Below are 57,671 nucleotides of genomic sequence, written 5' to 3'. Positions count from 1 at the left end.
TAGAAAATGATTGAAGCAAAAAGTCATAAAATCAATAATATCCGTAAACAGATAAAAGGAATAGAATGAAAAAAATATTAATTGTTGAAGATGATGTATCCATAAGGAATGAGTTGCAGAAGTTACTTGTAAACAGTGGCTATGAAACAATAGTAATGGATAACTTTGAAAATCAAATAGAATTTATTTTAGAAAGCAAAGCAGATTTAATATTGCTTGATATAAATATACCAATTCTAAATGGAGAAATGGTTTTAAAAGAGCTACGAAAAAAATCAGATGTGCCGGTAATTATGGTTACCAGCAGAACAAGTGAAGTAGATGAAGTTTTGTCCATGTCCTACGGGGCTGATGATTTTATTACAAAACCTTATAACCCCACAGTTCTTCTGTTAAGAATCCAAAATATTTTTAAAAGAATGGAAGTAAAAACTGACAATGTTAAATACAATAATCTTAATGTGGAATTAAGCAGGGGCATAATAAAATCAGAGACTAAGCAGGTTGTTTTAACAAAGAATGAAATGATTATTTTTGCATTGCTGTTAAACAACAAAGGCAGAATTGTTTCAAGAGATCAGTTAATGACAGATTTGTGGAACAATGAGGAATATATTAATGACAATGCGCTTACTGTCAATATTAGCAGATTGAGAAATAAACTGGCATCTCTTGGATGCGCAGATGCAATAGAAACTCGAAAGGGACAGGGTTACATATTATTATGAAATTAATTAAATACATAAAAGATAAATGGCTGACAATAACAATTAGTGCTGTCAGCTATTTTGTTATTTTAATGGTTATGAGAGTTTTTGCCTTACCTGTTGAAATAGTTGCAATAATTACATTTTTGTATTTTTTTACAGGCGGGCTGCAATTACTAATTAATTATTTAAGAAAAAGAAAATTCTATAACAGACTTCTTCTTAATGTGGAAAGATTGGACAAAAAATATTTAGTTTTGGAAACCTTAACTAAACCGGATTTTTATGAGGGGGAACTTATTTGGGAAAGTCTTTATAAAATTAATAAATCCATGACTGAAAACGTAAGTGATTACAGGGAAAACGTGGAAGATTTTAAAGAATATGTTGAAATGTGGATTCACGAAGTGAAAATTCCTATAGCAAGTCTTGTTTTAATGTGTTACAATCACAAAAATGAGTTGGACGAAAAATACATAAAGCAAATCAAACGTCTGGATAATTATGTTGAACAGGTTTTGTATTATGTAAGAAGTAGCTGCAGTGAAAAAGATTACATAATAAAAGACGTGAATTTGGAAGAGGTTGTTGGAAAAGTTCTTATGAATAACAAGGACGATATTTTGGGAAAAAATATTGAACCACAAATAAACATTAAAAACATAACAGTAAAATCTGATAAAAAATGGCTGGAATTTATTATTAATCAGATAGTAAATAACAGTATTAAATACTGCAAAAATATTGCAATGTCTGATAATGATACAAAGGCTGTGCTGAAAATAAGTGCCACAGAAGAAAAAGAAAAAGTCATATTATCCATCTATGATAACGGAATCGGAATCCCAAATCAGGATTTGAAAAAGATTTTTGAAAAATCATTTACAGGTGAGAATGGAAGACTGGGACAAAAGTCTACAGGCATGGGGCTGTACATAGTAAAAAATCTATGTAGCAAATTAGGTCATCAGGTTTCTGCCTGGTCTATCCAAAATGAATATACAGAAATAAAAATCGTGTTTGGTAAGAATGATTATTATGGGGTTTAGATTTAAATAATGTTAAAAATATAATGCTAAAAAATAATATTTAAGAAATTAATATTAAAAATCTAACAATAAGAGCAAATATGAGAATTATTAAAATATAAACATAAAAAACTAATATTACAAAATTGTAATGTTTAGTAATATTAGAAATGCGACAAATCTCAAGGCAAAGTATACACTGTTTATGTAATGTGAAGATTATAAAGCTTTATGAATTACACAAAACATGTGGAAAGGAGATAACAATGGATAATATTTTAACTATTGATAAAATCGAAAAATATTACGGAAGTAAATCAAGTCTTACAAAAGCAATTGACGGGATTTCTTTTGAAGTGGAAAAAGGAGAATTTGTTGCAATTATGGGGGCATCAGGCTCAGGAAAAACAACTTTGCTTAATTGTATCTCAACAATTGATAAAGTAACAGCAGGTCATATTTATGTTGCAGGTCAGGACATAACAGCCTTAAAGTCAAAGGAGTTAAATAAGTTTAGAAGAGAGGAACTTGGTTTTATTTTTCAGGACTTTAATTTGCTTGATACTTTAACAGCTTATGAGAACATTGCATTAGCATTGTCCATTCAAAATGAAAAGTATAAGGAAATCAATTTAAAAGTAAAAAAAGTAGCTTATGACTTAGGAATTGAAGATATTTTAAATAAATATCCTTATGAAATGTCAGGAGGACAGAAACAGAGAGTAGCCAGTGCAAGGGCAATTATTAATAATCCAGAACTTATTTTGGCAGATGAACCAACAGGGGCTCTAGATTCTAAATCTTCAAGAATGTTATTAGAAAGATTTGAGTATTTGAATAATTTATTGCAGGCAACAATATTAATGGTTACCCATGATGCTTTTTCAGCAAGCTACAGTTCAAGAGTTATTTTCATTAAGGATGGCAAAATTTTTAACGAAATTGTAAAAGGCGATAGAAGTAGAAAAGAATTTTTTAATGAAATAATCAATGTAGTTACAATGTTAGGGGGAGATTTAAATGATGCTCTTTAAACTCTCGGCGAAAAACATAGCAAAGAGTATAAAAGATTATGCCATCTATTTTTTTACTCTTATATTAGGTGTGGCTATATTTTACGTGTTTAATGCCATTGATTCACAAACAGTAATGCTGGATGTTTCTAAAAACACATCTGATATTATAAAATTAATGACAGGCATGCTTTCAGGTGTAAGTGTTTTTGTGTCAATTATATTAGGCTGTTTAATAATATACGCTTCTATTTTTTTAATAAAAAGAAGAAATAAGGAATTTGGAGTTTATCTGACTTTAGGTATGGAAAAAAGAAAAATATCCCTTGTACTTTTCTTTGAAACACTGATAATTGGCATAATATCCCTTATAGTTGGGTTAATAATTGGCACAGCATTTTCTCAATTAATGAGCATAGTTGTGGCAAATATGTTTGAGGCAGACATGCGCAAGTTTGAATTTGTATTTTCAAGAAGTGCTTGTATAAAAACACTAATATATTTTGGCATAATGTATGTTTTTGTAATGGTATTTAATACATGGACAATTGGTAAATGCAAACTTATAGATTTGCTAAATGGAAGAAAAAGAAATGAAAAAATAAAAAACAAAAATTCTATTGTATGTATAATGATTTTCATTATTTCATGGGTAGTTTTAGGTAGAGCATATTATTTAGTAACCGTTGGCGTTAATGAATTAGAAAGTTCAATGGACATTTTAATTCCAATAATGCTTGGAATTGTTGGCACATTGCTGTTTTTCTGGTCAGTATCGGGACTAATACTTAAAATCGTAATGGCGAAAAAAAGCACATATTACAAAGGTTTAAATAGTTTTGTTTTACGACAGATAAGTAGCAAAATAAATACAACAGTTGTCCAGATGACTATTATATGCATTATGCTTTTTGTAACAATTTGCGTTTTATCAAGTGCATTTTCAATTAAAAATTCTTTATCAGAAAATATTCAGAAAATGTGCCCGGCGGATGTTCAAATTACTGTTGGAAAAGAAGTAAAAAATGATGTTATAAATAATAAGCAGGTGAAGGTAAAGAGCATATTGGAAAGCGCTGGCTGTAAGATAGAAGATGAGTTTAGCGAATATGTGGAATATGATACTTATAAGACACAGAAGCTTACTTTAAGAGATGTTGTTGGAAACAGCTATAATGAAATAGCAAAAACATATAAGGGAATAACTTTAAATAGTCAGGAAGATATAATGAAAATAAGTGACTATAACAAGGTGGCAAAACTTTATGGACAAAAGACTTTTAAACTAAAAGAAAATCAATATCTTGTTGTAGCAAACTTTCAGGGAATGGTTCAATTAAGAAACATTGCGTTGAAAAATGGTGAGAAAATTAAATTAGGTGGAAAGGAATATTCTCCCCTATATAGAGAGTGCAAATATGGATTTGTTAATTTATCAGGTAATGAAGAAAATTCGGGTATCATTGTATTGCCTGACAGTGCGCTTAAAAATGCAGAAGTATATGACAGTACTTTAGTAGGAAAGTACAATACAGCGCCAAAGGATGAAATAATAAAAAACAATGACCGGATAACCAAAATAATGGGTAAGAAAACTTACAATATGATTTCGATAAATACAAAAATGGATGTAGCAGAAGCATGTATCGGGCTTGGAGCCGTAGTTACATTTATTGGCATGTATTTAGGAATTATTTTCCTGATTTCATCAGCAGCGATACTTGCATTAAAGGAATTATCTGAGTCAACAGACAATAAAGAGCGTTATTTAATGCTAAGAAAATTAGGTACAGATGACAAAATGATTAACAGGGCATTATTTAAACAGATTGGAATATATTTTATGTTTCCACTAATTATTGCCATTATTCATTCTGTTGTAGGCTTGAAATTTGCTACAACAATTTTAGCAACCTTTGGAAAAGTTGGTTTGCTTGGTTCAATTATATTAACTGCAGTTGTTTTAGTTTTAATTTACGGCGGGTATTTCTTAATAACATATTTCTGTAGCAGAAATATTATTAAGGAAAGATAAAGCAGGCAATACAAAGTTCAGTTAAAAAATAGGATAATAATGAAAAGAAGATGGAAAATAATAGTAAAATAAATATCAGACAATAAAAATTATAAATGATAAACCAATGGTAAAAAATAAGTAGTAAATAAAATGGCTGATAAATGCATATTATATTAAAAGATTTAGTGTAATATACATTTAATCAGCTATTATTATGTCTAGTAAATCATCAAAAGGAATTTTGGTGTTTACAATTTGTATGATTCTGCTGTCGTAATTGATTTTAGCAATCATACCTGTAAGTTTGATATATTCCTCTTTGCAGTAGTAGACAACTGTTATAATAGAACCTGCTTTTAAACTTTTAAGTTTAAGATTAAGTTCTTCGGCATAGTCTTGTGTAAGTTCTTTTTTGGGAACGATGATTTTCTCTTTGGAAGCTAAGGCTTCCTCAAGACCTTTTAAAGCTGAAAAAGGCATAAACTGTTTGGCACGTTCCTCTATTGGCATTTTTTGTTTTGGTTTAGATGGCATGACTTTCTCCTTAATTTTCACCACTTTTATGACCACCAATTTGTCGGTTTCTCTCAATAGCAGTGGCATTTTTTTGTAAATCCATTCCCTTAAGAACGGCATTCTTTCCAAATTTTGACTTGATTTCAATCATTGCTTTTTGAATTTTCTTATTCCGTTCCAAAGCTTCAATGTCCATAAAGAAAGTATACTGAGTGTAACCTTCAGGCATAACATTATTAAATGTAATGTTAATTCTTCTTATGCCAATGTTAGGTCTTATGATTTCCCTGTATAGATTGGTAACGGCTGGAATAATAAGTAAGTCTGAATTAGTGTTGATATCAAGTCTTGCTGTACCATGAGCAGGTTTCATGTTAAGGGCATTAGAGTAACCTACATGCAAAGTTACCGAGCCTGTAACAAGTTCCTGATCAACCAAATCAAGACAAAGAGCATCAACCATTTCCTTAACTACAAGAAGACCATCATCAAAATTGTAATCACACATAAGAACCTGACCACTTGTTAAACAGTTACTTTGTGGCTTGTAATGCTTGATTTGGTACATGGTAGTTGGCTCAATGCCAAAAGCATGGTCTATTAAAAGCTCCGCGTCAACACCAAAAGCATTGTAAAGTACGTCCTCGTTAGCTTCTGCAATATCTTTCATGGTATAAATACCCATTGTGGCAAGACGCCTTACAGTCCCCGGACCTACACGCCAAAAGTCAGTTAGTGGAGTGTGATCCCAAAGAGTTTCTTTGTATAAATCTTCATCCAAAAAGCCGATGAAATCAGGTGAATGTTTTGCTGTGATATCCAAAGCAATTTTGGCTAAGTACATATTAGTGCCAACTCCACAGGTTGCCCGTAAGCCAAAAGTGTTGTAAATATCTTCCATTATTGTACGCCCAAGTGTAATTGCATCCATTTGATAAAGGGCAAGATAATTGGTAACGTCCATAAACGCCTCATCAATTGAGTAAACGTGGATATCATCTTTTGAAATATATTTAAGATAAATACTGTAAATATCTGCGGAGTAATCAATGTATCTTTTCATACGGGGAACAACAGTAATATATTCAACATTCTTAGGAATTTCAAACAATCGGCAACGGTTTTTTATGCCGAGAGCTTTCATTGCAGGTGTAATTGCCAGACAAATGGTTTTATCTGTTCGCTCTTTATCTGCAACAACTAAATTAGTTGTCATGGGATCAAGCCCTAATTCAATGCACTCAACTGATGCATAGAATGATTTCAAATCAATACATAAATAATATTTCTCTGACAAAACAATATCTCCTAAAATTAATAATTCTCTAAAATTAATATCTTCTAAAAGTAATAATCGTCTAAAGCTAATATCTTCTAAAGTTGATAGCTTCTAAAGCTTTTGAAGTTCGTGGTACAACTTACTAATTGGAAGCCCTACAACATTATTATAATCTCCACTGATTTCCTTAACATATACTGCAAAATTACTCTGTATACCATATCCTCCGGCTTTGTCATAACAGTCACCTGTGTTGATATAGTCGTTAATTTCCTGAGATGACATTGGATACAAATGCACCTGAGTACAATCGCTGAAAGTTATATGTCTCCTTGCCTGTGTGTCAAAATCGTACACAATAGCAGTAACACCTGTATATACCTGATGGGTATTTCCCTGAATGGAATCAATCATATTATATGCTTCATTATGATTCTTAGGCTTGCCGAGAATATTGCCGTTACTGCAAACAATTGTATCGGCTCCAGTAACCATAAGGGATAAACCACCAAAAGCCATAAGAGACAAATCTACAGATTTCAAAATCATGTTAAGAACATTGTCAGCTTTTTGAAATGACAGTTCTTCCACAACTGCCTCCGGTTCAGTTTTTGTTATAACTTCTTCCATGTTAGACGCAATTATTTCAAATTCATAACCTGCCTGCTTCATAAGCTCGCTGCGTCTTGGCGACTGAGAAGCAAGTATAATCTTGGTTTTTTCTAAATTAATCATAAAAAGAGTATAACACAAATCGAATGAATGTTCACCATTAAAAATAAAAAATAAAAATTTTATGAAAACTGTTGAATATATTAGAAAACGTTATTATATTAGTAGATAGTGATTAATAGTATGGATAAAATAACGGATTTTTATAATAAATCTAAAAAAGATGATGGCAATAGAGTTAATTAACATAGGTCGTTTTCACCCATTTAAAAAGAGAGGTGAAAATTGATTTTTTTGTGATGAAATTATATAAAAAATGGGAAGTAGAAATAAAGAGAATGAATTTTATAAAAGAAAAAATAAATAAATTAAGTTTTGATAAGAAAACTGTAATAAAAGCAGTTGGTATTTTGGTGGTGTTTGCAGTTGCGATTGGAACAATTGTATTAATTGGGCATAATGGAAAAACAACGTCAAGTAAGGAAGTTCAAACAACAACAACACAGGCAGAAGTAGCTAAAACAAAAAAAGTGACTAAGACTAAGAAAACTAAAACAAAAAAGAAACAACCACTATATGGCAAAAAATATAAAAAATTAAAAATTGTTAGAGTTTACGATGATAAATCTTTCGAAGAGATAGATGATATTGATGACGATATAGCAGAAGTTTACAAGGATAAATCCATGGCAAGCGATGAGGCAGGAGTTGCTCTTGAAGGATGCGTTGTAAAGGTCGTAGAATCAGGTAAAGAGTGGACTAAAATCAAGTCAGGTAAAGTAGAAGGCTACATTGAGAGCAAGTATGTTGTAAAGGGAAAAGAAGCTAAAAAAGTGCTACTTAGAACAGAGCATGTAATTGCAAAAATAAAGTCAGAAAACGTAGCTATAAGAAAAGACGGCAACAAGAAGGCAGCATCAATAGGTGTGGCTTACAAAAAGACAGAATATCCTATTGTTGAAATTAGCAAAAATGAAAAATGGGTAAAAATAAAAAGGTCTGAAGCAGTAACAGGGTGGATTCCGGCAGGACAAATGACTTTGAAGGTACAAAAAGAAAAAGTATATACTTCTGAGGAGTATGATGAGATGGTAGATACCCAGTGGACTGGTGGTATTGTTGGTTATAGTCTGGCCGAAAAAGATTTGCCTAAAAAAGGTGAAGCAAGGGACTTGATAAAGTATGCTTCAAAATTCCTTGGAAACAGATACGTTTGGGGTGGTACAAGCTTAACAAGAGGCGCTGACTGTTCAGGATTTGTACAGTCTGTTTTTAGAAAGTTCGGTCGTTATCTTAACAGAACAGCAGCAGAACAGGCAAAAAACGGAAGCGCAGTCTCATTAAACAAATTAAAGTCCGGAGATTTGGTTTTTTATCACACAGACAAAAGAGATAAAAACAGAATCAGTCATGTGGCAATTTATATTGGAAATGGAAAAGTAATACATTCCGCCAATAGAAAAGTCGGTATGGTAATTAGTGCGGTAGGAAGTCCATGTGCAGCAAGAAGAATTTTAACAGCGGAGAATCTAAAGTTAAAATCAAAAAAAGAAGTGGAGACAAAAAAAGCTAAAAAGAAAAAAGAAACTAAACATAAAAGTAAGGATAAGACAAAGGAAGAGCAAACCACAAAAGCTCAACCTGAAACAAAAAATCCTGAAACGGAAACAAAGAATACAGAGTCTGAAACAACAAAAGAAATTGAGACAACAATAGAAGAAAACAGTAGTGAAATTTAACTCACTACTGTCTTTTTAAACGCTCTTTTAATCTGTCTAAAAATTCCTTTGAGGCACCGCTAAATATTTGATATCTTTTCCATATAATTGAAAGATTAAGTGTGGTTTCCGGTTCCAGTGGGACAAAACAAAGATTATTAAAATGTATAATCCATATCATAGAGCGCCTGAACAGAAATTTGTAGAAGCGATAAACAAATATATAGAAAATCAACCTAAAAAATCTGCGTTGAAAGAGTATATATTAATCTTTATTTTTTACTTGATATATGGTATTCTAATTCTAGGTTTTGACTAAAATCGGTTATAAATAAAGAAAGGAATGTAAATGCAAAATTTATTTTGTGTTTACGTCTTTTATTTGTGTAAATACTAATAAAGGACTAGGTGAGAAGAATGAATAGAGTTTTACTTAAATTAAGTGGTGAAGCTTTGGCAGGAGATAAGAAGACAGGTTTTGATGAAGAAACCTGTGTGGCTGTTGCAAAGCAGGTAAAGGTTATAGTAGATAAAGGGGTTCAGGTTGCAATTGTTATCGGTGGTGGTAACTTTTGGAGAGGACGTACAAGCAATAAGATTGACAGACCAAAGGCAGACGGGATTGGTATGTTGGCAACAATTATGAATTGCATGTATGTTTCTGAAATATTTAGAACAGAAGGTATGGATACTAATGTATATACACCGTTCTTATGTGGAACTTGGACAAAACTTTTCTCAAAAGATGAAGCTGTTGCAGATTTAAATGCAGGTAAGGTTGTATTTTTTGCAGGCGGTACAGGACATCCATATTTTTCAACAGATATGACTATGGTCCTTCGTGCAATTGAAATTGAAGCAGATTGTATTTTAGGAGCTAAGGCAATTGACGGAGTTTATGACAGTGATCCTGCAGTTAATCCTAATGCAAAGAAATATGATGAATTACCTATTTCAAAGATTGTTGACGACAGACTTGGTGTAATTGATTTAGCTGCAAGTGTTCTTGCAATGGAAAACAAAATGCCAATGTTATTGTTTGGTCTCAACGAAGAAGACAGTATTAATAAAGCAGTTTCAGGCGAAAAGATTGGTACAAAAATTACAGTAGAATAAGAATATTGCAGATTAAGATATTTAAGAAAAAACTTTTAAGGAGATTATTTATTATGGAAGAATTATTAATGACTTACGAAGAAAAAATGGAGAAGTCTTTAAAAAATTTGGATGACGAATTTGGAGCAATTAGAGCAGGTAGAGCTAATCCAAGAGTGTTAGACAGAATTACAGTTGATTACTACGGAGCACCTACACCACTTCAGCAGGTAGGTAACATATCCGTACCGGAAGCAAGAGTAATTGCCATTAAGCCATTTGATCCTTCAATTTTAGGTGATATTGAACACGCACTTATGGCATCAGACATTGGTATTACACCAACTAATGATGGAACAGTTATCAGACTTGTATATCCTGAATTAACAGAAGAGAGAAGAAAAGAACTTGCAAAGGATATTAAGAAAAAAGGCGAAAATGCAAAAGTTGCAATCAGAAACATAAGAAGAGATGCAATTGATGCAATTAAGAAAAAAGGAAAAGAAGATTCAATTTCAGAAGATGAAATTAAGGGATATGAAGATGATGTTCAAAAGAGCACAGATGCATATGTAAAGAAGATTGATGATGCAATTGATGCTAAGTCAAAAGAAATCATGACAGTTTAATTTTGAATTAATGACAAAGAGGAAACGGTGCGTTTCCTCTATTTTCAGTTATTGAAAGAACTTATAAATGAGTAAGGAGACCGGGATGGCAGAGAAAATTGATTTAACAGGAATGAACATTCCAAATCATGTTGCCATTATTCTTGATGGAAATGGCAGATGGGCAAAAAAGAGATTTTTACCTAGAAAAGCAGGACATGCCGCAGGTGCAAGAACAGTAGAAAAAATACTCGAAGATGCACATGATATTGGTATTAAATATATAACAATGTATGCTTTTTCAACAGAGAATTGGAACAGACCACAGGATGAAGTGGATGCACTTATGAAACTTCTTAGAAAGTATTTATCGGACTGTATAGAAAGAGCAAATAAGAATAATATGCGTTGTATGGTTATTGGCGATAAAACAAGATTAGATGACGATATTGTTGCCAAAATCAATGAATTAGAAGAGTGTTCAAAATATAATGATGGCATAACATTTATTATTGCACTTAATTATGGTAGCAGAGACGAAATAAGAAGAGCTACAACAAAGATGGCAATGGACTGTAAGGAAGGAAAGTTAAATCCTGAGGATATAACAGAAGATACAATTAGCAGTTATTTAGACACAAGAGGAATTCCTGATCCTGATTTGTTGATTAGAACAAGTGGAGAAATCAGATTATCTAATTATTTATTGTGGCAGTTAGCATATACAGAATTTTATTTTACAGATGTATTATGGCCTGATTTCAACAAAGAAGAACTAAAGAAAGCAATAGTAAAATACAATCAGCGTGACAGACGTTTTGGAGGAGTTAAGTAAAATGGTTTTAAGTAAATTTGCAAATAAATCTTTTTTTACAAGATTAATTAGTGGCATTGTTTTAGTTGCACTTATTCTTGTGACAATTATACCGGGAGGAAACATTTTATTTTTCTTTAATATGTTTTTGTCAGTTGCAGCTTTGTATGAATTGTATAAAGTGTTAGGCTTGGAAAATAAACTACCGGGTATTACAGGATATATTGCGTTAATAGTTTATTATGCGTTGATTTACATAGGAAAAGAAGATTATGTAATTACATTACTTGTTGTATTTTTAATTTGCTTATTGGCAGAATATGTATTTATGTTTCCTAAATATAAAACAGAGGAAATTTCAAATGCAATAATGTGTATGTTATATGGCGGAATACTATTGTCATATATTTATTTAGTGAGAAATGGAGAAAACGGAACTTATTTAGTTTGGTTGATTTTCTTATGCTCATGGGCAAGTGACACATGTGCGTATGTTGCAGGCGTAGCTTTTGGAAAACATAAGATGGCACCGGTTTTAAGCCCTAAAAAGTCAGTTGAGGGTGCTGTTGGCGGTGTAGTTGGAGCAGCGGCGTTAGGTGCAATTTATGCAGCAGTATTTTCAGATAAAATTAACTTAAGTATTAATCCTGTAATTGCGTGTGCAATTATATGTGCCATAGGTGCATTAATTTCTATGATTGGCGATTTGGCAGCGTCAGCAATTAAGCGTAATCATGATATCAAGGATTACGGAAAATTAATTCCGGGACATGGCGGAATTATGGATAGATTTGACAGTGTTATTTATGTGGCACCAATTATTTGGATATTAATACAATTGTTTTAAATTTTTAGAGGAAAGATAAATGAAGAATATTTCAATTTTAGGCTCTACAGGTTCAATAGGAACACAGACTTTAGATATAGTTAGAGCAAATGATGATTTAAACGTTGTGGCAATTGCTGCAGGCTCAAATATTAAAGCGTTAGAAGAGCAGGTTAGGGAATTCAATCCTGAATTGGTTTGCGTCTATAACGAGGAAGCAGCGAAGAATTTAAAAACAGCCATAAATGATACTAATACAAAAGTAGTAACAGGCATGGATGGCTTGATAGAGGCGGCTACAATAAAAAGTGCCGAAATAGTAGTAACGGCATTTGTTGGCATGATTGGAATAAGACCAACATTAGAGGCAATTAAGGCAAAGAAGGATATTGCACTAGCTAACAAGGAAACTCTTGTTACAGCAGGTCATTTGGTAATGAAGGCTGCAAAAGATAATGGTGTTAAAATATTGCCGGTTGACAGTGAACACAGTGCAATTTTTCAGTCATTAAACGGAGAAAATCCAAAGGAAATTGATAAGATTTTATTAACAGCATCAGGTGGACCATTTAGAGGCTACACAAGAGAACAGATGAAAAATGTTAAAGTTGAGGATGCCTTAAAACATCCAAATTGGTCTATGGGACAAAAAATAACCATCGACTCTGCTACAATGGTTAATAAAGGACTTGAAGTAATTGAGGCAAAATGGTTATTTAACGTGGACATTGACAATGTAAAACCAATAGTTCAACCACAGAGTATTATACACTCCATGGTGCAGTTTAAGGATGGGGCAGTTATAGCGCAACTAGGAACTCCTGATATGAGGCTTCCAATTCAGTATGCATTATACTATCCTGAAAGAAGATATTTATCAGGTGACAGACTGGACTTTGCAAAAATTGGTCAGATAACTTTTGAGGAACCTGACTTAAATAATTTTGTTGGTCTAAAAATGGCTTTTGAAGCAGGTAGAATCGGTGGCTCAATGCCAACAGTATTTAATGCAGCAAATGAAAAGGCAGTTGCAAAGTTTTTAAACAGGGAAATTAGTTTTCTGGAAATAACAGACATAATACAATACTGTATGGAAAATCACAAAGCACTTGAGAATCCGACAGTAGAACAAATATTAGAAATAGAGGGATGGGCTTATGAACTCATTGAGAAAAGGTGGTAATTAATGGAGACAGCAATCAGTATAATTATAGCATTAATAATTTTTGGCTTATTAGTTTTAATACATGAATTTGGTCATTTTATTGTGGCAAAGAAAAACGGTGTATTTGTAAATGAATTTTCAGTAGGTATGGGACCTAGAATTTTAAGTAAAGTTGCAAAAAGCGGCACAAGATATTCCTTAAAGATTTTACCTTTAGGTGGTTCCTGTGCAATGCTTGGAGAAGATGAAGATAACGAAGAGGAAGGCTCTTTTAATTCAAAATCAATCTGGGCGAGAATGGCAATAGTATTTGCAGGTCCGTTTTTTAATTTCATATTAGCTCTTTTACTTGCGTTTATTGTAATAGGAGCAAAGGGTGCGGATGTATCATATGTTACAAATGTTGACAAGGCGTCACCGGCGTATGAAGCAGGACTTAGACAGGGAGACAGAATCGTTAAGTATAATGGCGCTCATGCAACACTTGGAAGAGAAATATACTTAGAAGATTATGTTAATCCATTAAACGGTGACGACATAACAGTATCTTTTGTTAGAAATGGTGAGACAAAGACAATTAAGTATTCACCTGAAATTGAAAAAAGATATATAGTAGGTATGCAGTATGCACCAAGCGATGCAGAAGCTGAAATAACTCAGGTAACAAGAGGTTCAGCGTTCTTTAAGGCGGGCGTTCAGGCAGGAGACGTAGTTACTGAAATTGACGGCACTGCAATCAAAACAGGCAATGACATAAACGATTATTTAACAGAGCATCCTTTTGGTGAAAATGAAGTTAAGATTACTTTGGACAGAAAAGGAAAAACTGTAAATGTAACTGTTAAACCTATAATGACAAAGATTGCAAGCAGGGGCTTTGATTACAACATTGGAAGAGAAAAACAGTCTATAGGCGGCGTAATCAAGTACAGCTTTACAGATGTAAGATACGAAATAGCAACAGTTTTAAAGAGCTTAAAAATGTTAGTTACAGGAAAGGTATCAGCAAACGAAATTTCCGGACCTGTTGGTATTGTTAATGTAATTGGCAATACTTATTCAACAGCTAAGTCTCAGGGAACAACTGTAACTATTTTATCCTTGATTAATTTGGCAATAATGTTAAGTGCCAACTTAGGTGTAATGAATTTATTACCATTACCTGCATTAGACGGTGGAAGATTATTCTTATATATTATTGAGGTTATCACTAGGAAGAAGATTCCAAAGGATAAGGAAGGTATGATACATTTCATTGGATTTATTTTATTAATGGCATTAATGGTATTTTTATTATTTAATGATATTAGAAAATTAATTTAAATTATGATTTATCGGATAGGTGAAGATTATGTATAGAGATAATACGAAAGTAATTAGAATTGGAAATAAAGTTATTGGTGGAGGAAATCCAATAATGATTCAGTCAATGACTAACACAAAGACTGAAGATGTGGAAGCTACAGTAGCTCAAATAAAAGAATTAGAGGCTAGTGGATGTGATATTATCAGATGTGCGGTTCCAACAATGGAAGCTGCTAAGGCAATTGCGGAAATTAAAAAGCAGATTTCAATACCACTTGTAGCAGATATACATTTTGATTATAGGCTTGCCATTGCTGCCATGGAAAACGGAGCTGACAAGATTCGTATTAATCCGGGAAACATTGGCTCTGTAGACAAGGTTAAGGCTGTAGTGGAAGTGGCTAAGGCGAAAAATATTCCTATTAGAGTTGGTGTAAACAGTGGCTCGTTAGAAAAAGATATTTTAGAAAAATATGGTAAGGTTACAGCGGAAGGTTTAGTTGAAAGCGCTTTAGACAAAGTAAAAACAATCGAAGATTTAGGTTATGATAATCTTGTTATCAGTATTAAATCTTCTGATGTAATGATGTGTGTTAAAGCCCATGAATTAATAGCTACAAAGACTAATTATCCACTACATGTTGGAATTACAGAATCAGGAACAGTTACATCAGGAAATATTAAGTCAGCCATAGGACTGGGCCTTATTTTAAATCAGGGAATTGGCGATACAATCAGAGTATCCCTTACTGATAATCCGGTTGAGGAAATTGCCAGTGCCAAACTTATTTTAAAAACATTAGGTTTAAGAAAAGGTGGCATATCAGTTGTTTCATGTCCTACTTGTGGTAGAACTCAAATTGATTTAATTGGTTTGGCAAAACAAGTGGAAAAAATGGTGTCAAAGTATGACTTAGACATTAAAGTTGCTGTAATGGGATGTGTGGTTAATGGACCCGGTGAGGCAAGAGAAGCTGATCTTGGAATAGCAGGAGGAAAAGGAGAAGGTCTTTTGATTAAAAAGGGCGAAATAGTAAAGAGAGTTCCTGAAAACGAATTATTAAACACACTGGAAAAGGAATTAAAAAACTGGAGGAATTAAATTGGCAAAAAAGAACTTTTTAGAAGTTTTTGATAATCTTCAGTTAAATGATGAATTACGAGGTATTTTAGAATTAGTAGATATAACGAGAATTGTTACTAATACAGAACATACCAAAATAAGAATCTATATTGAAAGCAGCAGACTTATTGAAAAGTCTGCTATTTTCAAAATTAGGGAAGAATTAGCAAGAACTTTAAGAACAGGCAAAAAGATAGGTATAGAAATTATAGAGAAATATTATTTGTCTGCTCAGTATACAACGGAAAACTTATTTGAAATATATAAGGATAGTATTGTGCTTGAATTAAATGAACATAGTCCCATAATTGCTACTATGTTAAAGAAGGCACCAACATCCTTTGATGAGAAAGGCAGACTGGTTATTAATCTGGAATCAAGTATTATTTCGGAAGCCAGAATGAAAACTTTAAAGGATACAATTGAGAGAATTTTTAGAGACAGATTTAGTATGCCTTTAGAAGTTAAAATCAAAAAGCATGCCATTGACGGAAATAGATACGCTAAACGAAACGCTAAACGTTTGAAAAATGAAGTGGATGTTCTTTTAAGCAAAAATGAAGAGAAGCAACCGGAGGAAGCAAAGAAGGTAGAAGAGAGACCTAAAAGACTTAAAAAGGCTACATATTCAGATAATCCTGAAGTGGCATACGGAAGAGACTTTAAATTTGATTCAGACACAGCCTTATGTGATGTGTTTGAGGGAACAGGCGAGTGTGTGGTTAAAGGTCAGGTTATGACCATGGATGACAGAGAATTAAGATCAGGAAAATACCTTGTCAGCTTAGAGATAACAGATTTCACAGATAGTATTGCAGTAAAGATTTTCTTAGGAGATGAAAATGCCAAGAAGGAATTTACTTCAAAGGTAAAAAAGAATACTTTTGTAAGAATCAAAGGTGTTGCGATGTATGACACCTATGACAGACAGGTGGAAATCAGCCGTGTGGATGGTATGAAGGTTATACAGCCGTTTTCAACTGAAAAGAGAAAAGATACTGCAGTGGAAAAAAGAGTGGAACTTCATTGTCATACCAAAATGAGTGATATGGATGGTGTAAGTAACTGTAGCGATTTAGTAAGACGTGCTTATGAATGGGGACATAGAGCGATTGCCATAACAGACCATGGCGTAGTACAGGCATTTCCCGATGCCTGGCATGAGTATTGTGACATTAAGAAGGAATGTTCAAAGGTAGGAAAAGATTGTGACTTTAAGGTAATATATGGTGTTGAAGCTTATCTGGTAGATGACTTGAAAGATATGATTGTTAATCCCAGAGGTCAGAGCTTAGATGACACATACGTTGTATTCGACTTGGAAACAACAGGATTTAGTGCAAAAAGTGACAGGATTATTGAAATTGGAGCTGTAAAGGTACAAAATGGAAAAATAATTGACCGTTTTAGTACATTTGTTAATCCTGAAATACCTATACCTCTTAGAATTGAAAAATTAACAAGTATTAATGACAATATGGTTATTGATGCTCCTAAGATAGAAGAAATTTTACCTTCATTTATGGAATTTTGCGAAGGCTCAGTAATGGTTGCCCACAATGCAGACTTTGACATGAGTTTTATTGCAGCTAATTGCGAGAGAATTGGCTTGCCATGTGATTTTACAATCGTTGATACAGTTGCAATGTCAAGATATTTGATTATAGGACTTGGAAAATACAAATTAGACAGAGTTGCCAAGGCATTGGGAATTGTTCTTGAAAATCACCATAGAGCTGTAGATGATGCAGAGTGTACAGCTCTTATTTTCCTAAAACTTTGTAAGATGTTAAAGGATAAAGGAATTAATAATCTTGATGAAGTAAACAAAGAAGGAAAAAAGTCAGACAATCTTATAAATAAGCTTCCTGCACATCACGCAATTATTTTGGTTAAAAACCAGACAGGAAGAGTTAATTTATATAAGTTAGTATCTATTTCCCATATAGATACTTTTGCCAACAAAAGACCACGTATATTAAAAAGTGATTATTTAAAATACAGCGAAGGTCTGATGATTGGAAGTGCCTGTGAGGCAGGTGAATTATATCAGGCTATATTACATGGAAGAACTCAGCAGGAAATTGCAAGGTTAGCAGAATTTTATGATTATTTTGAAATTCAACCTTTAGGCAACAATGAGTTTATGTTAAAAACAGGTAATCCTGATATAGATAATAAGAAAAAATTCTTAGTTGATTCAAGGGAAGAACTAAGAGAGATTAACAGGAAGATAATTGAACTGGGAAGAAAATTTAATAAAATAACAGTTGCTACATGTGATGTTCATTTTATGGATCCGGAAGATGAAATTTATCGTAGAATCATACAGTATGGCAACGGATTTAAAGATGCAGATAATCAGGCACCTTTATATTTGAGAACAACAGATGAGATGCTTGGCGAGTTTGATTATTTGGGTAGTGATTTAGCAGAAGAAGTTGTAATTACAAATCCAAACAAGATTGCAGATATGATAGAAAATATTTCACCAATTCATCCTGATAAATGTCCACCGGTTCTTGATAATTCGGAAGAAAACCTGAGAAATATCTGTTTCCAAAAAGCTCATGAAATTTACGGCGAAGATTTACCGAAAATTGTTGAAGATAGATTGGAAATTGAACTGGATTCTATTATTGGTAACGGTTATGCGGTTATGTACATTATGGCTCAGCGATTAGTTTGGAAATCAAATGAAGATGGATATTTGGTAGGTTCAAGAGGATCTGTTGGTTCATCTTTTGCAGCTACAATGTCAGGTATTACAGAATGTAATCCTTTAGCCCCGCACTATTATTGTGAGAAGTGCAAAAGTTCATTTTTTGAGGATGAGTACAGAGCACCTGAAGGGACACCTATAGATGAAATTAAAAAGATTCAGGCAACAATTAAAGAGGAAAGAGCAGAGGGTGGTCTTGGATTTGACTTGCCTGATGCAGTATGTCCACACTGTGGAGAAAAACTTCATAAGGATGGCTTGGAAATTCCTTTTGAAACATTCCTTGGATTTGGTGGTACAAAGGAACCGGATATCGACCTTAACTTCTCCGGTGAATACCAGGGAAATGCACATGCGTATACAGAAGTTATGTTTGGTAAGGGCCACACATTTAGAGCGGGAACATACGCAGGTGTAGCCGAGAAAACTGCATTTGGTTATGTGAAAAATTATTACGATGACCATAACGAGATTAAGCGTACTGCGGAAATTGACAGAATAGCAAGAGGCTGTACAGGAATCCGTAGAAGTACAGGTCAGCATCCTGGTGGAATTGTTATTGTTCCAAGGGATAAGGAAATATATGAATTTACGCCAATACAGAAACCAGCTAACGATATGACGGTAGATACAATAACTACTCATTTTGAATACCATGCAATTGATGCAAACCTGTTAAAGTTAGATATTCTCGGACATGATGATCCAACAATGATTCGTCGACTTGAAAAACTAACAAACACTAATGTTCAAACGGATGTGCCTTTTGATGACAAAAATGTAATGTCATTATTCCTTGGCCCTGAGGCTTTAGGAATTACAAGCGATGACATTGACGGCTGTCCAACAGGTTCCCTTGGTTTACCTGAACTGGGAACAGATTTCGTTATTCAAATGTTAGTAGATACTAAACCTACAAAAATTGCCGATTTAGTTAGACTTGCAGGCTTGTCTCATGGTACTGACGTGTGGCTGGGTAATGCACAGACACTTATTCAGGAAGGCAAGTGTACAATTTCTACTGCTATATGTACTAGAGATGATATTATGGTTTACCTAATGGATAAAGGTATAGAGCCACAGGTAAGTTTTGATATTATGGAACATGTTAGAAAGGGTAGAGGTCTTCTTACTTTTACAGACAAGGAAACAGGAGAAGACAGGAAGGAAGAAGATGTAATGCGTGAACATAATGTACCTGAATGGTATATTTGGTCATGTAAAAAGATTAAGTATATGTTCCCTAAGGCACATGCGGCTGCTTACATTATGATGGCTTTACGTGTTGCCTGGTACAAGGTGTATCACCCATTGGCATATTATGCAGCATATTTTGGAATTCGAGCAAAAGCTTTTGACTATGAAACAATGTGTCAGGGAAAAGAAAAACTTGAATACTTTATGGCAGATTTAAAACGTAAGAAGAATAATCATGAAGCATCTAAGAAAGATGAAGATTCTTTAGGTGACATGAAGATTGTTCAGGAAATGTATGCAAGAGGATTTGAGTTCTTACCGTTGGATATTTATACTGCAAAGGCTCATGAGTTCCAGATAATAGATGGTAAGTTAATGCCTAGCTTGGATTCTATTGAAGGACTTGGAGAAAAAGCGGCAGATGCTTTAGTAGAAGCAGTTGGAAATCAGAATGGACCATTTGTTTCTAAAAATGATTTAAGACAGAAAAGTAAGTTAAGTAAAACAGTAATAGATACAATGTCAGATTTGGGATTGTTAGAAGGAATGCCTGAAGACAGTCAGTTGTCTATTTTTGATTTTTAATTTTATGAGTTTCAAATTTCAAATTTAATTTTGAATTATAAATTTAAATTTAATTTTAAGTTTGAAATTTGAAATTTTGAATTTTTATAAAATAAAAGACAAAGAAAAAGCACTGCATACCGAATGTTCGGTAGCAGTGCTAACTAAAAGGAAAATACATCTTTTAAAAAAGATGTAAAATGAAAAAAATAAAAATAATAATAAAACAAAAAGAAAAATAACTCATATGGGAATCGAACCCAATTATTAACTAAGACCACTCGAGCTAACAATGAATATTATATCACAAAATTGTTATAAGTAAAGAAAAAATTACAAAAATATTGCTAAATTTTACAATTATTGCAAGTGCTATAACATTTGTATCAAAATTGAAAAAATCGTGTTGCTTTATACATTGCAAAATGCAACGGAAAATATCACACGAAATATCACACGAAATATCACACGAATAGTTTTAAATACAAGAAAAGCCCTTAAAATAAGGGCATAAAAAACAGCTCGTACGGGAATTGAACCCGTGATTCCGCCTTGAGAGGGCGGCGTCTTAACCACTTGACCAACGAGCCTGAAAAATGTTACTGTATTATTATAAACAGCAAAAGGGATTTTTGCAAGTGATTTTTGAAAGGATTTAATTTATGGACTGGATATACGGAAAAACAATTCTTATAACAGGGGCATCCTCAGGATTAGGAAGAGCCATGACGCTACAGCTAATCAGAGAGCATGGATGTATGGTTTTAGGAATTGGACAATCTGAAGAAAAAATGAAAAGTTTAATAGAAGAACTGTCTTATTTAAGAGATCAGTTTAAATATTGGATTTTTGACGTGAGCCAGGAAGAAAATTGGAATACATTTAGAGAAGAACTTACTTATAATAATATAAACGTTGATTTGCTAATTAATAATGCAGGTATGTTATTACCTTTTGAGAAGTCAGTTAATTATACGGAAGAGCAGGTTAAGAGATGCATGGACGTTAATTTTAACAGTTGCAGATATTCCATTAACGCAATGCTACCTATATTAAGAAAGTCCACTATGGCAGGGATTGTTAATGTATCAAGTTCAGGAGCGCTTGCACCTTTAGTTGGAACAGGTGTCTATAGTGCAAGCAAAGCCGCAGTTAAAGCTTATACAGAAACTTTAATAGGGGAACTTGGAAGAGAAATGTACATAGGATATGTGTGTCCGGGATTTATAATGACAGACATATTTAGAAGTCAATATTACAAGACAGAAAGCAAGTTGATGAAAATTATTGCAAATAATGTTGATAAAGTTGCTGCAAAGATTATAAAAAAGATAATAAAACAGAAAAATAGAATAATAGTAGGAAAAGATGCAAAGTTTATGAACTTTACTTCAAAATTCTTTCCGGTATTAGGGTTAAAATTTTATGAGCAGTTTATCAAACATACAAAAATAGATATTTTTGAAAATGTAAGATAGTAGTCAGATAAGATTGCACAATATTAAAGTTAAGAATAAATATTATAATTTTAACAGATATAAAAGTTGGAATCAATGAAGGCAGCTGAAAGTTGCAGATGAATTTTACAATGAAAGTTACGATTTTTACAGGGGTTGACAGGAAAATAATAACGTCGTATACTATGTAGTGAATATTGACTAGCGTAGAAGGAGCGAACCGCAAAGGTTCGCTCTTTGTTATGTAGTTAAATTTTTCAAAGAACATTAGAAAATGTTCTTTATAATAAAAGATACTAACAAACACAGCAAAGTCAAATAAGGAGGTTAAGGTGTCTAGAAAAGAAGAATACGAAGCAAAGACAGAAGCACTACTGTTACCCATTGTTGAAGAAAAAGGGTATGAAATGGTAGATGTGGAATATGTTAAAGAAGGAAGCAACTGGTATTTAAGAGCTTTTATTGATAAGCCGGGTGGAATCACAATTAATGATTTAGAAGGCGTAAGCCGTAAGTTAAGTGATTTACTTGACGAAGAAGACTTTATTAGCGATGCTTACATATTAGAAGTAAGTTCACCAGGACTTGGTCGCCCACTGAAAAAAGACAGAGATTTTGACAGAAGTATTGGCGAGGAAATTGAAGTACATTTATATAGAAGCCTTAACGGAAACAAACAGTATGTAGGTTTATTGAAATCTTATGACAAGGATACAATTACTATAGAAGATGAAGATGGAAGTGAGATTGCTCTTGATAGAGTGAATGTTTCACTTGTTAGATTAACTATTGATTTTTAGGAGGATATTGGAAAGATGAACAATGAATTAATTGCAGCATTAGACGTGTTGGAAAAGGAAAAAGGTATTAGCAAGGAGTCTTTATTTGAAGCTATTGAAAGTAACTTGGTAGTTGCTTACAAGAACAACTTTAATAAAGCAGATAACGTAGCAGTAACAATGGATAGAGAAACAGGTGATTTCCATATTTATTCTCAGAAAGAAGTAGTTGAAGAAGTTATGGATCCTGTATGTGAAATCTCATTGGAAGATGCAAGAAATATTAAGGCATCATACGACATTGGAGATTCAGTTAATGTAGAAATTCAGTCAAAGGATTTTGGTCGTATTGCTACACAGAGTGCTAAGAATGGTATTTTACAGAAGATTAGAGAAGAAGAAAGAAAGAGTCTCTATGAAGAATATTATGAAAAGCAGGATGATATTATTACAGGTACAGTTCAGAGAATTAACGGAAAGAACATTAGCGTAAACATTGGAAAAATCGATACTGTATTAATGGAAAAAGAACAGTCTAAGGGAGAATACTTTAGACCAAATGATAAAATTAAATTATATATTACTGAAGTAAAAGATAATGGTAGAGGACCTAGAATTAATGTTTCAAGAACTCATCCGGGACTTGTTAAGAGATTATTCGAACAGGAAGTAACAGAAATTCAGGACGGAACAGTTGAAATTAAGAGCATTGCAAGAGAAGCAGGTTCAAGAACAAAGATGGCTGTTTGGTCAAATAATGAAGCAGTTGATCCTGTTGGAGCTTGTGTAGGTATTAACGGCGCAAGAGTAAATGCAGTAGTTGAAGAATTACAGGATGAAAAAATCGATATCATTAACTGGAGTGAAAACCCAGCTATCTTAATTGAAAATGCATTAAGCCCATCAAAAGTTATTGCAGTTTTAGCAGATCCTGATAATAAGGAAGCTTTAGTTGTAGTTCCTGATTTACAGTTATCATTAGCAATTGGTAAAGAAGGACAGAATGCAAGACTTGCAGCTAAGCTTACAGGTTTTAAGATTGATATTAAGAGTGAGTCACAGGCAAAAGAAGAAGGCATTCAGTATGTTTTCGATGAAGATGATTATTATGATGATGACGAGTATTATGATGGAGAGTATTACGATGACGAATACTACGACGGAGAATATTACGATGATGAATATGATGAAGAAAGCGAAGAAGCTGATTCAGTAGAAGAAGCATCAGAGGAATCAACAGAAGAATAGTAACTGATGGCTTCAATTAGAACATAGGAGATTATGGCATGGGGCAGAATAGAAAAATACCAATGCGAACATGTATTGGTTGCAGACAGTCAAAGGAAAAAAAAGAGCTAATAAGAATTGTTAGAGACAAGGAAAACAACGTTTTTGTTGACTTAACAGGAAAACAAAACGGTAGAGGTGCATATATATGTGAAGATGTGCATTGTTTGGAAAAAGCCATGAAAACAAAAGCTTTGGAAAAAACATTAAAGGTATCCGTTGACAGTGAAATTTTTGAAAAATTAAAAGAACAGTTAGGAGATACAAATGAATAAAGTTTTTTCAATGATAGGCTTGGCAACCAGGGCTGGAAAAACTGTTGCAGGTGAATTTTCTGTAGAAAAAGCGGTAAAACAAAAGAAGGCATGGTTGGTTATTGTCTCAGAGGAAGCTTCAGATAATACAAAGAAACTGTTTTTTAACAAGTGCAAATATTATAAGATTCCATGTTTTGTTTACGGAAGTAAGCAGGAATTAGGCGAGGCAACTGGAAATGACAGTCGTGCGTCAATAGCCATAACGGACAGAGGATTTAGTGAAACCATCAACAGATTGTTAGAAAGTTAGACGGAGGTAGTATATGTCAAAGATGAGAGTACATGAATTGGCCAAAGAATTAGATATAAAAAGTTCAGAGATTATAGAAGTGCTTGGAGAAAAAGGAATTGATGTAAAAGCTCAAAGTTCAATTGACGAAGCTTCAATTGAAATTGTGAAAAAGAAGTTCCATTCAGCAAAATCTGAAAATAAAAAAGAAGAAAAGGCAAAACCTAGAGTTTTAATTACAAGCAAAGGTGTTGTTAAGACAGGTGAAAGAAGAAGACGTAGACATAGTAGTGATGGAGAGCATAAACATCGTTCGAAACATTCTTCTGAAGTAAAAGAAGAAGTAAAGGAAAATGTTAAGCCTAACGAAACAGTTGAAAAGGCAGTTGAAGAAAAGACAACTCCAAAAGATACAACTGTTCAGGCTAAAGAAACTACTCCTAAGGCAGAAGAAAAGAAACCTGTAGAAGTAAAAGAAGTGGCAAAAGAAGTGGTAAAGGAACCTGTAAAGGAACCTGTAAAAGAGGTGGAAAACAAAGAAAATAAAATTCAAGAGGTAAATACTACGGAAAAAATGGCACAGAGAGAAACAAAACCGGCTGATAATAAACAACAGCCTAAGGAAAACAATAATAACAGACAGGTAAACAACAACAGACAGCAGAGAGATAATCGTTCAAACGACAATAGAAATAACGATAGAAACGATAATAGAAACAACGACAGAAATAACAACAGAAACGATAACAGAAACAACAATAGAAATAACAACAGAAATAACGGAAGATATAACAACGATAGAAACAATGACAGAAATAACGACAGAAACAATGGAAATCGTAAAGACAACCGTAATTTCAACAAAGACCGTAACGGAAATGGCAGAAATGACAACAGAAACAACAACGGAAACAGAAACAATGACAGAGGCAATTTCAGAAACGGAAATAATGGCAACAGACCAAACAATGATAGAGGCGGCTTTAGAAGAAATGACAGAAATGATGCCCCATCAGAACCAATTCAGGATAAGAACAGAAAGAATAGAGAAAACAAAATCCGCCAGGATAGACAGGAACGTAATAAGAAAAATTACGAAGATGGCAGAAGAGGTAAGAATGGCAAGAAGGGTGATTTCTCTAAACCTACATTAGAAAAGCCAAAGAAGAAGGAAGAAAAGAAAGAAGAAATTAAGATTATTCAGGTTCCTGAAGCTATTACAATTGGCGAGTTAGCAGAAAAGATGAAGATGACAGCATCAACACTTATTAAGAAGTTATTCTTAGAAGGAAAGATGGTTACTGTTAACACAGAAATTGATTTTGACAGTGCAGAAGAAATCGCTTTAGGATATGACATCATGTGCGAAAAAGAAGAAAAAGTAGACATGATTGAAGAACTTCTTAAAGAAGATGAAGAAGATGAATCACTTATGGTTAAACGTCCACCTGTAGTTTGTGTTATGGGACACGTAGACCATGGTAAAACATCACTTCTTGATGCAATTAGAGAAACAAATGTAATTTCAGGTGAAGCAGGTGGTATTACACAGCATATCGGTGCTTCAGTTGTAAAAATTAATGACCAGACAATTACATTCCTTGATACACCGGGACATGAAGCATTTACATCAATGCGTATGCGTGGCGCACAGTCTACAGATATTGCAATCTTAGTTGTAGCTGCTGATGATGGTGTTATGCCACAGACTGTAGAAGCTATTAACCATGCTAAGGCTGCAGGAATTGAAATAATTGTTGCAATTAACAAGATTGATAAGCCGGGTGCAAATATTGAGAGAGTTAAGCAGGGACTTGCTGAACATGAATTATTAGCATCTGACTGGGGCGGAGACGTGGAAATGGTTCCTGTTTCAGCTCACACAAGAGAAGGTATTGACGATCTTCTTGAAATGGTACTTTTACAGGCTGACGTATTAGAATTAAAGGCTAATCCAAACCGTCAGGCAAGAGGTATTGTTATTGAAGCAAAACTTGACAAAGGTAAAGGTCCTGTAGCTACAGTTTTAGTACAGAAAGGTACTTTAAAAGTAGGTGCACATATTGCAGCAGGAGCTAACCATGGTAAAGTTAGAGCCATGACAGATGATAAGGGAAATAGAATTAAGACTGCCGGTCCTTCAACACCTGTTGAAATTTTAGGTCTTAGCGGAGTTCCAAACGCAGGTGAAGTTTTCGTTTCAACAGAAACAGCTTCAGAAGCAAAAGACTTTGCTAACACATTCGTTGAAGACAGCAAGGCAAAACTTATGGAATCTAATAAATTTAGAATTTCTCTTGATGATCTTAACTCACAGATTGAAGCCGGTGAATTAAAAGAACTTAACATTATCGTTAAGGCTGACGTTCAGGGTTCAGTTGAAGCAGTTAAGCAGAGCTTACTTAAACTTTCAAATGATGAAGTTGAAGTTAAGATTATCCATGGTGGTGTTGGTGCAATTAACGAATCAGACGTTATTTTAGCATCTACATCAAATGCAATTATTTTAGGATTTAACGTAAAACCTGACACACAGGCTGAAATTACAGCAAACAATGAAAATGTTGATTTAAGACTTTACTCTGTAATTTACAATGCTATTGAAGACATTGAAAGAGCCATGAAGGGTATGCTTGAGCCAATTTATGAAGAAAAAGTTATTGGTCATGCAGAAATCCGTCAGATATTTAAGGCATCTGGTGTTGGTAACATCGGTGGTTCTTACGTATTAGACGGCTTTATGCAGAGAGGCTGTTCAGCTAGAATTACAAGAGACGGAAAGCAGATTTTCGAAGGTCCTGTTGCATCACTTAAGAGATACAAAGATGATGTTAAGGAAGTAAAAGCAGGTTACGAATGCGGTCTTGTATTTGAAGGCTTTAACGAAATTGCTGAATTAGATCAGGTAGAAGCTTACATTATGGTAGAAGTTCCAAGATAGGTTTTGATATCAGGCATAAAATAGGTCTAAACAAAATTGGTATGGCTTATTTTATGAAAAATGGATATTTTATATAGTGTATGACAATCTTTTGTATAAAGAAAGTTGGAATGATTATGAGAAAAAATAGTATTAAGAATACAAGAATAAATGGTGAAGTTCAAAGAGAACTTAGTAATATCATACGTGAGTTGAAAGACCCACGTGTTGGTATTATGACTACCGTTACAGGAGTTGAAGTTGCCCCTGACTTAAAAACATGCAAGGCATATATTAGCGTGTTAGGAGATGAGCAGGCAAAAGCCGACACAATGGCTGGTTTAAAAAGTGCAGCAGGTTTTATTAGAAGAGAACTTGCGAGAACTGTAAATTTAAGAAATACTCCTGAAATTAGATTTATTATGGATGAATCTATTGAGTACGGTATGAAAATGTCAAAAATTATTGATGACATGAAAGCTAAGGAACAGTCAGAAGAATAGGATTTAATGAAAGTGTTTCGAAAGTCCATATTTGAATGACTTGTAATGGAGAATTAAATGAAAAAAATTAATGAAATTATTGGTGATGCTAAAACAATTGGTATTGCCGGTCATATAAGACCTGACGGCGATTGCGTTGGGTCTTGTATGGCGTTATATAACTATTTAAAGAAAAACAGACCTGATTTAACAGTTCAGGTTTATCTTGAAAGTGTTGATGATAAATTTAAAATAATCAAAAATACAGAGGATATTTCAACAGAAGGCTATGATGGAACAGTCTATGATTTGTTTATATCATTAGATACAGCAAGTCTTGACAGATTAGGACAAAATCAGGGCTTTTTTGATAATGCAAAAAGAACAGCCTGTATCGACCATCATAAAAGTAATCCGGCTTATGGTGACTACAACTATATTTTGCCTGATGCAAGTTCTGCCAGCGAAGTGTTATATGATTTGTTAGATAATGAATTGTTTGACAAAGACATTGCAGAGCCAATGTATATGGGAATCGCCCATGATTCAGGTGTTTTCAGATTTCAGTCTACATCACCTAAGACTATGAGAATAGCCGCAAACATGATTGAACATGGTGTTGAAGTAAATGAAATTTTAGAAGAAACTTTCTTCAGAAAAACATATAAACAGATGATGGTTACTGCAAAAATCCAAAGTGAAGCAGTTTTAACTATGGATGGCAAATGCATTTATGGTTTCTGTACAAATGAAACCATGGAAGAATACGGCGTAACAAAAAGTGATTTAGATGCTGTAATTGGAGCAATACGAAATGTAGACGGCGTAGAAGTTGCTTTGTTTGTATATCAGCTTGATGAAAATAAGTTTAAAGCAAGTCTTCGTTCAAAAAGATATGTAGATGTAAGTGAAATTGCTGTATCCTTTGGCGGCGGCGGTCACGTTAGAGCTGCCGGATTTGATATTGAAGGAAGCTTGGAAGATGTTATTGAAAAAGTGTTGAAGAAAATCAATAACGTTATTTAATAAAAAGTAAAGAGTGAAGTTATGATTAGTGGAGTTATAAATGTATACAAAGAGCCTGGGTTTACATCCCACGATGTAGTTGCCAAGCTCAGAGGTATATTAAAGCAAAAAAAGATAGGACATATGGGAACTCTCGATCCTAATGCAGTTGGAGTTTTACCGGTGTGTTTAGGCAAGGCAACCAAGTTGTGCGATATTTTATCAGAAAAAGATAAAACTTACGAAGCAACATTGTTACTTGGAACAGAAACAAACACACAGGATACAACAGGAGAAGTTTTAAGTCAGGCAAGTGAAGAGGACTTAAAAAAATTAACTGAGGATCAGGTATTTAAAACCGTAAAAGGCTATATTGGAGAATATGACCAGATTCCACCGATGTTTTCAGCTATAAAAATTGGTGGGGAAAAATTATATAATCTGGCAAGAAGAGGCGAAGTAATTGAACGCCCACCAAGACATTGTAAAATTATTGACATTACAGTAACAAGTATGGAATTGCCAAGAGTTAATATGCATGTTACCTGTTCAAAAGGAACATACATAAGAACACTGTGTTATGACATAGGTAAGGACTTAGGTGTTGGCGGTTGCATGGAGCATTTGGTAAGAAGCAGAGTAGATAGATTTAAAGTAGAGGACTCAATTACTCTTTCTCAAATTGAAGAATTTAGAGATAATGGAACCTTGAAAGATTACATTGTACCTGCAGACGAAATGCTTGATATGTATTCAAAGTGCATGGTATCAGAGAGTGCGGAAAAATTAGTATACAATGGAAACATATTTACATCAGGAAATACTCTTCTTAAAATGAACCATAAAGAAGGTCAGACTGTAAGAGTATATACACATGATGGAAAATTTATAGGCTTATACATGTTTATTGCAGATAAGCAGATTTATAAACCAATAAAGATGTTTTTGTAAATTCGAAAATAGGAGAAGATATGCAGTGTATATCTATTGATGATAATATAAAATTAAAAAATACAATAGTTACAATTGGAAAATTTGACGGTATACATAAAGGCCATGAAAAGCTATTAGATGAGATAACAAAAAATGCTAATGGCAGACAGAAAGTTGTGTTGACTTTTGAGACATCACCAAAAGCTTTTTTGGATAATAATGCCAACAAAACAATTGTAACAGACAGCGAAAAGCAAATGCTTTGTCACAGCCATGGAATTGATGTATACATGAAAATGCCAATGAAAAAGGAATTTTTAGCATTGACTCCTGACCAATTTGTAAAAGAAATTTTAAAGGACAAAATAGGTGCTACAACAATAGTATGTGGGCCTGATTTTACATTTGGCACAAAAGCATTAGGAAATGTACAATTTCTGAAAGATAATCAGAAAAAATATGGCTACAATCTGATAGTTGTAGAAAAAGAGCAATATCATAACAAAGACATAAGCAGTACAGCCATTCGAGAAAAAATAGTGGAAGGCAAAATGCAGGAAGTTAATGATATGCTAAACCATCCATACACAATTATTGGAAAAGTTGAAGAAGGGAAAAAACTAGGAAGGCAAATAGGACTTCCAACAGCAAACATAATTCCAGAAAAAACAAAACTTTTACCACCAAAAGGAGTGTACAAAACAGTTGTAAATGTAGAAGGAAAACGCTTTGCATCAATAACAAACATCGGAGTAAATCCAACAGTGGAAAGTGGAAACCAAATAAAAGTAGAAACACACATTCTAGACTACAAAGAATACATTTACAATGAAATCGTCCAGGTAGAGTTTTACGAGTTCGTCCGCCCGGAAAGAACATTTCCAAACTTAGAAGAACTAAAAATTCAAATCGAAAAAGATATAGAATATTGTAAAAAAATATAAAGCTTTTGAATAATCGCTCCCTCAGGGGCGTATAAAAATAGAGTGTTTTAAACATGTCGCATTTCTATCTGCGCTGCGCCGCATATTAACAATCGCTACCGATAACTCAACCGCTTCGCGGTTTCAGACAATCTCTCGCGATTGTAGCTATGCTCGCTTCCATAGACGAAATGCTTCCTATCGTTTAAAACACTCTATTTTTATACGCCCCTAGGGGAGAAATTAAATAAAAAGATATATTCTATAGTATTATATTTTGCTAATCAAATTTTTTATATTCTTTTACAAGTTTAATGACTGTTCCTGAAAGGAGGAATAGCGCTATTAAGTTTGGAATTGACATAAGCCCGTTGAATGTATCAGCAATGCCCCAAATTAAGCCTAAATCCATTGTGGCTCCAACTATTGCAACTAAAGCATAAACAACCATAAATGGTTTGATTACCTTTGGTGAAAATAAAAATTCGATACATCTTGCTCCGTATAAGCCCCAACCAAGTATAGTTGAAAAAGCAAAACAACACATGGCAATTGCAGAAAAAATTGAAATCCAGTTACCATAAGTAGAAGTAAATCCAAGTATTGTAAGTTCAGCTCCGGCGTTTGCACCGTAATTAATTGTTACACCACTACAAAGTATAACAAGAGCTGTTAATGTACAAATTACAATAGTATCTGTAAATACTTCAAATATTCCAAAAAATCCCTGTTTAACAGGCTTTTGTGTATCGGCACATGCATGTGCGATTGAACCGGTACCAAGACCTGCTTCGTTAGAAAAAATTCCTCTGGAAACACCACGCTTCATACAAATAAATATGCTACCTACAACACCACCTGTAACTGAACGAGGGTTAAAGGCACCTTCAAATATCGAAGCAAATACAGTTGGCAGGTTTCCGATATTTAATATAACTACGCCAATTGCAAGTGCAATATAAAATAAAGCCATAAAAGGAACTAATTTTTCTGTAACTTTTCCGATTCGTTTAACTCCGCCCAAAAGTACAAGTGCAACTAAAACTGCAATAACAATTCCTAATATTAAATTAATCTGAGGTATTGTTTTTGAAGTGCATACATTATAGTTAAGTAATGCAGAATCAATGGCAGTAGTAATTGTATTAACCTGTGTGGCGTTACCTGTACCAAAAACAGTCAGCACTCCGAAAAGAGAAAATAGAACAGCTAAAAACTGCCATTTCTTTCCAAGACCGTTTTTTATGTAGTACATAGGACCACCAACTAAGTCCCCTTCCTGATTACGTTCTCTAAAATGTACAGCTAGAGTAACTTCAGCAAATTTGGTGCACATACCAAGTAATGCTGAAATCCACATCCAAAATACAGCTCCGGGACCACCTATGGCAATTGCCCCGGCAACGCCGGCAATATTTCCTGTACCAACAGTTGCGGCAAGAGCGGTACATACAGCCTGAAAAGGAGTAATTGAACCGTCACTGGCATCTCTTTTCTTGAAAATACGACCAATAGTTGTTTTCATGGCGTATTTAAATTTTCGTATCTGAATAAATCCGGTACGAATACTCAAATAAAGTCCAACGCCGATAATACAAACCATTGCAGGTACACCCCAAATGAAATTGTTTACTGCACTGTTAATTTCTTCAATAAGTTTTAACATAATAATAATTAACCTCACTATCTTTCGTGAATTCGCTTAAATTGCGCATACTTTGATATTGTACCATATTAAAGTGCTGGTATCAATTTAATATATATAAAGAAAGAGTTTAAAAAATATTAGAAAATTACTAGACAATTTCTTTATTATATAGTAAACTAGCAAAGTATGTTTAATGAACCTACACTAAGTAACCGGATTCTCCGACCATTACTTAAGTGCATGGGGATATATCAAAAATATTTAAGGAGGAAATTATAATGATTTCAAAGGAAGTAAAAGCTCAGCTTACAGCAGAATACGGTAAGACACCTACAGACACAGGTTCACCAGCAGTTCAGGTTGCAATCTTAACTTACAGAATTAAGGATTTAACAGAACATTTAAAGGTAAACCAGAAGGATCATCATTCAAGAAGAGGTCTTCTTAAGATGGTAGGTAAGAGACGTGGTTTACTTGATTACATCAAGGAAAACGATGTAAACGAATACAGAGCTTTAATTGAAAAATTAGGAATTCGTAAATAATTTACTAATTATGAAGTAGAAGCAAGAGAGGATATGTTCCTCCCTTGCTTTTTTTTTATATATCAATTATAATTAAAAGGCTTATGGTTGTTTACCAAAGCTTGGCAGAAGAACCAAGCCGAAGCCACTGTAAAGGACAGTAATTTTTACCGTTTTTTACAGTAGTTTCGGATTCTTCTGCAAATGAAAAATAAATATAAGGAGAAGTTACTATATAAATAAGTAACGAAAGAAGATTATGTACAAGAGTTTTAGTATGGAACTTGGTGGCAGAACTCTTACAGTAGATGTAGGAAGAGTTGCTGCTCAGGCAAATGGTGCGGCTTTTATGCACTATGGTGACACAACAGTATTGTCAACAGCTACAGCATCTGACAAACCTAGAGATGGTGTGGATTTCTTCCCATTATCAGTAGAGTTTGAAGAAAAGATGTATTCAGTAGGAAAAATCCCTGGTGGATTTAATAAAAGAGAAGGAAAGGCTTCAGAGAACTCAGTTCTTACAGCACGTGTTATTGACCGTCCTATGAGACCTTTATTCCCAAAGGATTACAGAAACGATGTTTCTCTTAACAACTTAGTAATGTCAGTTGATCCTGAATGCAGACCTGAATTAGTTGCAATGTTAGGTTCAGCTATTTCAACATGTATTTCAGATATTCCATTTGACGGACCATGTGCAATGACACAGATTGGTTTAGTTGATGGTGAATTTATTGTAAACCCAAGTCAGGCAGATTGGGATAACGGTGATTTACAGCTTACAGTTGCTTCAACAAGACAGAAAGTTATTATGATTGAAGCAGGCGCTAACATTATTCCGGAAGCTAAGATGATTGAAGCTATTTACATGGCTCATGACATTAACCAGACAATTATCGAATTTATTGATAAGATTGTTGCAGAAGTAGGTAAGGAAAAACACACATACGAAAGTTGTGCTATACCTGAAGAATTGTTTGCAGCAATTAAGGAAATTGTACCTCCTGAAGATATGGAAGTTGCAGTTTTCACAGATGACAAGCAGACAAGAGAAGAAAACATTCGTCAGATTACAGAAAAGTTAGAAGAAGCTTTTGCTGAAAATGAAGAGTGGCTTGCTGTATTAGGGGAAGCTATTTATCAGTATCAGAAGAAAACAGTTCGTAAGATGATTTTAAAAGATCACAAGCGACCTGATGGAAGAGCATTAAATCAGATTAGACCTCTTGCAGCAGAAACAGACATTGTGCCAAGAGTACATGGTTCAGCTATGTTTACAAGAGGACAAACTCAGATTTGTAACGTATGTACATTAGCTCCGTTATCAGAAGCACAGAGAATTGACGGATTAGATGAAAATGTAAAAACTAAGAGATACATGCATCATTATAATTTCCCTTCATACTCAGTTGGTGAAACAAAACCATCAAGAGGACCTGGACGTAGAGAAATTGGACATGGTGCTTTAGCAGAAAAGGCTCTTATGCCTGTACTTCCAAGTGAAGAGGAATTTCCATATGCTATCAGAACTGTTTCAGAAACATTTGAGTCAAACGGTTCTACATCAATGGCTTCAACATGTTCATCATGTATGTCATTAATGGCAGCAGGTGTTCCAATTAAGGCTATGGTAGCAGGTATTTCATGTGGTCTTGTTACAGGTGATACAGATGATGATTATGTATTACTTACAGATATTCAGGGACTTGAAGATTTCTTCGGTGATATGGACTTTAAGGTAACAGGTACAACAGAAGGTATTACAGCTATTCAGATGGATATTAAGATCCATGGTCTTACAAGAGAAATCGTTGAAGGTGCTATTGCAAGAACAAGAGAAGCAAGATTATTCATTATGGATAATTGTATGAAACCAGCAATTGCTGAACCACGTAAGGAAGTTAATGCTTATGCTCCAAAGATTGAAACAATTCAGATTAACCCTGATAAGATTGGAGATGTAGTAGGTAAGAGTGGTAAAGTTATTAATGCCATTATTGAAGAAACAGGCGTTAAGATTGACATTACAGATGAAGGAATGGTTTCAGTTTGTGGTGTTGACAGAGACATGATTAATAAAGCATTAAAATACATTGAAACAATTGTAAGTGATTTTGAAGAAGGAATGATTCTTGAAGGAACAGTTGTAAGCATTAAAGAATTTGGTGCTTTCGTTGAATTTGCTCCAGGAAAAGAAGGTATGGTTCACATTTCAAAGATTGCAAAAGAAAGAGTTGAACATGTAGAAGATTACTTAACACTTGGTGACAAGGTAAAAGTTAAATGCCTTGGAAAAGACAAGATGGGAAGAATGAGTTTCTCAATCAAAGATGCTAAATAATATATTTTAGAGATAGAAAACCGGCTTCTAAGCTATAGGCTTAAAAGCTGGTTTTTCTATTTTAAAAAATGTACAAAAACACTATGATTTGTAGGAATTATGATTTATAATATTTAAGTTACTAGAAATAAAAGTATTTAAATAAAGGATTCAATATGACAGAAGAGAAGAAAATTAAAATTGGAAAAATATTTAACAAGATAACAACAGTATTGTTTGTACTGTTTTTTATATCAGTTTTTGTAATACCTATTATGAATAAGACATTTTTTTTAGTGTCCACAATTGTAATAGCAGTATTATTTTGTATAAGCTGTATTATCAGTCATATTTGTTTAAAAGACTACAAACCACAATAAGAGAAAAGGAGTACGTTTATTATGGAGAATAACAAAGGAACAATTTGTGTGCAGGGGGGGTGGCAACCTAAAAAGGGAGAACCAAGAGTTTTACCTATTTATCAGAGTACAACATTTAAGTATGATACATCAGACCAGATGGGAAGATTATTCGATTTAGAGGATAGTGGATATTTTTACACAAGACTTCAGAATCCAACAAATGATGCAGTGGCACAGAAAATTTGTGATTTAGAAGGTGGTGCTGCAGCGATGCTTACATCCTCAGGACAGGCAGCAAATTTCTATGCAGTGTTTAATATATGCGAGGCAGGAGACCATTTAATATGTTCATCTAATGTTTATGGCGGAACATTTAATTTGTTTGGTGTTACAATGAAGAAGATGGGTATTGATGTAACTTTTGTGGATCCTGAAATTACACCTGAAGACTTAGATAAGGAATTTAAACCTAATACAAAGTGCGTGTTCGGGGAGTCGATTTCCAATCCGTCTTTAGTAGTTTTAGATTTTGAAAAGTTCAGTAAGGCAGCTCACAATCATGGAGTTCCACTTATTGTTGATAACACATTCCCTACACCAATTAACTGTAGACCTTTTGAGTACGGAGCAGATATTGTTACTCATTCAACAACAAAATATATGGATGGTCATGCAATGGCGGTAGGTGGAGCGATTGTTGACAGTGGAAATTTTGACTGGCAGGCACATGGGGATAAATTTCCGGGAATGACACAGCCGGATGATTCTTACCATGGAATAGTTTATTCAGAAAAATTCGGAAAAGCCGGTTATATAACAAAAGCAACAGCTCAGGTTATGAGAGATTTAGGTTCAATACCTTCACCACATAATTCGTTTTTATTAAATGTAGGACTTGAAACTTTACATTTAAGAATGCCTAAACATTGCGAGAATGCATATAAAGTTGCAAAATGGCTTAGTGAGAATGACAAGGTTGCCTGGGTAAATTATCCGGGACTTGAAGGTGATAAATATTATGAGAGAGCTAAGAAATACATGCCAAATGGAACTTGTGGTGTTTTAACATTTGGTATAAAAGGTGGTCGTGAAGCATCTATTAAATTTATGGATAGCTTAAAGTTTATTGCAATTGTAACTCATGTGGCAGATGCAAGATCATGTGTACTTCATCCTGCAAGTCATACTCACAGACAGATGACAGATGAACAGTTAATTGAAGCAGGAGTACAGCCTGATTTGATTAGATTCTCAGTAGGAATTGAAGACGCAGAAGATATTATTGCAGACTTAGAACAGGCACTTAATCAGTAATATAATTAGAAAATATTGCAGAATAGATTAAAATAATGAATTAAATGAAAGAATAATATGCATAATTTAATGTAAAAACAAGCGAGGAGTAAAATGAAATTTAGACCATGCATTGACATTCATAATGGAAAAGTAAAACAGTTAGTAGGCGGTAGTCTTAAAGATAAAGGAAATCAGGCAGAAGAAAACTTTGTGTCTGAAAAAAACGCTGAAGATTTTGCACAATTATATAAGAAGGACAATTTAACAGGTGGCCATATTATTATTTTAAATGCAGGTGGTTCAGAGTTTTTTAAGGAATCTAAGAAACAGGCAATGTTTGCCCTTAAAGCTTACCCTAATGGAATGCAGATAGGGGGAGGAGTTACGGCAATTAATGCAGATGATTATATAAAAGCAGGTGCCACTCACGTAATTGTAACATCCTTTGTTTTTAAGGACGGAAAGGTTAATTATGGAAATCTCAAAAGCCTTGTAAAAGCTGTTGGAAAAGAACACATTGTTTTAGATCTTAGTTGCAGAAAAAAAGATGGACAATATTATATAGTTACTGACAGATGGCAGAAATTCACTGATGAAAAAGTGAATTTGGAAACTTTGAAAAAATTGTCAGAGTATTGTGATGAGTTTCTAATTCATGGCGTAGATGTAGAAGGAAAATCAGGTGGTATGGAAGAAGAGTTGGTGAGATTGCTGGCTGACTTTACAGAAATCCCAATAACATACGCAGGCGGAATTGGAACAATGGAACAAATCCAAAAGTTCAGAGAAATTTCTAACGGCAGAATGGATTTTACAATAGGCAGTGCAATTGATTTGTTTGGTGGCCCTATGCCTTATGAACAAATTAAGAATATCCGTTAATACGATTATAATAAATAATTAAAAGCATTATTAAGTAAGGTTAATAACAGCATTTGTTGTTAACCTTATATTTTTTTGAAAAAGTTGCACAATAATATAAGAAAAATATTGGAGGTGCAACAAATGGATGAAATAAAAGAATATGGACAGACCGATTTAGAAAATAATAACAGGGATAAAAAAATACATCTGTTATGTATTATAGGTGAAATTGAAGGCCATGAAAATGTGTCACAAAATACAAAGGCAACTAAATATGAACATGTTATACCGAAACTTGCCTGTATTGAAGATGACAAAGAAATAGACGGCTTGCTTGTTGTGTTAAACACAGTAGGCGGAGATGTGGAATGTGGACTTGCCATAGCAGAAATGATAGCAAGTTTAAGTAAACCTACAGTTTCTTTAGTTTTGGGTGGTAGTCATTCAATAGGCGTGCCTTTGGCTGTGGCGTCAGATTATTCTTATATAGTAGAAACAGGTACTATGGTCATTCATCCGGTTAGAATGAACGGCATGTTTATTGGCGTTCCACAGACTTATGAATATTTTAAGAAAATACAACAGCGTATTAATCATTTTGTAATTACTCACAGCAAAATAAAAGAAGAACGGTTTATGGAATTAATGACAGAAACTGAAGTTTTAACAAAAGATGTAGGAAGTATTCTTGTGGGAAAACAGGCTGTAGACGAAGGAATAATAAATGAAATCGGCGGTCTTAAAGATGCTATAGGCAAACTTTACCAACTTATAAGTGAAAAAGATAAAAATGTTTAGAAAAATAAGAAAATATGAAAGGCAATAAATAGGCATCTTGAATAAAAGTATGATTAATAGTAAAATATAAAGGATTATGTGTAAGTATAATTAGTTTTAGTATATAAAGAAGAGGTGCAAAGTGGCCAATACAAAAAGTAAAAGTGGAGGCAAAAAATCAAATACAAAGAAAAAGACTACTTCTACAACAAAAAGTAGAAGCAATGCCAAAAGCACATCAAGAGCTGGTAAGGCATCGGAAACAAGAAAGAGAAATGCACAAAAAGCAATAACTCACAAAAAAGTTGTAAAAGAAGTTGATTTGTGGATTGCGGTTGCGGTTGCGTTAGTTCTCTTCCTTAGCAATTATGGTGTATGCGGAATTATAGGCGAGAGACTTAGTTCTGTTATGCTTGGAACTTTTGGATGGATGGGATATATTTTCCCCATCGTATTAGTTATATTTGTAGGTATCATCGTTTTTAACGAAATGAATTCAGGAATCGTAAGTAAGTTAATAACAGGTGCTATTGCATATATTGATTTTTGCTTATTATTTCATCTGATAAGTTACGGAGGCAGTAATCAGTCTAATATATCTATTTATCGTGAATCTGCTAATAATAATTTTAGCGGCGGAATTCTAGGTGGCATATTAGGTAAGGTTCTACATTCTTTATTAGGACTTACAGGTGCATATATTGTGTCTTTAGCAATTTTAATTATTTCAATTGTTATTTTAACGGAAAAACCTTTTATGGCAGCCATAAGAAACAGAGGTATGGATGTATATGAAAATGCTGCCAAAGATGCAGAGGTTAGACGTGAAATTGCTGCCACAAAGAAACAGCGAAAAAAAGAAGAAAAAGACAGACAGCGTGAGATAGAAAGACAGTATAGAAAACAAAGAGCAATAGGTGTAGATTTTGGAAATACAAGATTAGGTGATGAACCAATTGCTGATAGCAATATGGTAAGTAATCAGGCGGCAGCAGAAGCTGTTAATGAAAATGATTCTGCAACCTTTGGAGAAAGTCTGACTAATATTGATATTAATAATCAGGATGATTTAGTTCCAAAGGATAGAGTAGAAGCTGTAAAAGAACCATATAGAAGAACTTCTAAAAAGAAAAGTGTAGCAAAAAATCCTAGTATTAAGAGTTCTTTACCTGATGGTTACGGTGATGGCTTTAGTGAACTGGCAGATAATTATAATAGTCAGGAAGTACATGAAATACATATAGAAGGAATTGATGATGTATTAGATGATGTTCCTGTTCAGGATGACACAGTTTACACTTACGAGGAAGAAGCAAAGAATACTCCTAAGAAGGCAGAAAACAGAGTTGTGGAAAATGATCCTCATGCAACAGACGGAGAATTTACACCAAAAGAAAGAATTATTGTAAGTGAGGAAGCCAAAAAAGCAATGAGTAGAAAACCTTTTGGTATGAATTCCACAGGAGGAGCGGCTGATACTGCTAACACAGCTAATGATAATGTAATAGCAAGCAGTGGCGCAGGTGAAAACGAAGTTGTGAACAGCGTAGATTCTTTAGAAACAGAAACGGTGGCAGATGAAAATAAGAAAATCCCTTCAGAAGGAAAAATTATTTCACCTGTTAAGAAGAAATTGAAATACAAAAAGCCAAGTTACAATCTTTTAAAAGACAGTGAGAATGGCTCAAGCAAAGTAACAAGAGCATCCTTAATGGAAACAGCTAACAAACTGAAACAGGTTTTGGCTAATTTTGGAGTAAGAGTGGAAGTTACAAATGTTAGTAAGGGACCTTCTGTTACAAGATATGAGTTACAGCCTGAAATGGGTACAAAAGTCAGCAAGATTACAGGCTTAGCTGACGATATTAAATTAAATATGGCAGCAGCAGACATAAGAATTGAAGCGCCAATTCCGGGAAAGGCTGCTGTAGGTATTGAGATTCCAAATGAAGGACGTGATTCGGTATGTTTAAAAGAACTTTTGATGTCAAAAGAGTTACAGAATCATAAGTCAAAACTTGCTTTCCCGGCAGGAAAAGACATTGCAGGAAAAGTAGTCGTGGCAGATATTGCAAAAATGCCACATATGCTGATTGCCGGAACAACAGGTTCGGGAAAATCAGTATTTACCAATTCAATATTAATGAGTATATTGTATAGAACAACTCCTGAGGAGGTAAGACTTATTGTGATAGATCCAAAGGTTGTTGAATTTCAGGTTTATAACAAGATACCTCATTTATTATATGATGTTGTTACAGATCCTAAAAAGGCGGCAGGTATTTTAAATTGGGCTGTTGCCGAAATGACAACAAGATACAATAAGTTTGCAAAAGCCGGAGCAAGAGATATTGGAAGTTACAACAAAAAAGTTGAAGCGGGCGATGTGGTAGATGACTTAGGCGAAAAGGCAGACAAGCTCCCACAGATTTTGATTGTTATTGACGAGTTGGCAGACCTTATGATGGTTGCGGCAAAAGAAGTGGAAGAAGCTATATGTAGATTGGCACAGCTTGCAAGAGCAGCAGGTATTCATATGGTTATTGCTACACAGAGACCTTCTGTTGATGTAATCACAGGTCTTATTAAGGCAAATATTCCATCGAGAGTTGCCCTTACAGTTGCATCGGGTACAGACTCAAGAACAATTATTGACATGAATGGAGCTGAAAAACTTTTGGGAAATGGTGATATGTTATTTTATCCCGCAGGTTATATTAAACCTGTCAGATTACAGGGCGCTTATGTTTCCGACCAGGAAATTTTTGATACAGTAGAATTTATTAAAAATAACAGTGGCGAGGCAGAATATGATGAATCAATTGATGCTAAATTAACCACAGATCAGGAAGCAATGAGCAATGGTAACAGTGACAGAGATCCTTTATTTGCAGATGCCGGTAGGTTATGTATTGAAAAGAAAAAAGGTTCTACAAGTATGTTGCAGAGACAATTTCGTGTTGGCTTTAACAGGGCAGCACGTATTATGGAACAGTTATGTGATGCAGGCGTAGTTGGTCAGGAAGAAACTAACAAACCTAGAAAAGTCATAATGTCCATGGAAGAATTTGAAAATATTTTATAAGGAGAAGGAAGGCATATGAAAACAGACATTGAAATTGCACAGGAAGCAGAAATGCTACCAATTAAAGAGGTAGCTCAGAGGGTAGGATTACAGGAAGATGATTTAGAATTATATGGTAAATATAAGGCAAAAATTTCAAATGAATACTATGAAAGTATCAAAGATAACGAAGATGGAAAATTAATCCTCGTTACAGCTATTAACCCTACACCGGCAGGAGAAGGAAAGACAACAGTAACAGTAGGACTTGGAGAAGCTTTTGGTAGATTAAATAAAAAAGCTGTTATCGCATTAAGAGAGCCTTCACTTGGACCATGTTTTGGTATCAAGGGTGGTGCAGCAGGCGGAGGGTATGCACAGGTTGTACCAATGGAAGATTTAAACCTTCACTTTACAGGAGATTTTCATGCTATTACATCAGCAAATAACCTTTTAGCAGCAATGCTTGACAACTCAATTCAGCAGGGCAATGAATTAAACATTGATCCTAATCAGGTTGTTTGGAAAAGATGTGTGGATATTAACGACAGAGTATTAAGAAATATTGTTGTAGGTCTTGGACGTAAGGTTGATGGAACTGTAAGAGAAGACCATTTTGTTATTACAGTAGCATCAGAAATTATGGCAATTTTATGCTTAGCAACAGATTATGCAGACTTAAAGGAAAGACTTGGAAAAATCATTGTTGCTTATACATATGACGGAGAACCTGTTACAGCAAAAGATGTTAAGGCTGTAGGTTCAATGGCAGTATTATTAAAGGATGCCATGAAACCAAACCTTATTCAGACTTTGGAACATACACCTGCATTAGTACATGGTGGTCCATTTGCAAACATTGCTCATGGATGTAACTCAGTTAAGGCAACAAAAACAGCTTTAAAGATGGCAGATTATGTTATTACAGAAGCAGGTTTTGGTGCTGACCTTGGAGCAGAAAAGTTCTTAGACATCAAATGTAGAAAAGCAGGTTTAAAACCTGATTGTGTAGTTTTAGTAGCAACAGTTAGAGCACTTAAATATAACGGTGGTGTTGCAAAAGAAGACTTGTCAGAAGAAAATCTCGATGCTTTAGCAAAAGGTATTGTAAACCTTGAAAAGCATATTGAAAACTTACAGAAATTCGGTGTGCCTGTAGTAGTAACATTAAACCAGTTTATTACAGATACAGAAGCAGAATATGAATACATTAAGAACTTCTGTGAAGAAAGAGGATGTGAATTCGCATTAGCAGAAGTTTGGGCAAAAGGTGGAGAAGGCGGAATCGCATTAGCAGAAAAGGTTATAGAAACAATAGAAACAAAACCTTCAAACTATGCACCTTTATATCCTGATGATATGCCAATTAAAGAAAAAATTGAAACAATTGCAAAAGAAATTTACGGTGCAGATGGAGTTACATACTCACCTGAAGCAGAAAAAGCAATTGCAAACGTAAACAAACTTGGATACAGCGATTATCCTGTATGTATGGCCAAAACTCAGTTCTCATTATCAGATGACAGAAGTAAGTTAGGAAGACCTACAGGATTCAAGATTAACATAAGAGACGTATATATTTCAGCAGGTGCAGGCTTTGTAGTTGTACTTACAGGCAACGTAATGACAATGCCTGGCTTATCAAAGAAACCGGCAGCATACGAAATCAACTTAACAGACGACGGAAAAATTCAAGGATTATTCTAGAATTACTCCAGAGTTGCTCAAGTATACCGCATTGTCTGTGGAACAAATAAGAAAATGTATGTTTTGAAAATTTTGAGAATAAACAACATTATAAGAAAGTGCTTGGAAGCCGTCGGTTCATAAAGGTGACGAAAGCAGCTTTACAGAACCGCTACGAGCTGGAAGCAGTGGAAGCGTGCTTTCGTTAATTTGTTTATTCTCAAAATAGTAAAACAGAACTAAAAAGGAGAAGAAATGGCAAAGATTATAGATGGAAAAGCTATTTCAGCAGAAATAAAAGAAGAACTAAAAGAAAAAGTAGCTGAATACAAAAAGCAGGGAGTTGAAATTACGTTAGCTGTAGTTAAAGTTGGAAATGACCCTGCATCAGCAGTTTATGTAAGGAATAAGGAAAAGGCATGTGAATATGTAGGCATTACATCAAGAACATTAGCACTTCCTGAAGAAACAACAGAAGAAGAACTTTTAAAAGTAGTTAATGACTTAAATGAAGACAAGGCAGTAAATGGTATTTTAGTACAGTTGCCACTTCCAAAGCACATTGACGAAAGCAAAGTTTTACTTGCAATTGACAGTAACAAGGATGTTGATGGATTCCATCCTGTAAATGTTGGTAAAATGGTTATTGGTGAAGAAACATTTCTTCCATGTACACCGGCAGGTATCATTGAAATGCTAAAAAGAACAGATGTTGAAATTTCAGGCAAGGAATGTGTTGTTATTGGCAGAAGTAACATTGTTGGTAAACCAATGTCAATGTTAATGTTAAAAGAAAATGCTACAGTTACAATTGCTCATTCTAGAACAAAAGACTTAAAGGAAGTAACAAAGAGAGCAGATATTTTAATAGCCGCAATTGGAAAAGCTAAGTTTGTTACAGCTGATTATGTAAAAGAAGGTGCTGTAATAATTGACGTTGGTATGGACAGAGATGAGAATGGCAAGTTATGTGGAGATGTGGATTTTGATTCGGTTTCACAGGTTGCAAGTGCAATTACTCCTGTTCCGGGAGGCGTTGGCCCTATGACAGTTACAATGTTATTAGTGAACTGCTTAAGAAGTGTAGAATTAAACAAATAAAGGCTAATTCACTTATTAGCCATAAAAAAGATGTTTATAATGAAAGGATGGTTGTATGTTTGCAAATATAATAGTTGATATTTCACATGAAAAATTAGACCGTCCTTTCGGATACATCATACCTAAAGAACTTGAAGATAAAATATCCGTAGGAACAGCCGTAATGATTCCTTTTGGAAGAGGAAACAGACTTATTTCAGGATATGTTATTGAAATAACAGATACCCCCGGCTTTGATGTAAGTAAAATGAAACCAATTCATTCTGTTGTAGAAAATGCTACATCAGTTGAGGGAGAGTTGATTAAACTTGCCTGGTGGATAAAGGAAAACTACGGTTCAACTATGAATCAGGCACTAAAAACAGTAATACCTGTAAAACAAACAGTACGAGGTATTGAGAAGAAAACCATTGTTCTTAATTTATCTAAGGAACAGTTAGAAGAAAAAATTCAGACATATACGAAGAAAAACGCAAAAGCAAGAGTCAGACTTTTAAATGAATTAAGTAACACAGACAGATTATCAAAGAATCTGGTTGTGGATAAATTAAATATATCAGCAGGCACATTAAAAGCAATGGAACAGCTTGGAGATATTATAATAGAAACTGACACAGGCTATAGAAATCCTGTTAAAAAAATTGAGCAAAAAGCATATGATATTATTTTAAATGAACAGCAAAGACAGGTTTCAGAAAACATAAAAAAAACTATGGATTTCAGAAAGGACAGTAAGCCCAATATTCATTTAATCCATGGAATTACAGGAAGTGGAAAAACAGAAGTATATATAGATTTAATTGACTATACAATCAGTAAAGGAAAAGCGGTAATAGTTTTAATACCGGAGATTGCATTAACATACCAAACTGTAATGAGATTTACAAGAAGGTTTGGTGACAGAGTTTCAATTATTAATTCAAGATTGTCAAAAGGTGAGAGATACGATCAGTTTGAAAGAGCAAAAAACGGTGATGTTGACATAATGATAGGTCCAAGATCAGCGTTGTTTACACCTTTTAAGAATTTAGGTTTAATAATAATTGACGAGGAACATGAAAGTGCCTATAAAAGTGAATCAGTGCCTAAGTATCATGCAACGGAAGTGGCAATAAAAAGAGCAAAAGACGTGGGAGCAACGTTAGTATTAGGATCAGCCACACCTTCTGTAGAATCTTACTATAGGGCAAAAAATGGCGCGTATAAGCTACATGTATTAAACAAAAGAGAGAAAGGTAATTTACCGGAAGTACATGTAGTTGATTTAAGAGAAGAATTAAAGAATGAAAATAAATCTATTTTTAGTATTGAATTACAGAATTTGATAAAAGACAGATTAGAAAAAAAGCAACAGACAATGTTGTTTATAAATAGAAGGGGCTATGCAGGATTTGTGTCCTGTAGAGATTGTGGTGAAGCAATAAAGTGTCCCCATTGTGACGTAACGTTAAAACTTCATAGAAACAGAAAGTTAGTTTGCCATTATTGTGGTCATACAGAAAATATGCCTACACTTTGTCCAAAATGTGGTTCTAAATATTTGGGCGGTTTTGGAATAGGAACCCAGCAAATTGAAACTGCCGTAAAGAAAATGTTTCCTCACGCAAAAGTTTTGCGAATGGATGCAGACACAACTTCAAAAAAAGGTGGGCATGACGAAATTTTATCAGCCTTTGCTAACAGAGAAGCTGATATTTTAGTTGGCACACAAATGATTGTAAAAGGTCATGACTTTCCGGGAGTTACCTTAGTAGGTGTAATTGCAGCTGACATGTCATTGTATTCATCAGACTATTGTGCAAATGAAAGAACATTTCAACTTATTTGCCAGGCAGCAGGTAGAGCCGGTAGAGGTGAATTGCCGGGCATTGCCATTGTCCAGACCTATTCACCTGACAATTACAGCATCGAAACAGCAGGCAGACAAAATTATGAAGAATTCTATGAAGAAGAAATTGCTTACAGAAAACTTATGAAGTATCCGCCGGTATCGAACATGGTTTCCATTTTACTTCAGGGAAGAGAACAGAAGCAATTAATAGAAGTTACTAATTATTTAGTGGAAATAATAAAGAATTACAAAGATAAATATTTTAAGGAACTGTTTGTTATTGGACCGGCAGATCCACCTGTAGGAAAAATAAATGACATATACCGAAAAATAATTTACTTAAAAAGTGACAGCAGACAGGGAATTATCCAATTAAAAAATTATTTAGAAGATGTTATAAACAGTTCACAGAAATTCAAAAAAATTAATATACAATTTGATTTTAAAGCGTAGTAAAGGAGATAAAAATGGCTATAAGAAATATTAGAGAATTAGGGGAAGAATGTTTAAGAAAGGTATGTAAACCTGTAAAAGATGTTAATCTTAGAACAAAGATTTTAATAGGCGACATGTTTGATACAATGTATGAAGCAAATGGCGTTGGACTTGCAGCACCACAGGTTGGAATTCTTAAAAGAATTTTTGTAATTGACTGTGGTGATGAAGAAGGAAACAGTGTGCCATATGTATTCATTAATCCGGAAATTTTAGATAGAGACGGAAGTCAGACAGACTATGAAGGCTGTCTTAGTGTACCTGGAAAATCAGGTAAGGTAACAAGAGCCAACTGGGTAAAAGTCAGAGCTTACAATGAAAAAATGGAAGAATTTGAAATGGAAGCTGAAGGCTTACTTGCAAGATGTATTCTTCATGAAAATGACCATTTAGATGGTGTAATCTATGTAGATAAAGTAGAAGGTCGTTTATACAATAACGAAGAGTTACAAGATGAAGAATAAGTAATTGCAGAGACAGTTACTTATAACTACAGAGAGAAAAACAGATAATAGTAAGGTACAGTATATAATTGTGCTTATTAATGGAGGAGTATATGAGAGTAGTATTTATGGGAACACCGGATTTTTCAGTTCCGGCTTTAGAAAAAATTGCAGACAAACATGAGGTTGTGGCAGTTGTAACACAGCAGGACAGACCAAAGGGACGTGGACATAAAATGCAGTTTACTCCTATAAAAGAAAAGGCGGTAGAACTAAATATACCTGTTTATCAGCCTGAAAAAGTCAAGAATCCTGAATTTGTTCAAGTATTAAAAGAATTAAAGCCTGATGTGATTGTAGTAATTGCATTTGGACAGATTCTCTCAAAAGAAATTTTGGATTTACCAAAATACGGTTGCATAAATGTTCATGCATCATTGCTTCCTGAATATAGAGGAGCAGCGCCAATTCAATGGGCTGTAATTGATGGCAAAAAGGAAAGTGGTGTTACAACAATGTACATGGCAGAAGGCCTTGATACAGGTGACATAATAGACAAGAAGATTGTGGAATTAGATAAAAAAGAAACAGGTGGCAGTCTTTTTGATAAATTAGCAATTACAGGTGGTAGTCTTATTTTAGAAACATTAGAAAAGTTGGAAAATAATACTGCAGTAACTATTCCACAGGATGATGATAAGTCAACTTATGCAGGTAAAATCACAAAAGAATTAGGTCATATAGATTTTACAAAGTCAGCAGAAGAAATCGAGCGATTAATCAGAGGACTTAATCCATGGCCAAGTGCATTTACATATCTTGATGAAAAGGTATTAAAAATATGGGATGCAGATGTTATAGATGAAGAAGTAGTAGAAGAGCCGGGAACAATTATTAGTACAAATAAAACATTAAAAGTTGCCACAGCAGATGGCTATTTGGACATTAAGGAATTACAGTTACAGGGGAAGAAAAGAATGGACGTTGTATCCTTTTTAAATGGATATAAAATAAATTCTACAAAATTAGGTTAAACTATATGAAGTTTTAAATAGGAGGTAGTTGTATGCTTTACGGTTTTTATTTTGATCCAACATATATTTTGATTATTATTGGCATGGTTTTATGTCTAGCAGCATCGGCTCATGTTAATTCAACATTTAATAAATATTCAAGAGTGAGAAGCAATTCGGGAATGACAGGTGCTCAGGCAGCACAGAGAATTTTGGAATCACAGGGGATATATGATGTGTCAATCAGACATATTTCAGGTAATCTTACAGATAACTATAACCCATCAACAAAGGTATTAAGTTTGTCAGATGCAACTTACGGAAGCACAAGTGTAGCGGCAATTGGTGTGGCGGCTCATGAGTGTGGTCATGCAATGCAGCACAACAAAGGCTATGCACCAATATCCGTTAGAGATGCGCTAGTACCATTTGCTAACTGGGGTTCAAGATTATCATGGGTTTTAATTATTATAGGTATTATCTTTTATGGACAGGGAACAGGTCAGACAATGATTAATATTGGTATATTTGCTTTTTCTTTAGCCGTTTTATTTCAAATTGTCACATTGCCTGTAGAGTTTAATGCGTCAAACAGAGCCATTAGAGTTTTGGAATCCACAGGTATTTTTGGAACATCAGAATTAAAATGTACCAAAAAGGTACTAGGGGCAGCAGCTTTAACATACGTTGCGGCAGCAGCATCATCGATTTTACAGTTATTAAGATTAATCCTATTGTTTGGAGGACGAGATGACGACTAATGGTAATCCACAGGTCAATTTAAGAAATATTGTTTTAACTATGCTTTGTAAAGTAGAGGACGGAGCAAAAAGTCATATTGTTTTAAAAGAAACATTAGACAGTTACGATTATTTAGATAAACAGAAAAGAGCATTTGTAACTGTTTTGTTTAAAGGCACAATTGAAAGACAAATAGAGCTTGATTATATTATTAATCAATTTTCAAAAACAAAAGTTTCAAAAATGAAGCAGGTAATTAGAAATATAATCAGACTTTCTGTATATCAGCTTAAATACATGAACAATGTACCTGACTCGGCAGCCTGTAATGAGGCAGTGAAGCTTGTTAATAAAAGAAAAATGTCAGGGCTAAAAGGTTTTGTTAATGGTGTTTTAAGAAACATATCAAGAAGTCTTGATAAAATAGAATATCCAAAAGATAAAAAAGAATATTTGTCTGTGTGGTATTCAATTCCTATGTGGATAATAGAAATGTGGTCCGAGCAGTATGGAATTGAGAGAACAGAACAGATTTTAAATAGTTTGTATGAAACAAATGAGTACACAACCATACGAGTAGATTCTAATAAGATGTCACCAAAGCAGGTTATTGCTGAGTTTGAAAAGGAAAACATTTCCGTAAAACAATCAGAACTTTATGGAAATGCTTTGTATATTAAAGGTTACGATTCTCTTGAAAAGTTAAAGTTGTTTGAAGAGGGCATAATAACTGTACAGGACGAAAGTTCCATGTTAGTAGGTCTTGCAAGTGGAGTTAAAGAAAATGATTATGTTATGGATGTTTGTGCGGCTCCAGGCGGGAAGAGTATTCACATAAGCCAGCTTATGAATGGAACAGGAACAGTTCAGGCAAGAGACTTAACAGAGAATAAAGAAAGATTAATTAAAGAAAATATTTCCCGAATGAAAATTAAAAATATAGAAACAAAGGTTTGGGATGGAACAAAAGAGGACAAAGAGGCTATTGGAAAAGCAGATGTTGTTATTGCAGATGTTCCATGCTCAGGACTTGGAATTATTGGAAATAAAAGTGACATAAAGCACAATGTTTCTAAGGAACAGATTTTTCAGTTAGTGGAAATTCAAAGAAAGATATTAGAGCAGGCATGTAAGTATGTTAAAATAGGTGGTAGATTAGTCTACAGTACATGTACTGTAAACAAATACGAAAATAATGAAAATGTAGAATGGATAGAGAAAAATTTACCATTGAGAAGAACTGATTTCGGAGAGCTTTTTCCAAAGAAGTTAAATAATGGGAATGGCATGATTCAAATATTCCCAGGAGATTACAACATGGACGGATTTTTCATATCAGTATTTGAAAAAATAAAGGATTAATATGGACGAAAAGAAGGATATAAAATCTTTTAATTTGAAAGAATTAAAAGAAGAAATGGAAAAAATCGGTGAAAAGTCTTTTAGGGCGAAACAGATTTATCAGTGGTTACATAAAGAAAAAGTTACTGATTTTGAAGAAATGACAAACATATCAAAGGCCTTAAGACAAAAATTAAATGACCAGTACGAAATTAGAAATGTAAAAAAGCATGAAGTTCTAATTTCGAAAATTGATGGTACAAGAAAATATCTTTTTGAAATAAAAGGCGGCTCCATAATAGAGAGTGTTCTTATGAGATATCATCATGGTAATTCAGTATGCATATCAACACAGTCAGGTTGCAGAATGGGCTGTAGATTTTGTGCTTCAACTTTAAATGGTTTAGAGCGCAATTTGACAACTTCTGAATTGTTAGGACAGATATATGAAATTGAGAAAGACATTAATGAAAAAGTTTCCAATGTAGTTCTTATGGGAAGCGGGGAACCTATGGACAACTTTGATAATGTAGTTAAATTCATTCAGATGATTTCAGATGAAAATGGAGCTAACATCAGTCAGAGAAACATAACACTTTCAACATGTGGAATTGTACCGAAGATTAATGAGTTGGCAGACATGCATTTTCAAATAACTTTAGCATTATCACTTCATGCATCAAACAACGAAACAAGAAAAAGCTTAATGCCTATTGCATATAAGTATTCTATTGATGAAGTAATAAATGCCTGCAAAAATTATTTTGCCAAAACAGGCAGAAGAATTACCTTTGAATATAGTCTTGTGGCCGGACAGAATGATACTGTGGAAGAAGCCGATGCTTTATGCAGATTAGTAAAAGGAATGAATTGCCATATTAATCTTATACCTGTAAATCCTATAAAAGAACGCGATTATGTTCAATCCAGTAAAAAAGCAGTAGAGCAGTTTAAAAACAGGGTTGAAAAAAATAAGATAAATGTTACTATAAGAAGGGAAATGGGCAGAGATATTAACGGTGCCTGTGGACAGCTTAGAAACGAGGCAATGAAAGGAAGAAAGGAGGAAAGCAATGTCTAGAGAAATAATAAATGCTTTTGGAAAAACAGACGTTGGATTAATGAGAACAATTAATCAGGACAGTATTTTCACATCTATTGAACCAATAGGTAAGCTCCCTAATCTTTTTATTGTTGCTGACGGTATGGGAGGACATAAGGCAGGTGACGTTGCATCCAGGGCTGCAATTGAGAAGTTCGTAAAGTATGCATGTACAACTCACATGTCAGATCCTGCAAATATTTTAGATTCAGGAATTATATCAATTAATAAAGAAATATATGACATGGCAATTTCAAACAAGGATTATAGTGGTATGGGAACTACTTTTGTAGCGTGCTCAATAGTGGATAATCATGTATATATTGCTAATGTTGGGGATAGCAGATTATATTTAATCGGTAGAGATATCAGACAGATTACAAGAGATCATTCTCTTGTTGAAGACATGGTAAGAATGGGAATGATTGACAAGGAGGAAGCAAAAACTCATTACAAAAAGAATGTAATAACAAAAGCTATAGGGGTGGCAGAAGACAGAACTGCAACACCTGATATTTTTGAAATAGAAATATCAGACGGTGAGAAGCTTTTGTTATGCTCAGATGGTCTTACAAATATGGTTGAGGACTATGAAATTAAAAAGATAGTAACCAAAAACGAAAGAATCGAGGATGCAGTAAGAGCATTGATTGATCAGGCAAATGAGAATGGTGGAAAGGATAATATATCAGCAATTCTAATACAACCTGTATTGGGCAAGGAGTAAAACTATGTTGGAAAAAGGGAATTTTATAAATAACAGATATGAGATTATTAATCCTGTTGGAGCAGGTGGTATGTCTGATGTCTATAAAGCAAAAGATCATAAATTAAACAGAAATGTTGCTATAAAAGTATTAAAAACAGAATATAGCAAAGATAAGAATTTTGTATCAAAATTCAGAGTAGAGGCACAGTCAGCTGCAAGTCTTATTCACCCTAACATTGTAAATGTATATGATGTAGGTGAAGATGATGGACTATATTACATAGTTATGGAACTTATTGAAGGCATAACTTTAAAAAAATATATTGAGAAAAAGGGCAAGCTTTCTTTTAGAGAGACAATTAGCATAGCAATCCAGATTGCCAACGGAATTGAGTGTGCCCATAACAATCAAATTGTTCATAGGGATATTAAACCACAGAATATTTTAATATCCAGAGAAGGCAAGGTAAAAGTAACAGATTTCGGTATTGCAAGGGCAGCATCTGCCAATACAATTAACGGAAATGCAATGGGATCTGTGCATTATATATCTCCTGAACAGGCAGGCGGACAATATGTTGACGAGAAAAGTGACATATATTCCCTTGGTATTACAATGTTTGAAATGTACACAGGTCGCGTTCCTTTTGACGGAGAATCAACTGTGTCAATTGCTCTTAAGCATATTCAGAGCAATGTGCCAAGTGTACGTGAATATGTACCAACGGTGCCTGTAAGCATTGAGAAGATTATTCTTAAATGTACACAGAACAAAGCTGACAGGAGATATCCAAAGATATCATTACTTATATCAGATTTAAAAAGAGCTTTGGCAGAGCCAAATGTTGATTTTGTACAGTTGGACACATCAAACATTGGTGGTTCAACAGTCATGATTACAGATGATGAAATTAACCAAATTAGAAAAGGCTCAAGTGATAATAGAAAAGATACAGTTGAAGATACTTTAGATGACGAAAACGATATTGATAAATTAAATCCTAAAATGGACAGAATTGTGTCTGTTGGTGGAATTATTATTGGAATTATCGCTTTATTAATTGCAACTGTAGTAGCAACATTATTTATTAGTGATAATAATTTTGATTTCGCAAAAAAAGCAGAAACAGTAGAGGTTTCAACTGTTCCATCAGATAAGACTATTGTACCTAATGTTTTAGGTCAGACTTTAGATGATGCAGAACAATTACTTCATAAAAACTATTTAGGATATAAATATGATTCAAATTATGTATATAGCGATATTTATCCTAAAGATACAATTGTTTCACAGTCTATTGATTCAGGAAAAATGGTTGATAGAAACGAAACAGTTACTTTGGTAGTAAGTAAGGGAGCAAAGAAAATTACAGTTCCATCAGGTATTGTAAATTCTTCATTGGAAACAGCCAAAGATACAATCAAAAAAGCAGGTCTTAAAACTGAGGTTGTATATGAATACAGTGACAGAAGTATTGATGTGGTTATTTCATGTTCACCATCAGAAAGAGCATCTGTTTCAAAGAACAGTATTGTTACTTTAAAAGTAAGTAGAGGAAGAACAGTAAGGGATAATCAGAGTGTATACACAGTGCCTAATTTAGTAGGAATGGAACAGGGAAAAGCTCAGGCTAAGATTTCATCATCAGGATTTGGCATTGGTGCTGTTAGAGAAGTTTACGATGAAAAAATTGAAAAAGGAATTGTTATCAGACAGACTCTTAAAGCCGGTACTTCAATCCCATCAGGGGCTACAATAGGTTTAGTAGTAAGTAAAGGACCGGAAAATCCAGAAGAGTACAAGGCAACATATACATTTGCTTTGGAAGATTTAGTTGACTCTGATGGAAATCCTATTACAGAAGGTGTTGTAAGTGTTGCTGTTGACGAAGTTTTACAGAAAGTAGACAAAAAACACTCAGATGTTTCTAAGTGGGATGGAGATTACACAATGGACTTAACCAGCGAAACAAAGGGGAAAGCTACTATTGAGTTGTTCGTAAATGGAAAGAGTGTAAAGAAAGATACAGTTAAATTTAAATAGAAAAGCCCACCCGTAAGGGTGGACTTATCTATGTGAAACTAAAATACACAAACATATAATTTGCTAAGGTGGATATTTATAATATGCACAAGTGATTTGTCAAGGCAGATTATTTATATTAAGTATAGGTGATTCGTCACAGTAGATTATTTATTAAATACAAGTGAGGGTGATATTATTAAAAAGCAGGGCAAGATAATAAAAGGAATAGCGGGATTTTATTATGTAATAGCAGAGGAAAATATATACGAGTGTAAGGCAAAAGGCGTTTTCCGAAATAAAAAGATAAAACCGTTAGTAGGTGACAATGTTGAAATTGACATTATTGATGAGGAAAAGAAAAAAGGTAATATAACTTTAATAAAAGAAAGAGAAAACGAATTAATGAGACCGGCTGTTTCTAACATAGATCAGGCTATGATAGTTTTTGCGGTAAAACAACCGGATCCTAATTTGAACCTTCTAGACAGATTTCTTGTAATGATGGAGTATCAGAATATTGAAACTATTATATGCTTTAATAAAAAAGATATTGGCAATGAAGAATATATGGATTATCTGAAAAATATTTATAACCTTGCCGGATACAAAGTAATATTTGCCAGTGCCACAGAAGACGAAGGCGTGCATAAAGTAAAAGAACTTTTGAAGGGAAAAACAACCGTTTTTGCAGGTCCTTCAGGTGTTGGGAAATCTTCAATGCTCAACACATTGACAAAAGATTACACAATGGAAACAGGAAGTGTAAGTGAAAAAATAGGAAGAGGCCGTCATACAACAAGACATTCTGAAATGTTTGAGATTGACAAGGATACATTTGTGTTTGACACGCCGGGATTTAGTTCACTGTTTGTTCCGGGAATGACAAAAGAAAAGTTAGAGGACTGTTTCCCAGAATTTGGAGAACATCTTAATAATTGTCGTTTTGTAGGTTGCGCTCACAATAACGAGCCGGACTGTGCTGTAAAGGATGCTTTAGAGGAAAACAAAATTGCACAGTCAAGATATGATAATTATATTTTAATGTATAACGAATTAAAAGAAATGGAAAAACAGAGATATTAAAATAAGAAATAAATAAGGAGAGAATTATGATTAAATTATCACCATCAATTTTATCAGCAGATTTTGCAAATTTAGGACAGGACGTAAAAAGAATCGATGTAGGAGGCTGCGATTGGATTCATGTGGATGTTATGGATGGAATTTTCGTTCCAAATATTTCTTTCGGTATGCCTGTTATTAAGGCAATCAGAAGTTACACATCAAAATTTTTTGACGTACACTTGATGATAAAGGAACCAATCAGATATATTAAAGAATTTAAAGCTGCAGGCGCAGATTTGCTTACAATACATGTGGAAGCCTGTGAGAACGTAAAAGAAACTATTGATGAAATCAAAAAACAGGGCATGAAAGTGGGCTTGGCGATAAATCCTGAAACAAAAGCAGAAGAAGTGTTCCAATACATTAATGATGTTGACATGGTTTTAGTAATGACAGTACATCCGGGATTCGGTGGTCAGTCATACATAGATGATTGTACAGACAAGGTAAAAGTAATTAGAGAAAAAGCAAATTCAGAAAATAAAGATTTGCTTATACAGGTAGATGGTGGAATTACAACAGCTAATGTTGAAACATCAATTAAAGCAGGTGCCAATGTAATAGTTGCAGGTTCGGCAGTATACAAAGGTGATGTGGAAGGAAATATTAAAAACTTTAAAGAAATCTTTGAAAATGTAAAATAAATATTAGATAAGATAACATGAGTTAGTACAGCGTACTCTATTATAGATGTGCTTTATTGTAGTCTTTTAAGTGGAATAGAAGGTAGTGGCTCATAAAGTTTTTTAGATATGAAAAAAGAAAAAAATATTACATAAAAAGCGTAAGATTAGAAATGTTAATCTTACGCTTTTTATGTAATGGTGAGAATGTCGCAAACAACATCCTCTATTATATAATAGTAAATTTTCGGAAAATTCTACTACATAATAATTAAACATTAAATCTAAATGTAATAACGTCGCCGTCTTTTACAACATAGTCTTTACCCTGAAGACCAACTAAACCGGCTTCTTTTGCATCTTTCATAGAACCACATTTAATTAAGTCATCGTAGGCAACAACTTCTGCACAAATAAAGCCTCTCTCAAAATCAGTATGGATTTTGCCGGCAGCCTGTGGAGCTTTAGTTCCTTTCTTGATTGTCCAGGCTCTTGTTTCATCTTCGCCTGAAGTAAGGTAACTGATAAGTCCAAGAAGAGAGTAACTTGCCTGAATTAATTTATCTAATCCTGACTGCTTAATGCCTAAGTCTTCTAAGAACATTTGCTTTTCATCGTCGTCAAGTTCTGCAATTTCCTGTTCGATTTCTGCACTAATAACAAAAACTTCGCAGTTATTGTCTGCTGCAAATTTTCTAACAGCGGCAACATGGTCATTTGAGTTGCCATCATCAGCTAAATCATCTTCTGAAACGTTAGCTGCAAAAATAACAGGCTTAGCTGTTAATAAGTTATATTCCTGAAGCCATGCAAGTTCATCTTCGTCTTCAGTTTCAAATTTGATAGCAAGATTTCCATCTTCAAGGAATTTCTTCATTCTTTGCTGGAAATCAAGTTCTTTTGCAAGTGCCTTGTCATTTCTTGCGCCTCTTGTTGTCTTTGCAATTCTTCTTTCTAATATTTCAACATCAGAGAAAATTAATTCAAGATTAATTGTTTCAATATCTCTAATAGGATCAACGCTTCCGTCTACATGGATAACGTTAGTGTCTTCAAAACATCTTACAACATGTACGATAGCATCAACTTCACGAATGTTGGCAAGAAACTGGTTTCCTAAACCTTCACCTTTTGAAGCTCCTTTTACAAGTCCTGCAATATCAACGAATTCGATTACGGCAGGAATAGTTTTTGCTGAGTTGTACATTGCTGTTAATTTATCTAATCTCTCATCCGGAACAGAAACAACACCTACATTTGGATCAATAGTACAAAAAGGGTAGTTTGCTGATTCAGCACCGGCTTTTGTTAAAGAATTAAATAAAGTACTTTTACCTACATTTGGTAAACCAACTATACCTAATTTCATTTTTTATTCCTCCATTCTTTGGTAATACCAAAGGTAAGTTTATCATATTTTTACAAGTGGGGCAATGCACAATAATAGATATTAATAGTTATGGTAGGGTGTGCAATAATATTTGCTTGGGGTTGAATATATTTCCTGTAACTGATAAGATAAAAAACAGAAAAAATGTGATCTTGCAATACGAAGTTTCTGTTCCGGTATAAGGATTAGTTATTTACCATAAATATGAATCTTATATATAAAGTTGTTGTAATGTGAGATCATTAGCAAAAATAAGGAGAGACATATGGACATTCAATTTCCAAATTTACACATTAATATAGAAAATTTACCTAAGAGTTTTAATTTCTTTGGGGTGGATATCGCTTTTTACGGGTGCATAATTGCCCTGGGTATGATTTTAGGCATTGCACTTGTTTGTTATATAGCAAAGACTTCAGGTCAGGACTATAACGAATACATTGATTTTGCGTTATATGCCATTATTTTTAGTGTAATCGGAGCAAG

General features: G+C 34.0%; 47 protein-coding genes and 1 tRNA gene (1 of these 48 cut by a window edge). 42 read left to right on the top strand and 6 right to left on the bottom strand.

Annotated features, from left to right (window positions below; genetic code table 11):
- The first annotated feature begins 65 nt into the window (after positions 1-65).
- From DW006_RS03960 to DW006_RS03945, 4 genes are all read left to right on the top strand, one after another.
- Positions 66-728, top strand: coding sequence for a response regulator transcription factor (locus DW006_RS03960; protein WP_117999141.1), 663 nt, complete (start codon positions 66-68; stop codon positions 726-728).
- Positions 725-1,756 carry a sensor histidine kinase gene (locus DW006_RS03955; RefSeq protein WP_158561062.1) on the top strand — a complete coding sequence of 344 codons (1,032 nt, stop codon included), beginning with the start codon at positions 725-727 and terminating at the stop codon, positions 1,754-1,756. The genes DW006_RS03960 and DW006_RS03955 overlap by 4 nt, the downstream gene beginning before the upstream one ends.
- Positions 1,757-2,001: 245 nt before the next feature.
- A complete protein-coding gene (locus tag DW006_RS03950) occupies positions 2,002-2,769 on the top strand; it encodes an ABC transporter ATP-binding protein (RefSeq protein WP_117999139.1) in 768 nt (255 codons plus the stop codon).
- On the top strand, positions 2,756-4,783 hold the full coding sequence (locus DW006_RS03945; protein WP_117999138.1) for an ABC transporter permease: 2,028 nt from the start codon (positions 2,756-2,758) through the stop codon (positions 4,781-4,783). Before DW006_RS03950 ends, DW006_RS03945 begins: the two co-directional genes overlap by 14 nt.
- Before the next feature lie 180 nt (positions 4,784-4,963).
- Here the strand turns inward: DW006_RS03945 and DW006_RS03940 are convergent, their stop codons facing one another.
- The 3 genes from DW006_RS03940 to DW006_RS03930 form a co-directional block, all read right to left on the bottom strand.
- Positions 4,964-5,299: a YolD-like family protein gene (locus DW006_RS03940; protein ID WP_117999137.1), complete on the bottom strand. Its 336-nt coding sequence runs from the start codon at positions 5,297-5,299 to the stop codon at positions 4,964-4,966.
- A 10-nt stretch (positions 5,300-5,309) separates the two neighbouring features.
- Complete coding sequence (locus tag DW006_RS03935) at positions 5,310-6,578, bottom strand: impB/MucB/SamB family protein (RefSeq protein ID WP_022165058.1); 1,269 nt, start codon at positions 6,576-6,578, stop codon at positions 5,310-5,312.
- A 93-nt stretch (positions 6,579-6,671) separates the two neighbouring features.
- Positions 6,672-7,295 (bottom strand): Maf family protein, encoded by a 624-nt coding sequence (locus DW006_RS03930; RefSeq protein ID WP_117999136.1) that lies wholly within the window; start codon positions 7,293-7,295, stop codon positions 6,672-6,674.
- Between the two features lie 236 nt (positions 7,296-7,531).
- On the opposite strand from DW006_RS03930, the gene DW006_RS03925 reads away from it, so the two are divergent.
- The 9 genes from DW006_RS03925 to DW006_RS03885 all read left to right on the top strand — a co-directional run bounded on the left by DW006_RS03925 (position 7,532) and on the right by DW006_RS03885 (position 20,390).
- A complete protein-coding gene (locus DW006_RS03925; RefSeq protein WP_117999135.1) occupies positions 7,532-8,971 on the top strand; it encodes a C40 family peptidase in 1,440 nt (479 codons plus the stop codon).
- 396 nt (positions 8,972-9,367) lie between these two features.
- Complete coding sequence (gene pyrH, locus DW006_RS03920) at positions 9,368-10,066, top strand: UMP kinase (protein ID WP_117999134.1); 699 nt, start codon at positions 9,368-9,370, stop codon at positions 10,064-10,066.
- A 53-nt stretch (positions 10,067-10,119) separates the two neighbouring features.
- Entirely contained in the window at positions 10,120-10,674 is a 555-nt protein-coding gene (frr, locus tag DW006_RS03915; RefSeq protein WP_022164961.1) for a ribosome recycling factor, read from the top strand.
- Between the two features lie 85 nt (positions 10,675-10,759).
- Entirely contained in the window at positions 10,760-11,488 is a 729-nt protein-coding gene (locus DW006_RS03910; protein WP_278286605.1) for an isoprenyl transferase, read from the top strand.
- A gap of 1 nt (position 11,489) precedes the next feature.
- Positions 11,490-12,314 carry a phosphatidate cytidylyltransferase gene (locus DW006_RS03905; RefSeq protein ID WP_022164959.1) on the top strand — a complete coding sequence of 275 codons (825 nt, stop codon included), beginning with the start codon at positions 11,490-11,492 and terminating at the stop codon, positions 12,312-12,314.
- Positions 12,315-12,333: 19 nt separating this feature from the next.
- Positions 12,334-13,476: a 1-deoxy-D-xylulose-5-phosphate reductoisomerase gene (locus tag DW006_RS03900; RefSeq protein ID WP_022164958.1), complete on the top strand. Its 1,143-nt coding sequence runs from the start codon at positions 12,334-12,336 to the stop codon at positions 13,474-13,476.
- 3 nt (positions 13,477-13,479) lie between these two features.
- Entirely contained in the window at positions 13,480-14,781 is a 1,302-nt protein-coding gene (locus tag DW006_RS03895; RefSeq protein WP_117999132.1) for a site-2 protease family protein, read from the top strand.
- Positions 14,782-14,809: 28 nt separating this feature from the next.
- Positions 14,810-15,865, top strand: a complete 1,056-nt coding sequence (gene ispG / locus DW006_RS03890; protein ID WP_117999131.1) for a flavodoxin-dependent (E)-4-hydroxy-3-methylbut-2-enyl-diphosphate synthase — start codon at positions 14,810-14,812, stop codon at positions 15,863-15,865.
- Complete coding sequence (locus DW006_RS03885) at positions 15,861-20,390, top strand: PolC-type DNA polymerase III (protein ID WP_347475052.1); 4,530 nt, start codon at positions 15,861-15,863, stop codon at positions 20,388-20,390. The genes ispG and DW006_RS03885 overlap by 5 nt, the downstream gene beginning before the upstream one ends.
- A gap of 497 nt (positions 20,391-20,887) precedes the next feature.
- On the opposite strand, the gene DW006_RS03880 is transcribed toward DW006_RS03885, so the two are convergent.
- A tRNA-Glu gene (locus tag DW006_RS03880) sits at positions 20,888-20,959 on the bottom strand.
- Positions 20,960-21,031: 72 nt separating this feature from the next.
- Here DW006_RS03880 and DW006_RS03875 point away from each other — a divergent pair.
- From DW006_RS03875 to DW006_RS03830, 10 genes are all read left to right on the top strand, one after another.
- Complete coding sequence (locus tag DW006_RS03875) at positions 21,032-21,847, top strand: SDR family NAD(P)-dependent oxidoreductase (RefSeq protein WP_022165182.1); 816 nt, start codon at positions 21,032-21,034, stop codon at positions 21,845-21,847.
- 311 nt (positions 21,848-22,158) lie between these two features.
- Positions 22,159-22,626 carry a ribosome maturation factor RimP gene (gene rimP / locus DW006_RS03870; RefSeq protein WP_022165183.1) on the top strand — a complete coding sequence of 156 codons (468 nt, stop codon included), beginning with the start codon at positions 22,159-22,161 and terminating at the stop codon, positions 22,624-22,626.
- Positions 22,627-22,641: 15 nt separating this feature from the next.
- Positions 22,642-23,853, top strand: coding sequence for a transcription termination factor NusA (gene nusA / locus DW006_RS03865; protein WP_117999129.1), 1,212 nt, complete (start codon positions 22,642-22,644; stop codon positions 23,851-23,853).
- A gap of 38 nt (positions 23,854-23,891) precedes the next feature.
- Complete coding sequence (locus tag DW006_RS03860; RefSeq protein WP_022165185.1) at positions 23,892-24,167, top strand: YlxR family protein; 276 nt, start codon at positions 23,892-23,894, stop codon at positions 24,165-24,167.
- On the top strand, positions 24,160-24,459 hold the full coding sequence (locus DW006_RS03855; protein ID WP_022165186.1) for a ribosomal L7Ae/L30e/S12e/Gadd45 family protein: 300 nt from the start codon (positions 24,160-24,162) through the stop codon (positions 24,457-24,459). Before DW006_RS03860 ends, DW006_RS03855 begins: the two co-directional genes overlap by 8 nt.
- Before the next feature lie 13 nt (positions 24,460-24,472).
- On the top strand, positions 24,473-27,379 hold the full coding sequence (infB, locus tag DW006_RS03850) for a translation initiation factor IF-2 (protein WP_117999128.1): 2,907 nt from the start codon (positions 24,473-24,475) through the stop codon (positions 27,377-27,379).
- A 116-nt stretch (positions 27,380-27,495) separates the two neighbouring features.
- Positions 27,496-27,861 (top strand): 30S ribosome-binding factor RbfA, encoded by a 366-nt coding sequence (gene rbfA, locus DW006_RS03845; RefSeq protein WP_117999221.1) that lies wholly within the window; start codon positions 27,496-27,498, stop codon positions 27,859-27,861.
- A gap of 57 nt (positions 27,862-27,918) precedes the next feature.
- Positions 27,919-28,866, top strand: a complete 948-nt coding sequence (locus DW006_RS03840; RefSeq protein ID WP_117999127.1) for a bifunctional oligoribonuclease/PAP phosphatase NrnA — start codon at positions 27,919-27,921, stop codon at positions 28,864-28,866.
- A 21-nt stretch (positions 28,867-28,887) separates the two neighbouring features.
- On the top strand, positions 28,888-29,796 hold the full coding sequence (gene truB / locus DW006_RS03835; RefSeq protein ID WP_117999126.1) for a tRNA pseudouridine(55) synthase TruB: 909 nt from the start codon (positions 28,888-28,890) through the stop codon (positions 29,794-29,796).
- Between the two features lie 20 nt (positions 29,797-29,816).
- The gene (locus DW006_RS03830; RefSeq protein ID WP_117999125.1) at positions 29,817-30,722 is read left to right on the top strand and encodes a bifunctional riboflavin kinase/FAD synthetase; all 906 of its coding nucleotides are present in this window, start codon (positions 29,817-29,819) and stop codon (positions 30,720-30,722) included.
- A gap of 259 nt (positions 30,723-30,981) precedes the next feature.
- Here the strand turns inward: DW006_RS03830 and DW006_RS03825 are convergent, their stop codons facing one another.
- A complete protein-coding gene (locus DW006_RS03825) occupies positions 30,982-32,367 on the bottom strand; it encodes a sodium:alanine symporter family protein (RefSeq protein WP_117999124.1) in 1,386 nt (461 codons plus the stop codon).
- A gap of 260 nt (positions 32,368-32,627) precedes the next feature.
- Between DW006_RS03825 and rpsO the strand changes: the two genes are divergently transcribed.
- From rpsO to rpe, 18 genes are all read left to right on the top strand, one after another.
- A complete protein-coding gene (gene rpsO, locus DW006_RS03820) occupies positions 32,628-32,894 on the top strand; it encodes a 30S ribosomal protein S15 (RefSeq protein ID WP_022165795.1) in 267 nt (88 codons plus the stop codon).
- A gap of 238 nt (positions 32,895-33,132) precedes the next feature.
- A complete protein-coding gene (locus DW006_RS03815) occupies positions 33,133-35,217 on the top strand; it encodes a polyribonucleotide nucleotidyltransferase (RefSeq protein ID WP_117999123.1) in 2,085 nt (694 codons plus the stop codon).
- A gap of 380 nt (positions 35,218-35,597) precedes the next feature.
- Positions 35,598-36,872 (top strand): O-acetylhomoserine aminocarboxypropyltransferase/cysteine synthase family protein, encoded by a 1,275-nt coding sequence (locus DW006_RS03805; protein ID WP_117999122.1) that lies wholly within the window; start codon positions 35,598-35,600, stop codon positions 36,870-36,872.
- 93 nt (positions 36,873-36,965) lie between these two features.
- Positions 36,966-37,736, top strand: a complete 771-nt coding sequence (hisA, locus tag DW006_RS03800) for a phosphoribosylformimino-5-aminoimidazole carboxamide ribotide isomerase (protein ID WP_117999121.1) — start codon at positions 36,966-36,968, stop codon at positions 37,734-37,736.
- Positions 37,737-37,859: 123 nt separating this feature from the next.
- Positions 37,860-38,516: an ATP-dependent Clp protease proteolytic subunit gene (locus DW006_RS03795; RefSeq protein ID WP_022165800.1), complete on the top strand. Its 657-nt coding sequence runs from the start codon at positions 37,860-37,862 to the stop codon at positions 38,514-38,516.
- Positions 38,517-38,637: 121 nt separating this feature from the next.
- The gene (locus tag DW006_RS03790; RefSeq protein WP_158561061.1) at positions 38,638-41,580 is read left to right on the top strand and encodes a DNA translocase FtsK; all 2,943 of its coding nucleotides are present in this window, start codon (positions 38,638-38,640) and stop codon (positions 41,578-41,580) included.
- A 15-nt stretch (positions 41,581-41,595) separates the two neighbouring features.
- Entirely contained in the window at positions 41,596-43,266 is a 1,671-nt protein-coding gene (locus tag DW006_RS03785) for a formate--tetrahydrofolate ligase (RefSeq protein ID WP_117999120.1), read from the top strand.
- A 234-nt stretch (positions 43,267-43,500) separates the two neighbouring features.
- Positions 43,501-44,346: a bifunctional methylenetetrahydrofolate dehydrogenase/methenyltetrahydrofolate cyclohydrolase FolD gene (gene folD, locus DW006_RS03780; RefSeq protein WP_117999119.1), complete on the top strand. Its 846-nt coding sequence runs from the start codon at positions 43,501-43,503 to the stop codon at positions 44,344-44,346.
- Positions 44,347-44,401: 55 nt separating this feature from the next.
- A complete protein-coding gene (gene priA, locus DW006_RS03775) occupies positions 44,402-46,630 on the top strand; it encodes a primosomal protein N' (RefSeq protein WP_117999118.1) in 2,229 nt (742 codons plus the stop codon).
- A gap of 14 nt (positions 46,631-46,644) precedes the next feature.
- Complete coding sequence (gene def, locus DW006_RS03770; RefSeq protein ID WP_117999117.1) at positions 46,645-47,136, top strand: peptide deformylase; 492 nt, start codon at positions 46,645-46,647, stop codon at positions 47,134-47,136.
- 92 nt (positions 47,137-47,228) lie between these two features.
- Positions 47,229-48,149 carry a methionyl-tRNA formyltransferase gene (gene fmt / locus DW006_RS03765; RefSeq protein WP_117999116.1) on the top strand — a complete coding sequence of 307 codons (921 nt, stop codon included), beginning with the start codon at positions 47,229-47,231 and terminating at the stop codon, positions 48,147-48,149.
- Between the two features lie 32 nt (positions 48,150-48,181).
- Positions 48,182-48,889, top strand: a complete 708-nt coding sequence (locus DW006_RS03760) for a zinc metallopeptidase (protein WP_117999115.1) — start codon at positions 48,182-48,184, stop codon at positions 48,887-48,889.
- Positions 48,879-50,231 carry a 16S rRNA (cytosine(967)-C(5))-methyltransferase RsmB gene (gene rsmB / locus DW006_RS03755; protein WP_117999114.1) on the top strand — a complete coding sequence of 451 codons (1,353 nt, stop codon included), beginning with the start codon at positions 48,879-48,881 and terminating at the stop codon, positions 50,229-50,231. Before DW006_RS03760 ends, rsmB begins: the two co-directional genes overlap by 11 nt.
- A 1-nt stretch (position 50,232) precedes the next feature.
- Positions 50,233-51,291 carry a 23S rRNA (adenine(2503)-C(2))-methyltransferase RlmN gene (gene rlmN / locus DW006_RS03750; protein ID WP_117999113.1) on the top strand — a complete coding sequence of 353 codons (1,059 nt, stop codon included), beginning with the start codon at positions 50,233-50,235 and terminating at the stop codon, positions 51,289-51,291.
- A complete protein-coding gene (locus DW006_RS03745; protein WP_199521877.1) occupies positions 51,284-52,039 on the top strand; it encodes a Stp1/IreP family PP2C-type Ser/Thr phosphatase in 756 nt (251 codons plus the stop codon). Before rlmN ends, DW006_RS03745 begins: the two co-directional genes overlap by 8 nt.
- A gap of 4 nt (positions 52,040-52,043) precedes the next feature.
- Complete coding sequence (pknB, locus tag DW006_RS03740; RefSeq protein ID WP_117999112.1) at positions 52,044-54,065, top strand: Stk1 family PASTA domain-containing Ser/Thr kinase; 2,022 nt, start codon at positions 52,044-52,046, stop codon at positions 54,063-54,065.
- A 174-nt stretch (positions 54,066-54,239) separates the two neighbouring features.
- Complete coding sequence (gene rsgA / locus DW006_RS03735; protein WP_347475051.1) at positions 54,240-55,130, top strand: ribosome small subunit-dependent GTPase A; 891 nt, start codon at positions 54,240-54,242, stop codon at positions 55,128-55,130.
- Positions 55,131-55,156: 26 nt separating this feature from the next.
- Entirely contained in the window at positions 55,157-55,816 is a 660-nt protein-coding gene (rpe, locus tag DW006_RS03730; protein WP_117999110.1) for a ribulose-phosphate 3-epimerase, read from the top strand.
- A 250-nt stretch (positions 55,817-56,066) separates the two neighbouring features.
- On the opposite strand, the gene ychF is transcribed toward rpe, so the two are convergent.
- Complete coding sequence (gene ychF / locus DW006_RS03725) at positions 56,067-57,164, bottom strand: redox-regulated ATPase YchF (protein ID WP_117999109.1); 1,098 nt, start codon at positions 57,162-57,164, stop codon at positions 56,067-56,069.
- A 286-nt stretch (positions 57,165-57,450) separates the two neighbouring features.
- On the opposite strand from ychF, the gene lgt reads away from it, so the two are divergent.
- Positions 57,451-57,671 carry the beginning of a prolipoprotein diacylglyceryl transferase gene (lgt, locus tag DW006_RS03720; protein WP_117999108.1) on the top strand. The gene runs 661 nt beyond the window's last position, so 221 of the gene's 882 nt are visible here — the first part of the coding sequence; the start codon lies at positions 57,451-57,453; its stop codon lies off the right edge, out of view.

It is taken from the genome of Eubacterium sp. AF36-5BH, from assembly GCF_003460505.1.
Classification (GTDB): domain Bacteria; phylum Bacillota; class Clostridia; order Lachnospirales; family Lachnospiraceae; genus Eubacterium_G.
Note: the sequence above shows the minus strand (reverse complement) of the source record. Positions and strands in the feature narration are given on the sequence as shown.

What these genes read in the sequence shown, in the direction of transcription:
- DW006_RS03910 (WP_278286605.1), top strand. Translation starts at nt 10,760, where the DNA reads ATGGCAGAGAAAATTGATTTAACAGGAATGAACATTCCAAATCATGTT.
- rpe (WP_117999110.1), top strand. Translation starts at nt 55,157, where the DNA reads ATGATTAAATTATCACCATCAATTTTATCAGCAGATTTTGCAAATTTA.
- DW006_RS03945 (WP_117999138.1), top strand. Translation starts at nt 2,756, where the DNA reads ATGATGCTCTTTAAACTCTCGGCGAAAAACATAGCAAAGAGTATAAAA.
- DW006_RS03860 (WP_022165185.1), top strand. Translation starts at nt 23,892, where the DNA reads ATGGGGCAGAATAGAAAAATACCAATGCGAACATGTATTGGTTGCAGA.
- fmt (WP_117999116.1), top strand. Translation starts at nt 47,229, where the DNA reads ATGAGAGTAGTATTTATGGGAACACCGGATTTTTCAGTTCCGGCTTTA.
- ychF (WP_117999109.1), bottom strand. Translation starts at nt 57,164, where the DNA reads ATGAAATTAGGTATAGTTGGTTTACCAAATGTAGGTAAAAGTACTTTA.
- DW006_RS03760 (WP_117999115.1), top strand. Translation starts at nt 48,182, where the DNA reads ATGCTTTACGGTTTTTATTTTGATCCAACATATATTTTGATTATTATT.
- DW006_RS03815 (WP_117999123.1), top strand. Translation starts at nt 33,133, where the DNA reads ATGTACAAGAGTTTTAGTATGGAACTTGGTGGCAGAACTCTTACAGTA.
- DW006_RS03900 (WP_022164958.1), top strand. Translation starts at nt 12,334, where the DNA reads ATGAAGAATATTTCAATTTTAGGCTCTACAGGTTCAATAGGAACACAG.
- frr (WP_022164961.1), top strand. Translation starts at nt 10,120, where the DNA reads ATGGAAGAATTATTAATGACTTACGAAGAAAAAATGGAGAAGTCTTTA.
- DW006_RS03875 (WP_022165182.1), top strand. Translation starts at nt 21,032, where the DNA reads ATGGACTGGATATACGGAAAAACAATTCTTATAACAGGGGCATCCTCA.
- priA (WP_117999118.1), top strand. Translation starts at nt 44,402, where the DNA reads ATGTTTGCAAATATAATAGTTGATATTTCACATGAAAAATTAGACCGT.
- DW006_RS03805 (WP_117999122.1), top strand. Translation starts at nt 35,598, where the DNA reads ATGGAGAATAACAAAGGAACAATTTGTGTGCAGGGGGGGTGGCAACCT.
- rlmN (WP_117999113.1), top strand. Translation starts at nt 50,233, where the DNA reads ATGGACGAAAAGAAGGATATAAAATCTTTTAATTTGAAAGAATTAAAA.
- DW006_RS03745 (WP_199521877.1), top strand. Translation starts at nt 51,284, where the DNA reads ATGTCTAGAGAAATAATAAATGCTTTTGGAAAAACAGACGTTGGATTA.
- DW006_RS03905 (WP_022164959.1), top strand. Translation starts at nt 11,490, where the DNA reads ATGGTTTTAAGTAAATTTGCAAATAAATCTTTTTTTACAAGATTAATT.
- DW006_RS03930 (WP_117999136.1), bottom strand. Translation starts at nt 7,295, where the DNA reads ATGATTAATTTAGAAAAAACCAAGATTATACTTGCTTCTCAGTCGCCA.
- DW006_RS03825 (WP_117999124.1), bottom strand. Translation starts at nt 32,367, where the DNA reads ATGTTAAAACTTATTGAAGAAATTAACAGTGCAGTAAACAATTTCATT.
- DW006_RS03795 (WP_022165800.1), top strand. Translation starts at nt 37,860, where the DNA reads ATGGATGAAATAAAAGAATATGGACAGACCGATTTAGAAAATAATAAC.
- rsmB (WP_117999114.1), top strand. Translation starts at nt 48,879, where the DNA reads ATGACGACTAATGGTAATCCACAGGTCAATTTAAGAAATATTGTTTTA.
- DW006_RS03960 (WP_117999141.1), top strand. Translation starts at nt 66, where the DNA reads ATGAAAAAAATATTAATTGTTGAAGATGATGTATCCATAAGGAATGAG.
- DW006_RS03955 (WP_158561062.1), top strand. Translation starts at nt 725, where the DNA reads ATGAAATTAATTAAATACATAAAAGATAAATGGCTGACAATAACAATT.
- ispG (WP_117999131.1), top strand. Translation starts at nt 14,810, where the DNA reads ATGTATAGAGATAATACGAAAGTAATTAGAATTGGAAATAAAGTTATT.
- pyrH (WP_117999134.1), top strand. Translation starts at nt 9,368, where the DNA reads ATGAATAGAGTTTTACTTAAATTAAGTGGTGAAGCTTTGGCAGGAGAT.
- rbfA (WP_117999221.1), top strand. Translation starts at nt 27,496, where the DNA reads ATGAGAAAAAATAGTATTAAGAATACAAGAATAAATGGTGAAGTTCAA.
- rpsO (WP_022165795.1), top strand. Translation starts at nt 32,628, where the DNA reads ATGATTTCAAAGGAAGTAAAAGCTCAGCTTACAGCAGAATACGGTAAG.
- pknB (WP_117999112.1), top strand. Translation starts at nt 52,044, where the DNA reads ATGTTGGAAAAAGGGAATTTTATAAATAACAGATATGAGATTATTAAT.
- infB (WP_117999128.1), top strand. Translation starts at nt 24,473, where the DNA reads ATGTCAAAGATGAGAGTACATGAATTGGCCAAAGAATTAGATATAAAA.
- DW006_RS03895 (WP_117999132.1), top strand. Translation starts at nt 13,480, where the DNA reads ATGGAGACAGCAATCAGTATAATTATAGCATTAATAATTTTTGGCTTA.
- DW006_RS03940 (WP_117999137.1), bottom strand. Translation starts at nt 5,299, where the DNA reads ATGCCATCTAAACCAAAACAAAAAATGCCAATAGAGGAACGTGCCAAA.
- DW006_RS03785 (WP_117999120.1), top strand. Translation starts at nt 41,596, where the DNA reads ATGAAAACAGACATTGAAATTGCACAGGAAGCAGAAATGCTACCAATT.
- DW006_RS03840 (WP_117999127.1), top strand. Translation starts at nt 27,919, where the DNA reads ATGAAAAAAATTAATGAAATTATTGGTGATGCTAAAACAATTGGTATT.
- DW006_RS03855 (WP_022165186.1), top strand. Translation starts at nt 24,160, where the DNA reads ATGAATAAAGTTTTTTCAATGATAGGCTTGGCAACCAGGGCTGGAAAA.
- truB (WP_117999126.1), top strand. Translation starts at nt 28,888, where the DNA reads ATGATTAGTGGAGTTATAAATGTATACAAAGAGCCTGGGTTTACATCC.
- nusA (WP_117999129.1), top strand. Translation starts at nt 22,642, where the DNA reads ATGAACAATGAATTAATTGCAGCATTAGACGTGTTGGAAAAGGAAAAA.
- DW006_RS03925 (WP_117999135.1), top strand. Translation starts at nt 7,532, where the DNA reads ATGAAATTATATAAAAAATGGGAAGTAGAAATAAAGAGAATGAATTTT.
- folD (WP_117999119.1), top strand. Translation starts at nt 43,501, where the DNA reads ATGGCAAAGATTATAGATGGAAAAGCTATTTCAGCAGAAATAAAAGAA.
- def (WP_117999117.1), top strand. Translation starts at nt 46,645, where the DNA reads ATGGCTATAAGAAATATTAGAGAATTAGGGGAAGAATGTTTAAGAAAG.
- hisA (WP_117999121.1), top strand. Translation starts at nt 36,966, where the DNA reads ATGAAATTTAGACCATGCATTGACATTCATAATGGAAAAGTAAAACAG.
- DW006_RS03950 (WP_117999139.1), top strand. Translation starts at nt 2,002, where the DNA reads ATGGATAATATTTTAACTATTGATAAAATCGAAAAATATTACGGAAGT.
- DW006_RS03830 (WP_117999125.1), top strand. Translation starts at nt 29,817, where the DNA reads ATGCAGTGTATATCTATTGATGATAATATAAAATTAAAAAATACAATA.